General features: G+C 70.0%; 49 protein-coding genes. 31 read left to right on the forward strand and 18 right to left on the reverse strand.

The genetic code is table 11. The features are described 5' to 3' along the window. Positions 1-154: 154 nt before the first annotated feature. A complete protein-coding gene (locus tag GV790_RS22495) occupies positions 155-511 on the reverse strand; it encodes a nuclear transport factor 2 family protein (RefSeq protein ID WP_175585976.1) in 357 nt (118 codons plus the stop codon). Positions 512-831: 320 nt separating this feature from the next. On the opposite strand from GV790_RS22495, the gene GV790_RS22500 reads away from it, so the two are divergent. Continuing rightward, complete coding sequence (locus GV790_RS22500; RefSeq protein ID WP_163815759.1) at positions 832-1,302, forward strand: hypothetical protein; 471 nt, start codon at positions 832-834, stop codon at positions 1,300-1,302. 127 nt (positions 1,303-1,429) lie between these two features. On the opposite strand, the gene abc-f is transcribed toward GV790_RS22500, so the two are convergent. Next, a complete protein-coding gene (abc-f, locus tag GV790_RS22505; RefSeq protein ID WP_175585977.1) occupies positions 1,430-3,037 on the reverse strand; it encodes a ribosomal protection-like ABC-F family protein in 1,608 nt (535 codons plus the stop codon). Between the two features lie 158 nt (positions 3,038-3,195). Between abc-f and GV790_RS22510 the strand changes: the two genes are divergently transcribed. Continuing rightward, positions 3,196-3,861 carry a TetR/AcrR family transcriptional regulator gene (locus GV790_RS22510; protein ID WP_163815763.1) on the forward strand — a complete coding sequence of 222 codons (666 nt, stop codon included), beginning with the start codon at positions 3,196-3,198 and terminating at the stop codon, positions 3,859-3,861. Between the two features lie 170 nt (positions 3,862-4,031). Here the strand turns inward: GV790_RS22510 and GV790_RS22515 are convergent, their stop codons facing one another. Beyond that, positions 4,032-4,514 (reverse strand): carboxymuconolactone decarboxylase family protein, encoded by a 483-nt coding sequence (locus GV790_RS22515; protein ID WP_163815765.1) that lies wholly within the window; start codon positions 4,512-4,514, stop codon positions 4,032-4,034. Between the two features lie 167 nt (positions 4,515-4,681). Here GV790_RS22515 and GV790_RS22520 point away from each other — a divergent pair, with 167 nt between their 5' ends. Beyond that, the gene (locus GV790_RS22520) at positions 4,682-5,593 is read left to right on the forward strand and encodes an RNA polymerase sigma-70 factor (RefSeq protein ID WP_163815767.1); all 912 of its coding nucleotides are present in this window, start codon (positions 4,682-4,684) and stop codon (positions 5,591-5,593) included. A 97-nt stretch (positions 5,594-5,690) separates the two neighbouring features. After that, positions 5,691-8,405 (forward strand): LuxR family transcriptional regulator, encoded by a 2,715-nt coding sequence (locus GV790_RS22525; RefSeq protein WP_163815769.1) that lies wholly within the window; start codon positions 5,691-5,693, stop codon positions 8,403-8,405. 9 nt (positions 8,406-8,414) lie between these two features. On the opposite strand, the gene GV790_RS22530 is transcribed toward GV790_RS22525, so the two are convergent. Beyond that, entirely contained in the window at positions 8,415-8,648 is a 234-nt protein-coding gene (locus tag GV790_RS22530; RefSeq protein ID WP_163815771.1) for a hypothetical protein, read from the reverse strand. A gap of 130 nt (positions 8,649-8,778) precedes the next feature. Here GV790_RS22530 and GV790_RS22535 point away from each other — a divergent pair, with 130 nt between their 5' ends. Further along, positions 8,779-9,213, forward strand: coding sequence for a nitroreductase family deazaflavin-dependent oxidoreductase (locus tag GV790_RS22535; RefSeq protein ID WP_163815773.1), 435 nt, complete (start codon positions 8,779-8,781; stop codon positions 9,211-9,213). A gap of 65 nt (positions 9,214-9,278) precedes the next feature. Continuing rightward, positions 9,279-10,631 (forward strand): threonine ammonia-lyase IlvA, encoded by a 1,353-nt coding sequence (ilvA, locus tag GV790_RS22540; RefSeq protein ID WP_163815775.1) that lies wholly within the window; start codon positions 9,279-9,281, stop codon positions 10,629-10,631. Positions 10,632-10,673: 42 nt separating this feature from the next. On the opposite strand, the gene treZ is transcribed toward ilvA, so the two are convergent. Beyond that, the gene (gene treZ, locus GV790_RS22545; protein WP_163815777.1) at positions 10,674-12,413 is read right to left on the reverse strand and encodes a malto-oligosyltrehalose trehalohydrolase; all 1,740 of its coding nucleotides are present in this window, start codon (positions 12,411-12,413) and stop codon (positions 10,674-10,676) included. A gap of 85 nt (positions 12,414-12,498) precedes the next feature. On the opposite strand from treZ, the gene GV790_RS22550 reads away from it, so the two are divergent. The 3 genes from GV790_RS22550 (at position 12,499) to GV790_RS22560 (ending at position 15,054) form a co-directional block, all read left to right on the forward strand. Further along, entirely contained in the window at positions 12,499-13,113 is a 615-nt protein-coding gene (locus tag GV790_RS22550) for a class I SAM-dependent methyltransferase (RefSeq protein ID WP_163815779.1), read from the forward strand. A 75-nt stretch (positions 13,114-13,188) separates the two neighbouring features. Then, positions 13,189-13,761 (forward strand): TetR/AcrR family transcriptional regulator, encoded by a 573-nt coding sequence (locus GV790_RS22555; RefSeq protein WP_163815781.1) that lies wholly within the window; start codon positions 13,189-13,191, stop codon positions 13,759-13,761. Between the two features lie 84 nt (positions 13,762-13,845). Next, complete coding sequence (locus GV790_RS22560) at positions 13,846-15,054, forward strand: Cmx/CmrA family chloramphenicol efflux MFS transporter (protein ID WP_280212684.1); 1,209 nt, start codon at positions 13,846-13,848, stop codon at positions 15,052-15,054. Between the two features lie 45 nt (positions 15,055-15,099). Here GV790_RS22560 and GV790_RS22565 read toward each other — a convergent pair whose 3' ends face one another. Then, entirely contained in the window at positions 15,100-17,694 is a 2,595-nt protein-coding gene (locus GV790_RS22565; RefSeq protein WP_163815783.1) for a helix-turn-helix transcriptional regulator, read from the reverse strand. A 164-nt stretch (positions 17,695-17,858) separates the two neighbouring features. On the opposite strand from GV790_RS22565, the gene GV790_RS22570 reads away from it, so the two are divergent. From GV790_RS22570 to GV790_RS22580, 3 genes are all read left to right on the forward strand, one after another. After that, a complete protein-coding gene (locus tag GV790_RS22570) occupies positions 17,859-18,095 on the forward strand; it encodes a hypothetical protein (protein ID WP_163815785.1) in 237 nt (78 codons plus the stop codon). Next, entirely contained in the window at positions 18,092-18,262 is a 171-nt protein-coding gene (locus tag GV790_RS22575; RefSeq protein ID WP_163815787.1) for a hypothetical protein, read from the forward strand. Before GV790_RS22570 ends, GV790_RS22575 begins: the two co-directional genes overlap by 4 nt. A gap of 84 nt (positions 18,263-18,346) precedes the next feature. Further along, the gene (locus GV790_RS22580; RefSeq protein WP_163815789.1) at positions 18,347-19,549 is read left to right on the forward strand and encodes a styrene monooxygenase/indole monooxygenase family protein; all 1,203 of its coding nucleotides are present in this window, start codon (positions 18,347-18,349) and stop codon (positions 19,547-19,549) included. Between the two features lie 19 nt (positions 19,550-19,568). Here the strand turns inward: GV790_RS22580 and GV790_RS22585 are convergent, their stop codons facing one another. Further along, positions 19,569-20,816, reverse strand: coding sequence for a cytochrome P450 (locus GV790_RS22585; protein WP_163815791.1), 1,248 nt, complete (start codon positions 20,814-20,816; stop codon positions 19,569-19,571). A gap of 291 nt (positions 20,817-21,107) precedes the next feature. Between GV790_RS22585 and dnaE the strand changes: the two genes are divergently transcribed. Beyond that, positions 21,108-24,656 (forward strand): DNA polymerase III subunit alpha, encoded by a 3,549-nt coding sequence (dnaE, locus tag GV790_RS22590; protein ID WP_163815794.1) that lies wholly within the window; start codon positions 21,108-21,110, stop codon positions 24,654-24,656. A 93-nt stretch (positions 24,657-24,749) separates the two neighbouring features. Here dnaE and GV790_RS22595 read toward each other — a convergent pair whose 3' ends face one another. Both GV790_RS22595 and GV790_RS22600 read right to left on the reverse strand, forming a co-directional pair. Further along, a complete protein-coding gene (locus GV790_RS22595; RefSeq protein WP_081597243.1) occupies positions 24,750-25,010 on the reverse strand; it encodes a TFIIB-type zinc ribbon-containing protein in 261 nt (86 codons plus the stop codon). 101 nt (positions 25,011-25,111) lie between these two features. Then, positions 25,112-26,185, reverse strand: a complete 1,074-nt coding sequence (locus GV790_RS22600; protein ID WP_256673469.1) for a phosphotransferase enzyme family protein — start codon at positions 26,183-26,185, stop codon at positions 25,112-25,114. Between the two features lie 401 nt (positions 26,186-26,586). Between GV790_RS22600 and GV790_RS22605 the strand changes: the two genes are divergently transcribed. The 8 genes from GV790_RS22605 to acs all read left to right on the forward strand — a co-directional run bounded on the left by GV790_RS22605 (position 26,587) and on the right by acs (position 35,641). Continuing rightward, positions 26,587-27,033 carry a hypothetical protein gene (locus tag GV790_RS22605; protein ID WP_163815796.1) on the forward strand — a complete coding sequence of 149 codons (447 nt, stop codon included), beginning with the start codon at positions 26,587-26,589 and terminating at the stop codon, positions 27,031-27,033. A 252-nt stretch (positions 27,034-27,285) separates the two neighbouring features. Continuing rightward, entirely contained in the window at positions 27,286-28,503 is a 1,218-nt protein-coding gene (locus GV790_RS22610; RefSeq protein ID WP_163815798.1) for a sensor histidine kinase, read from the forward strand. 94 nt (positions 28,504-28,597) lie between these two features. Further along, on the forward strand, positions 28,598-29,374 hold the full coding sequence (locus GV790_RS22615) for a LytR/AlgR family response regulator transcription factor (protein WP_163815800.1): 777 nt from the start codon (positions 28,598-28,600) through the stop codon (positions 29,372-29,374). Further along, on the forward strand, positions 29,371-29,739 hold the full coding sequence (locus GV790_RS22620; RefSeq protein WP_163815802.1) for a hypothetical protein: 369 nt from the start codon (positions 29,371-29,373) through the stop codon (positions 29,737-29,739). Before GV790_RS22615 ends, GV790_RS22620 begins: the two co-directional genes overlap by 4 nt. 2 nt (positions 29,740-29,741) lie before the next feature. Beyond that, positions 29,742-31,502 (forward strand): sodium/solute symporter, encoded by a 1,761-nt coding sequence (locus GV790_RS22625; RefSeq protein WP_163815804.1) that lies wholly within the window; start codon positions 29,742-29,744, stop codon positions 31,500-31,502. A gap of 140 nt (positions 31,503-31,642) precedes the next feature. Next, on the forward strand, positions 31,643-31,999 hold the full coding sequence (locus GV790_RS22630) for a DUF485 domain-containing protein (RefSeq protein ID WP_163815806.1): 357 nt from the start codon (positions 31,643-31,645) through the stop codon (positions 31,997-31,999). Further along, positions 31,996-33,636 carry a solute symporter family protein gene (locus tag GV790_RS22635; RefSeq protein WP_163815808.1) on the forward strand — a complete coding sequence of 547 codons (1,641 nt, stop codon included), beginning with the start codon at positions 31,996-31,998 and terminating at the stop codon, positions 33,634-33,636. Before GV790_RS22630 ends, GV790_RS22635 begins: the two co-directional genes overlap by 4 nt. 52 nt (positions 33,637-33,688) lie before the next feature. Then, complete coding sequence (gene acs / locus GV790_RS22640; RefSeq protein ID WP_163815810.1) at positions 33,689-35,641, forward strand: acetate--CoA ligase; 1,953 nt, start codon at positions 33,689-33,691, stop codon at positions 35,639-35,641. Positions 35,642-35,691: 50 nt separating this feature from the next. On the opposite strand, the gene GV790_RS22645 is transcribed toward acs, so the two are convergent. Further along, on the reverse strand, positions 35,692-36,276 hold the full coding sequence (locus GV790_RS22645) for a maleylpyruvate isomerase family mycothiol-dependent enzyme (RefSeq protein ID WP_163815812.1): 585 nt from the start codon (positions 36,274-36,276) through the stop codon (positions 35,692-35,694). A 180-nt stretch (positions 36,277-36,456) separates the two neighbouring features. Here GV790_RS22645 and GV790_RS22650 point away from each other — a divergent pair, with 180 nt between their 5' ends. After that, the gene (locus GV790_RS22650; protein WP_163815814.1) at positions 36,457-37,278 is read left to right on the forward strand and encodes a PhzF family phenazine biosynthesis protein; all 822 of its coding nucleotides are present in this window, start codon (positions 36,457-36,459) and stop codon (positions 37,276-37,278) included. 13 nt (positions 37,279-37,291) lie between these two features. Here the strand turns inward: GV790_RS22650 and GV790_RS22655 are convergent, their stop codons facing one another. Further along, entirely contained in the window at positions 37,292-38,347 is a 1,056-nt protein-coding gene (locus tag GV790_RS22655) for a ferredoxin--NADP reductase (RefSeq protein WP_163815816.1), read from the reverse strand. Between the two features lie 316 nt (positions 38,348-38,663). Between GV790_RS22655 and GV790_RS22660 the strand changes: the two genes are divergently transcribed. From GV790_RS22660 to GV790_RS22680, 5 genes are all read left to right on the forward strand, one after another. After that, on the forward strand, positions 38,664-39,452 hold the full coding sequence (locus GV790_RS22660) for an alpha/beta hydrolase (protein WP_228807111.1): 789 nt from the start codon (positions 38,664-38,666) through the stop codon (positions 39,450-39,452). 1 nt (position 39,453) lies between these two features. Beyond that, entirely contained in the window at positions 39,454-40,329 is an 876-nt protein-coding gene (locus GV790_RS22665; protein ID WP_163815818.1) for an SDR family NAD(P)-dependent oxidoreductase, read from the forward strand. A gap of 1 nt (position 40,330) precedes the next feature. Then, the gene (locus GV790_RS22670; RefSeq protein ID WP_163815820.1) at positions 40,331-41,251 is read left to right on the forward strand and encodes a ferritin-like domain-containing protein; all 921 of its coding nucleotides are present in this window, start codon (positions 40,331-40,333) and stop codon (positions 41,249-41,251) included. Next, the gene (locus GV790_RS22675) at positions 41,248-42,762 is read left to right on the forward strand and encodes a flavin-containing monooxygenase (RefSeq protein WP_163815822.1); all 1,515 of its coding nucleotides are present in this window, start codon (positions 41,248-41,250) and stop codon (positions 42,760-42,762) included. The genes GV790_RS22670 and GV790_RS22675 overlap by 4 nt, the downstream gene beginning before the upstream one ends. Before the next feature lie 88 nt (positions 42,763-42,850). Then, the gene (locus GV790_RS22680; protein WP_280210508.1) at positions 42,851-43,747 is read left to right on the forward strand and encodes a MerR family transcriptional regulator; all 897 of its coding nucleotides are present in this window, start codon (positions 42,851-42,853) and stop codon (positions 43,745-43,747) included. Here GV790_RS22680 and GV790_RS22685 read toward each other — a convergent pair. The 3 genes from GV790_RS22685 to lspA are packed head-to-tail and all read right to left on the reverse strand — an operon-like array spanning position 43,640 to position 45,919. After that, a complete protein-coding gene (locus GV790_RS22685; protein ID WP_280210506.1) occupies positions 43,640-44,287 on the reverse strand; it encodes a hypothetical protein in 648 nt (215 codons plus the stop codon). The genes GV790_RS22680 and GV790_RS22685 overlap by 108 nt on opposite strands. Positions 44,288-44,333: 46 nt before the next feature. After that, positions 44,334-45,260, reverse strand: a complete 927-nt coding sequence (locus tag GV790_RS22690) for an RluA family pseudouridine synthase (protein WP_163815826.1) — start codon at positions 45,258-45,260, stop codon at positions 44,334-44,336. Continuing rightward, positions 45,257-45,919 (reverse strand): signal peptidase II, encoded by a 663-nt coding sequence (lspA, locus tag GV790_RS22695; RefSeq protein WP_163815828.1) that lies wholly within the window; start codon positions 45,917-45,919, stop codon positions 45,257-45,259. Before lspA ends, GV790_RS22690 begins: the two co-directional genes overlap by 4 nt. Before the next feature lie 196 nt (positions 45,920-46,115). Here lspA and GV790_RS22700 point away from each other — a divergent pair, with 196 nt between their 5' ends. After that, positions 46,116-47,006, forward strand: a complete 891-nt coding sequence (locus GV790_RS22700; RefSeq protein ID WP_178128241.1) for a hypothetical protein — start codon at positions 46,116-46,118, stop codon at positions 47,004-47,006. A 93-nt stretch (positions 47,007-47,099) separates the two neighbouring features. Beyond that, positions 47,100-47,567: a VOC family protein gene (locus GV790_RS22705; protein ID WP_163815830.1), complete on the forward strand. Its 468-nt coding sequence runs from the start codon at positions 47,100-47,102 to the stop codon at positions 47,565-47,567. A gap of 54 nt (positions 47,568-47,621) precedes the next feature. On the opposite strand, the gene GV790_RS22710 is transcribed toward GV790_RS22705, so the two are convergent. Next, positions 47,622-50,045, reverse strand: a complete 2,424-nt coding sequence (locus tag GV790_RS22710; RefSeq protein WP_163815832.1) for a cation-translocating P-type ATPase — start codon at positions 50,043-50,045, stop codon at positions 47,622-47,624. Between the two features lie 93 nt (positions 50,046-50,138). Here GV790_RS22710 and rarD point away from each other — a divergent pair, with 93 nt between their 5' ends. Both rarD and GV790_RS22720 read left to right on the forward strand, forming a co-directional pair. Next, a complete protein-coding gene (gene rarD / locus GV790_RS22715) occupies positions 50,139-51,077 on the forward strand; it encodes an EamA family transporter RarD (RefSeq protein WP_163815834.1) in 939 nt (312 codons plus the stop codon). Between the two features lie 162 nt (positions 51,078-51,239). Beyond that, entirely contained in the window at positions 51,240-52,169 is a 930-nt protein-coding gene (locus tag GV790_RS22720; RefSeq protein WP_163815836.1) for an ADP-ribosylglycohydrolase family protein, read from the forward strand. Positions 52,170-52,239: 70 nt separating this feature from the next. On the opposite strand, the gene GV790_RS22725 is transcribed toward GV790_RS22720, so the two are convergent. The 3 genes from GV790_RS22725 to GV790_RS22735 form a co-directional block, all read right to left on the reverse strand. Beyond that, a complete protein-coding gene (locus tag GV790_RS22725) occupies positions 52,240-55,515 on the reverse strand; it encodes an arabinosyltransferase domain-containing protein (RefSeq protein ID WP_163815847.1) in 3,276 nt (1,091 codons plus the stop codon). 222 nt (positions 55,516-55,737) lie between these two features. Beyond that, positions 55,738-56,247, reverse strand: a complete 510-nt coding sequence (locus tag GV790_RS22730) for a hypothetical protein (protein ID WP_163815837.1) — start codon at positions 56,245-56,247, stop codon at positions 55,738-55,740. Positions 56,248-56,363: 116 nt separating this feature from the next. Next, positions 56,364-56,591 carry a DUF3553 domain-containing protein gene (locus GV790_RS22735; protein ID WP_375139417.1) on the reverse strand — a complete coding sequence of 76 codons (228 nt, stop codon included), beginning with the start codon at positions 56,589-56,591 and terminating at the stop codon, positions 56,364-56,366. Positions 56,592-56,848: the final 257 nt, after the last annotated feature.

Here is a 56,848-nt window from a genome sequence, read left to right on the forward strand (position 1 = left end):
GGCGGCGATGGACCCGTTGGGGTCCTCGTCCACCGGCTCGCCGGTCTTGCGGTCGATGGTGACCCGGTCGATCTCGGCGGTGAGCAGGGTGGACACGTAGCCGGGGGCGGTGGTGGTCATGATGACTCCTGGAGGTTTCGGAAGGTGGTCGAGGTCAGGCGGCGGTGGGGACCTTGTCGAGGAAGCCGTAGACGCCGGCGATGCGGCCGTCGGCGATGATCGCGACGTCGAACCCGACGATGACGGCGGGCCCGTCGACGGGGCCGAGTTCCCAGGTGAAGCGCACCTGATCGTGGTGGCCGTCGACGGGGCCGGCCGGGCGGAACACCCAGCCGGGGAACTGTGCCTGCACGCCGGCGATGGCGGCGCACAGCTGCGCATGGCCGGCGACCGACACCAGCGGGTCGACGTAGGTGGCGTCGGGGGTGAAGACGCGCTCGACGGCGGCCACGCGGGCCTGCTCGTCGGTGGTGTTCCAGGCTTCCAGGTACTGCGCGACGAGAGTGTTCATCGAGTCCTCCATAACGTTCTGATCTGCGGTTTCTCCGCTCGATCCGGTGCTGAGAACTACGTTATGGGCGGGCAGGGGGTCGCCGAATCAGTCACCTATAAGTACTTTCCGACGGCATTACCCAAGCCAGGCGCTCGCGTGTCCGCTCCCACCGGGACGCCGGCACGACACCGCACTCTCCGCCCGGCGACTCGACCGGCTCCACAGGCCGGTGGCCTGCTCCGACAAGCCGGTGGGACGCGCGCTCCGGCACTGTAGTGTTCGTTGCCGAGAGCCCGGCACGTGGAACCGGCCGGGCGGGCGGAAAGAGGACCATCCCAGTGGATTTCGGCAACAACGACGAGGCGGCGACCGAGTACACGCCGTACCCCACGGGAGCGCACGGCGCGCCGGACGCCTGGCCGTCATCGTATGACGCTGTGCCGCAGCAAGGTCCGCGCACCATGCCGACGCCGGTGCGAGCGGCTCAGATCCTTTCCTGGGTGTTCGGTGCGGTGGGCGCCGGGCTGATTGCGGTGGCGGTGGCCGCCGACAACTGGGAGCTGGTCGGCGCGCTCATCGGGGGTTATCTGCCCGCCGTCTTTCTCGTGATCCTGGCGTTCGGTTTCGGGGTGAACGGGAACGGCGTGCGGGTATCCGCGATCGTCGCCGCCTGCCTCGGCATGTTGCTCGGCCTCGGCGCGGTGACACAGGGACTTCCGCCCGGTCTCCTCGGCGTCGGCATGTGCCTGGCGATTGTGATCCTGCTGTCGCAGCGCAGCGCGGCGGACTGGTTCCAGCGGCCGCAGTGAGTTCGCGTGCACAACCCCGCTCCGGGGAAACCCTCGCTCCGAGGACGGCCGCGTAGCAGGCTGCGACCTCCGAGGTCGGCGAAGGGCAGCCGTGCTCGCGCGGCCATTGCCCGGCGCTCGGCCGTGCTCATACGACCGCAGGCACGGCACCCAGCTCGAGGCGTGCGCCGCGCCAGCGCTGACGCAGCCGCCGGTCATGGCTGACGATCACCAGCGCGCCGGGATAGTCGGCAAGCGCCGCCTCCAATTCCTCGACGAGCCCGGGTGAGAGGTGGTTGGTGGGCTCGTCGAGCAGCAGCGCGTCGGTCGGCTCGCTCACCAGGCGGGCCAGCGCGAGGCGTTGGCGTTGTCCGGTGGACAGTTCGGCGACGCGGGCGGTGAGCTGGGCGCGGTCGAACAGGCCGAGCGAGAGCAACCCTTCCGCGTGCCGATCCGGTGCGCCGCGGCCGCGGGCGAACGCCGCGAGCAGGGTCTCCCCCGGCCTCGGCGCCGGTGGTTGCTGGGCGAGGTAGCCGATGCGGCCGCGCCGCACGACCGTGCCCGCATCCGGGGCGAGTTCACCGGCGAGTACCCGCAGCAGAGTGGATTTGCCCGCGCCGTTGGGGCCGGTGATCAGTAGCCGGTCACCGGCGGCGAGGGTCAGGCCGGTCCGGCCGAGGCGGCCCTCGACCAGGACGTCGGTGGCCGCGAGCACCGCGCCGCGGACCGCACCGCCCCGCACGCTCGGCGTGAAGCGCAGCGGTTGCGGGGGCGGCGGCACCGGGTCGTCGAGCAGACGCCGCAGCCGCTCCTCGGCATTGCGGACGCGGCTCGCCAGCGACTGCTGGACGCGGCCGCCCGCCCGGTCGTAGGCCATCTTGTTGTTGTCGCGCATCACCCGTCCCGGCGCGACCCGACGCGCGGTGGTCGCGGCGGCCTCCCGCTGCCGGGCGACGTCACTCTGCCATTGCGCGTAGGACTGCTCCCAGCGCTGCCGGGCCGCCGTCTTCGCGGCGAGGAAACCGCGGTAGCCGTTGCCGTGGCGCACCACCCGGCGGCGGTCGGCGTCGACCTCGAGCAAGCCGGTCGCGACCCGATCCAGGAAAACCCGGTCATGGGAGACCGCCACGGTGGTGCCGCGGCGGGTGCGCAGGTGATCCTCGAGCCAGGTGAGGGCGTCGTCGTCGAGATGGTTGGTCGGCTCGTCGAGCAGCAGCACCTCCGGTGCCGCGGCCAGCAGGGCGGCCAGGCGCAGACGCACCTGTTCGCCGCCGGAGAGGCCGCCGACGGCACGCGAGCGCGACACCAGCGCGAGACCGAGGCCGTGCAACGCCTGTTCGAGGCGGGCGTCGGCGTCGTAGCCGCCGCGCAGTTCGAAGACGGTCATCAGCTCGCCGTATTCGGTCATCGCGGCGTCGTCGCCGGTGGCCATGGCGGATTCGAGCCCGCGCATGCGGTGCTCGATGGCGCGCAGTTCGCTCATGGCACGGTCGACGACCTGCTGGACCGTCAGGTGCGGTGGCAGCTGCTCATCTTGGGCGAGATAGCCCACGCCACCGTCGGAGTGGACGACGATCTCACCCCGGTCGGGGCGCTCGACCCCGGCGAACAGGCGCAACAGGGTGGATTTGCCCGACCCGTTCTCGCCGATGATGCCGGTGCGCTCACCCGCGCCGAGCGAGCAGCTGATCTCGTCGAGAACGACGCGCCCGTGGAAGGACTTGGTGACCGCCAGCGCGGTGATCTGAGTTGGCATGCACACACTCCGAAGCATTCGAGGTCGAGGCGGCCGTGACGGACCGCTGGGACGGGTGAACACTTCGAATGAGCATCGGCAAGTACCTCACTAGTGCGACAACTGTCGTAATAGGATGACAGCCCAGACCCGTTCCGTCAAGCATCGGATGACCGACGATGAACTCCGCACCGGACAACGATCCGCCCACCAGCACTCCCCGGCCCCGGCCCGGCGGCCGGACCGCCCGTATCCGCACCCAGGTCCTCGAGGCCGTGCACGCCGAGCTGACCGAACACGGCTATGACGCGATCACCATCGACACCGTCGCCGCCCGCGCCGGGGTCCATCGCGCGACGGTGTACCGGCGCTGGCGCGATGTGGGCGGCTTGATCGCCGATGTGTTCGCCGCCGCGGCCGATGTCGACTGGCAGCCCCGCGACACCGGCTCGCTACGCGGGGATCTCGCCGCGCTCAACGAGGAGATCCAGGCGTCACTGACCGAACAGCCCTCGATCGCCGGCGCGCTGATCGCGGTGTCGTTCCGGTCGGAGGAAGCGGCCCGCGCGCTGCGACAACTGTGGGAGCAGCGCTACGGGCAGTCGGAGATCGTCGTCGAACGGGCGGTGGCGCGCGGGGAGATTCCCGCCGGGACCGATGCGCGGGAGCTGCTGATCGCGGCGACGGCGCCGCTGTACCACCGGTTGGTGCTGATGCGGACACCGGCCGATCCGGGGCTGGCCGAGCGGGTCGCGGACAGTGCGGCGCGCGCGGCGGCGGCCGGGGCTTTCGTCGCGCCAGGGGCGAGCGGCCGTGCCGGCGACGATAGGTCGATCCGGCCCTGACCTCCTGTTGCGCGCTGCACTTCGCGTCCGGTCGCAGTACAGTGCTCGGCTGCCTCGTCGTGCGAGGTGTCGACGGGGCTCGAGGCGAGCGGTCGGCGCCTGGGGCCATCGGCGCGCCCATCCCGGAGCTCAACCGGGCCGACCGCGCCCGACGACCCGGCTCGTCGCGCTCAGCTCGCGGCGGCGAACGTGCCCGCCTCGTACGAGCCGCCCTTGGTGCGGGTGATGACCAGCAATCGGTTGGCGGCGTTGATCATGGCGACCAGATACACCATGGCGGCGATCTGATCGTCGTCGAAGTGCTCGCGCACCTGGGCCCAGGTCTGGTCGGACACGCCGTGATTCGCGTCGGCGAGGCGGGTGCCCTCCTCGGCGAAGGCCAGCGCGGCGCGTTCGGCGTCGGTGAACACGGTGGATTCGCGCCAGGCGGCGACCAGGTTGATCCGGACCGCGGGTTCACCGGCGGCGGCGAGCTCCTTGGCGTGCGCGTCGACGCAGTAGCCGCAGCCGTTGATCTGGCTGGCTCGCAACTCCACCAGTTCGATCAGGGATTTCGGCAGCGTCGAGCCCATGATCGCCATGCTGGTGTTGGCGAAACGCTTGCCGATCTTGGCGCCGAGTTCGTTGGCGTTCAGGTCGAAACGGGGTTCCATGGTGTGGTCCTCACTGGTTGTCACTGGATGGGAACGACCATGAGACGAACGACCCCTGGCCCGCGTAACGACACGATCGAGTGACGTGCGCCACTGCCGCAGGGTGTTACGCGAGGGCCGCGTCCGGCGTCTTGTGGGTGACATCCGAGGAGAACAGGAGCGCAGCCATGGCCGCAGCGAGCACACCGGACGCCCACCAGGACGCGGACCCGGCCACCGCCGCCTTCCTCGCGCATCGCAATCTGCTGTTCACCGTCGCCTACGAAATGCTGGGCTCGGCCGCCGACGCCGAAGACGTCCTCCAGGAGACCTGGTTGCGATGGGCGGGCGTCGACCTCGGCGCGGTGCGCGACCAGCGGGCCTACCTGGTGCGCATCACCACCCGGCAATCGCTGGACCGGCTGCGCACGCTCGGTCGGCGCAAAGAGGCCTACGTCGGGCCGTGGCTACCGGAGCCGCTGTTGACCACACCGGACGTGGCCGAGGACGTGGCGCTGGCCGAGAGTGTCTCCATGGCGATGCTGCTGGTGCTGGAGACCCTGGCACCGATCGAACGGGCGGTGTTCGTGCTGCGCGAGGTGTTCGATCTGAGTTACGAGGAGATCGGCGAGGCCGTGGACCGCAGCCCCACGGCCGTGCGCCAGCTCGCCTATCGGGCGCGGGCGCATGTCGCGGCTCGCCGGCCGCGCGGAGCAGTGTCCGACACCGAGACCCGCGGGGCGCTGGCGGCGTTTCAGCACGCGGTCGAGACCGGCGAATTACAGGGCCTGCTCGACATTCTCGCGCCGGAGGTGGTGTTCCTCGGCGACGGCGGCGGGATCGCGCGTGCCGCATCGGCGCCCATCGTGGGAGCCGAGGCGGTGGCCGGACTGCTGGCGGCCGGGCTGGGCAATCTCGCCGCGCGGTCGATGGAGGCGGCGCGGATCAACGGGTATCCGGCGCTGATCCTGCGGCTGGACGGCGAGATCGACACCGTCATCGCGGTGCGCATCGACGACGGGCTGATCACCGGGCTGTACTCGGTGCGTAATCCGGAGAAGCTGTCGCGGGTGCAGCAAGAAGTGAGCTTGCGGCGCTGAGGTCCACCGCGGGACGGCGACGGGCACGTGCGCCGCGCCGCCGAACGGTGAACCCGACTGCGGGCACCGGCGCGACGAGGGACGCTACCGTTGCCCCATGCTGCATGGACGCGAAGCCGAACAAGCCGAGATCGACCGGCTGCTCGATGCGGCGCGGGCCGGGCGCAGCGGGGCACTCGTGTTGCGCGGGGAGGCCGGTATCGGGAAGACAGCGCTGCTGGATTATGCGGCGGCGCAAGGTATTCCGGCGGCGCGCAGCGCGGGCATCGAGTCCGAGGCGGAGCTGCCGTTCGCGGGATTACACATGCTGGTGCGGCCGGGTATGGCGTTGGTGGACCGGCTGCCCGAGCAGCAGCGCGACGCACTGCGCGGTGCGTTCGGGCTGGCGCCGCGCGACCCGGGCGATCGGATGCTGATCGGTCTGGCCGTGCTGACGCTGCTGGCCGAGGAATCCGCGGACGGACCGCTGCTGTGCCTGATCGATGACGCGCACTGGCTCGACCGTGCCACCGCCGAGGCGCTGTTGTTCGCCGCGCGCAGGCTCGACGCCGAGGGTGTGGTGATGCTGTTCGCCACCCGCGCAGGCGCTTCCGACTTTCCGGCGCCGGGCCTTCCCGAACTCCGGTTGACCGGTTTGCGGCAGGAGGACGCCGCCGCCCTGATCGACAGCACCGCACCCGACCTCGCGCCGGTGCTGCGCTACCGGCTGCTCACCGAGGCCGCGGGAAATCCGCTGGCGTTGCTGGAACTGCCCGCACTGCTGGCGGCCGAAGCGCCAGGGGCAGGCCCGAATCCACTGCCGATCACCGACCGGCTGCGGATGGCGTTTCACGGCCAGATCAGCGGGCTGCCGCCGGCCACGTCGACGTTACTGCTGGTGGCGGCCGCCGCGCACACGGCGGAGCTGGCGATGGTGCTGCGGGCGGCCGAAACACTTGGCGCCCGGGTCGGTGATCTGCGGCCGGCCGAGGATGCCGGGCTCGTGCACAGCGACGGGAGCACTCTCGTGTTCCGGCATCCGCTGCTGCGCTCGGCGGTGTACCAGGGCGCGGGACTGAGCCGGCGACTGGAAGCCCATCGCGCGCTCGCCGACGTGTCGACCGCGCCGGAGGATGCCGACCTGCGCGCCTGGCATCTGGCCGCCGCCACGACCGGACCGGAGGAATCCACAGCGGCCGCATTGGAGGCGACTGCCGAACGGGCCCGCGTACGCAGCGGCCACCACGGCGCGGTCGCGGCCTACGAGCGCGCCGCGGATCTGAGTACCGACGCCGAAGCGCGAGTACGCAGGCTGCTGCTCGCCTCCGAAACCGCCGTGGAGGCCGGGCACTTCGACCGGGCCCGGCTACTGGCCGAACGCGCCGCGGCACATGGCTGCGACGAATCGGTGACCGCGCGACTCGACTCGGTGCGCGGCGCCGCCGAATTCGGTGCCGGTCGCCCACGGACCGCACACGAGTTGCTGTCGCGGGCCGCCGACGCCACCGCCGATCCGTCACGGGCCGCACGCATTCTGGCTCAGGCCGTGCACGCCGCCTGGTACGTCGGGGCCGAGGAACTCGCCGAGGTCGCCGGGCGAGTGCGCGCCCTGAGGTTGCCCGCGGCCGACCCGATGGCGCCGATCATCGACTATCTGCTCGCCGCCCTCCTCGACGCCCCGCGGGGATCGGCCCTGCCCTCGACGACCCCGCGAACCGATCTGCGTACCGCGGCGGCGGCCGCGGTACGCAATGGCGCCGACAGCCCGCGCGATCTGGTGCAGATGTGCGGCGCAGGCCTGGTCGTCGGCGCGGATGAGCAAGTGGGTGAACTCGCCAGGACGCTGCTGGCACAGTGCCGCGAACAAGGCCGGATCGCGCTGCTGCCACCGCTGCTGTTCTTCCGCGCCGAAGCCGAACTGTTCCTCGGCAGGCCACGGGAATCACGGATCGCGGCGGCCGAAGGGCTGCGGATCGCCGAGGACATCGGCAATGGCCACTGGGTCAGCCAGCTGTGCGGGTTTCTCGCCTACCTCGGCGCACTCGAAGGTGCCGAGCGCGAATGTGCCGAACTGGTCGGCAAAGCACTGGCCGACGAGCTGGGCGGCCCGGAGGCGGCGGGCGCGACCTGGACGCATGCCGCGCTCGGCCTGCTCGATCTGGGTTTCGGCCGGGTGGACGGTGCGTTGTCGCGGCTGACGGCGCTCACCGTCGAACCGGCGCGTCATCAGGTGATCGGGCTGCGGGTGCTGGCGGATCTGGTGGAGGCGGCGGTGCGCGCCGATGCGGCACAGCAGGCGGCCGACGCCCGCGACAGGCTGACGGCGTGGGCGCAGGCCACCGGCGCCGGCTGGATCGGTGCACTCGACCACCGGGCCCGCGCACTCACCACACCGGATGCGACCGCCGAACACCACTTCCGCGCCGCGCTCGCACCCGTCGGCCACCCCTTCGACACCGCACGCACGCAACTGCTGTTCGGCGAGTGGCTGCGCCGCGACAAACGCAAGACCGAGGCGCGCACCCTGCTCGAATCCGCCGCCGAGACCTTCGATCGGCTCGGGTTCGCGCCATGGGCGCAGCGGGCACACACCGAACTCGCCGCGCTCGGCGTCGGTGCGTCGAGCCGGCCCGCACACGGGCTCGCGGCGAGCTTGACACCGCAGGAACTGCAGATCGTGCGGTTGGCCGCGCAGGGCATGTCGAATCGGGAGATCGCCGCGCAGCTGGTGCTCAGCCCGCGCACGGTCGGCCATCACCTGTACAAGGCGTATCCGAAGCTCGGGGTGGTGTCACGCGGGCAGTTGGCCGAACTGCCGCTTGGGCCGGAGTGAACCGAGCGGCTAGCGCGCGCGGATCAGCCCGGCGATCCACACCAGGCTGCCCACCGCGGCGGCGGCGAGTACCGCGACCTGGGCGGAGCCGACGATCAGGGCGAGCGCCAGCAGCGTCGCCAGACCCGCGGCGAGCGCTTCCAGCTTGTAGACCGGCCAGGCGCTACCCGCAAGGTCGATCGCGGCCGGGCGGGCCGGTAGGGGACGGCTCGCGGCGCGAAGTTCGGGGTAGGACGCGGTCATGTCATCAGGGTATACCGGACAGCAAAGTTAGGGCCAGCGAACTTTTTGTCGCGGGCGCCACAGCCGCCGGTTGCCGGGGCCTTTCGAGGGCGCGGGAACAACGGCACGGTCCCGAACTGTTTCCGCAGTCATGCCACTTACAGGGGAATACGCACCGAGCACCTCCGACTGGGCCCGCAAGCAGGCCGAGACCTACGAGAACTCCGGCGGCGAGAAGGGCACCACGCTCAACGGCGTGCCCGTCGTGCTGCTCACCACCCGCGGCGCGAAAACCGGCAAGCTGCGCAAGACGCCGTTGATGCGGGTCGAGCACGACGGCGAGTACGCGGTCGTCGCCTCGCTGGGCGGGGCGCCCAAACATCCGGTCTGGTACTACAACATCAAGGCCGATCCGCACGTCGAACTGCGCGACGGGACGGTGACCAAGGATTACACCGCCCGCGAGGTCGTCGGCGCGGAGAAGGCGCTGTGGTGGGAGCGCGCGGTCGCGGTCTGGCCCGACTACGCCGAATACCAGAAGAAAACCACCCGCGAGATCCCGGTCTTCGTCCTGACCCCGCGCTGATCGTTTCGCACACTCGCCGACCACCCGCCGCAGCAGCCGCCCGCGGCGGGTGGCACGATATTCGGGTGTCGGATCCGGTCGATGTCCTCGCAGAACTGCCCACCCGTCCGCCGTTGAACGCGGACGAGATCGACGCGGCCGCGAAGCGAATCGCCGACATCATCGAGCCGACCCCGCTGCAACTGTGCCCGCGGTTGTCCCAGCTCACCGGCGCGCAGGTGTACCTCAAGCGCGAAGACCTCACCGTGGTGCGCTCCTACAAACTGCGCGGCGCCTACAACCTGGTGGTCCAGCTCAGCGCGAGCGAACGCGCCGCGGGCGTGGTCACCGCCAGCGCGGGCAACCATGCGCAGGGCGTGGCCTTCGCCTGTAAGGCCATGGGCATCATCGGCCGTATCTACGTGCCGACCACCACGCCGAAGCAGAAGCGCGACCGCATCCGCACCCACGGCGGTGAGTTCGTGGAATTGATCGCGGTCGGCGAGACCTACGATGCCGCCGCGGCGGCCGCCGCCGCCGATGTGGCGCGCACCGGCGCGACGATGGTGCCGCCGTTCGACGACACGCGCACCGCCGCCGGGCAGGGCACCATCGCCGCGGAGATCCTGGAACAGCTCGGCCGCACCCCGGACCTGGTGGTCGTTCCGGTGGGTGGCGGCGGCTGCCTCGCCGGCATCGGCACCTACCTGCGTGAGCGGTCTCCGCAGACCGCGATCCTCGGCGTCGAACCGGCGGGCGCGGCCTCGATGACGGCGGCGCTGGTGGCCGGTGGCCCGGTAACCCTGCCCGAGATCGACCCGTTCGTCGACGGCGCGGCGGTGCGCCGGATCGGCGATGTGCCGTACGCGGCGGTGTCCGGCTTCGGCGGCCGGGTGGTCACGCACGGTTCGCTGCCGTTGCTGGTGGCGACGGAGTCACCGTCGGGGGCGGGGTCGTTCCGGATGATGCAGGTCGACGAGGGCGCCATCTGCACCGCCATGCTGGACCTGTACCAGAACGAGGGCATCATCGCCGAACCCGCGGGCGCGCTCGCGGTGACCGCGCTGGCCGGGCTCGAGATCGCACCGGGGTCGACTGTGGTGTGCCTGGTGTCCGGCGGCAACAACGACGTCTCCCGCTACGGCGAGGTGATCGAACGGTCCCTGGTGCATCAGGGGCTCAAGCATTACTTCCTGGTGGACTTCCCGCAGGAGCCGGGCGCGCTGCGCCGCTTCCTCGACGAGGTTCTCGGACCCGACGACGACATCACCCTGTTCGAATACGTCAAACGCAACAACCGCGAGACCGGGGCGGCGCTGGTGGGTATCGAACTCGGCGCGCCGGAGGAGCTGGAATCGCTGCTGGCGCGGATCGAGGCCTCGCCGATTCAGTGCGAGCGGCTGGAGCCGGACTCACCGGCCTACCGGTACCTGACCTGAGCTGCCGCGCGCGATCCGAGCGCCGCCGGATCATGCGCTGGTTCAGCGATCCGGAGCACTGCGGCTCGTGTCGAGGACCACGAAGGAATGGCCGCTCAGTCCCGTCATGCCCGCACGCCGGGCCGGTGTGCCCCAGCTGAGCAGTACGGCTCCGGCCGCGGGCACCGTCACCTGGTCGGCGGACAGATTGCACGCCAGGGCCAGCGCGCCGCGGCGGATGACGATCCAGCCGGCGTCCTCGTCGTAGTCGATAGCGCCGTCGCACGCCCACCCGTCGGTGATCTCCGGACGGCTGCGGCGCAGGGCGATCAGCGCGCGATAGCAGTCGAGCAGCCGGGCGTGGGTGGGCATGCCGAGTTCGGTCCAGTCCAGCGTCGAGCGTGCGAAGGTCGCCGGATCCTGCGGATCCGGGACGTCGTCGGTGGACCAGCCGTGTTCGGCGAACTCGGCCCGCCGCCCGGCGGCGGTGGCCGCGCCGACCTCGGGATCGGTGTGCGAGGTGAAGAACTGGAACGGCGTGCTCGCACCCCACTCCTCCCCCATGAACAGCATCGGCGTGTACGGCGAGAACAGCACCAGCGCCGCCTTCACCGCGAGCTGACCGTCGGACAGGTAGGCGCCGGGACGGTCGCCGAGCGCGCGGTTGCCGATCTGATCGTGGGTGCAGGTGTAGGCCAGTAGCGCCGAGGCGGGTAGCGCGGCACGGTCCAGCGGGCGGCCGTGGGTGCGGCCGCGGAAGGTGGAATACGTTGCGGCATGGAAGAACCCGTGCGCCCAGGTCCGCGCCAGGCACGCCAGGGAGCCGAAATCGACGTAGTAGCCCTGCCGTTCACCCGAGACGGCGGCGTGGATGGCGTGGTGCAGGTCGTCGTTCCACTGCCCGGCCAGGCCGTGACCGCCTGCCGCGCGCGGGGTGATCAGTCGTGGATCGTTGAGGTCGCTCTCGGCGATCAAGGTCAGCGGACGGCCCAGGTATGCGGCCAGGCGCTCGGTTTCGGCGGCCAGTTGGGTGAGCAGGTGGGTGGCGGTGGTGTCGGCCAGCGCGTGCACCGCGTCCAGGCGCAGGGCGTCGATGTGGAAGTCGCGGAACCAGCGCAACGCGTTGTCGATGAGGTAGCGACGCACCTCGTCCGATCCCTGGCCGTCCAGATTCAGCCGCTGCCCCCAGGTGTTGCGCTGCTCGGTCAGATAGGGGCCGAAGCGCGGCAGGTAATTGCCCACCGGGCCGAGATGGTTGTAGACCACATCCAGTGCCACGGCCAGACCGCGCGCGTGGCAGGCCCGCACGAAGCGGCGCAGCCCGTCCGGCCCGCCGTACGGCTCGTGCACCGCGTACCAGAGCACTCCGTCGTAGCCCCAGTTGCGCGGACCGTCGAAGGCATTGACCGGCATCAGCTCCACCACGGTCACCCCGAGGCGCACCAGATGATCGAGACGTTCGATCGCGGCATCGAAGGTGCCCTCGGCCGTGAAGGTGCCGATGTGCAGTTCGTAGAACACCGCGCCGGCGAGCGGCCTGCCGGTCCAGTCGGTGTCTCGGGCCTCGGGGTCCATGCGGTGCAGTGCCGAGCGGGCGTGGACACCCTCGGGCTGACGCGGTGAGCGCGGATCGGGCAGCACGACCGGGTCGTCGTCGAGCAGGTAGCCGTAGCGGGCGGCCGGTGCGGCGGCCACATCCGCGCGCCACCAGCCGCCGGGCGCGCGCGTCATCGGGTGGACGACGCCGTCGACGTCCAGGCGCACCAGCTCCGGCGTCGGCGCCCACACCTCGAATACGGTCACCGCGCCAGCATCGCACGGCCCGCCGCCCCCGGGCAGCCCGGCGCGGCACTGGTGTGCCGGTGTGGTTGCTGACACAGTGGAGGCCGTGGGTATCTACAACGATCAGGTCGTCCCCCGGCTCGTCGAGGTCGCGTGCGGCATCAAGGCCAATGACAAGCTGCGCGCGCAGGTGTGTGGCGGGCTGTCCGGCCGGGTGGTCGAGATCGGGTTCGGATCGGGTCTGAACGTGCCGTTCTATCCGCAGGCGGTGCGGTCGGTGAGCGCGGTGGAACCGGCCGACCTCGGCTGGAAACTCGCCGGGAAACGCGTGGCCGCGGCGACGGTGCCGATCGAACGCGCCGGGTTGGACGGCCAGTCACTGCCCTTCGCCGACAACAGTTTCGACGCGGCGGTCTCCACCTGGACCATGTGCACCATCCCCGATATCGACGCCGCGCTGGCAGAAGTGCGCCGGGTGCTGGTGCCCGGCGGCACGCTGCATTTCGTCGAGCACGGGCTCGCACCGGACGCGAAGGTGCAGGCCTGGCAGCACCGGCTCAATCCGATCCAGAACGCGGTCGCCGGTGGTTGCAATCTGAACCGCGATATCCGCGGGCTGATCGAGCGCGCCGGGTTCGAGATCCGCGATGTCGACGTCTTCTACGGCGGGTGGCCGAAGTTCATGGTGGCGCAGACGATCGGGGTCGCGGTCTCGCCCTAGCGCGCCGGGCACCGTCTGTACCGCTGCCGCCCGCAACATTTGTATTGATCGGTCCAAAACTGCTACGGTTGCCCCATGGCGCGACCACGAGGCTTCGACGAGGACGCGGCGGTCGACGCGGCGATGCGCGCGTTCTGGTCCGCGGGGTACGAGGCCACCTCCACCCAGGATCTCTGCGCGGCGACCGGGCTGGGCCGCAGCAGCATCTACAACACCTTCACCAGCAAGCACGACCTGTTCGAGCGCGCGCTCGACCGCTATATGGCAGTCAAGAACGCCGCCACCGAGCAGGTACTCGACGCCGACACCCCGGCGCTGGAGAAGCTGCGAACCCTGCTGTGGCGCGTCGTCGACGCCCCCGACGACGATCCGATTGGCTGTCTGGTGGTGAATTCGACCGTCGAGCTCGGCCCCCGCGACGCGGAGGTGGCCGCGAAACTTCGCGCCGATCAACGGTATCGGCTCGAGCTGCTCACCGCCGTCATCGAACGCGGGCAGCGCGACGGTGAGATCGGCCGCGACAAGGACGCCCGCACCCTCGCCCTGTTCGTGATCGCCACCATCGGCGGGCTCCAGGTGGCGGCGCGCGGCGGGGCCGATCGAGCCGAACGCGCGGCCATCGCCACCACCGCGCTCGACGCCCTGTAACCCCCACATCCCAGCGGCTTTCGACCCGACCTTTGTGCTGCCCACATTTTGGACCGATCAATTCAAAACAATGGAAGGTTTCCCGTGCCCGTAGCCATCTACATCCTGGGTCTCTCGATCTTCGCCCAGGGCACCTCAGAGCTCATGCTCGCCGGATTGCTCACCGAGATGTCGGCCGACCTCGGTGTCTCGGTTCCCCGTGCGGGACTGCTGATCTCGGCCTTCGCCCTCGGCATGCTCGCGGGTGCGCCGGTTCTGGCCGTGCTGACCCTGCGCTGGTCGCGGCGCACCGCCCTGCTGGTGTTCCTCGCGGTCTTCATCGCCGCGCATATCGTCGGCGCGCTGGCCACCGACTACTGGGTGGTGTTCGGCACCCGCGTCGTCGCGGCCTTCGTCTACGCCGGGTTCTGGGCGGTCGCGGCCGCCACCGCCATCGGACTGGTGCCGGAGAACATGCGCGGGCGGGCGATGAGCGTGGTAGCGGGCGGCTTGACCGTGGCCACGGTGGTCGGACTGCCCCTCGGCACCGTCATCGGGCAGCATTTCGGCTGGCGGGCCGCCTTCTGGGCGGTCGCGATCCTGTCCGCGCCGGCCATGATCGGGGTACTGGCGAAGGTCCCCGGCGGGCGTCCCGCCCGGACCCCGCGGGTGCGCAGCGAACTCGCCGCCATGGTCCGGCCCCGGCTGTGGTTGTCCTACGCCATGACGGCCGTGGCGACCGGTGCGCTGCTGGTGACCTTCTCCTATCTGGGCGCCATGCTCACCGAGACCACCCGGCTGGACGAGTCCTGGGTGCCTGCGGTCCTGGCCGGATACGGTGCCGGCGCGTTGCTCGGCATCGTCGTCGGCGGCCGGGTGGCCGACCGGTACCCGATGCGCACGCTCACCGTCGGCGTCACCGGGTTGATCGTCACCTCGGCGCTGATCGCAGTGGCCGCCGCCCATATCGCGCCGATGGTGGTGCTCGCACTAGCGTTGGGCGCGTTCGGGTTCGGCACCAACCCGGTGCTGAACTCCCGGGTGTTCGCCCTCGCCCCCGAGGCGCCGACGATGGCGGCGGCGGTGAACACCTCGGCGTTCAATGTCGGGATCACCGCGGGACCGTGGCTGGGCGGGCTGGCGCTCACCGCCGGGTTCGGTTATCCGGCGACGGCGTGGATCGGCGCGGCGCTGGGAGTGCTGGCATTGGGGTTGGTGGGCTGCGTGGCGGCGGTGCAGCGGCGCGAGGTCACCGCCCGGCTCGGCAAGCAGGTGCGCACGCCCGCTGTGGAACAGGCACCGGTCCGCGTCTGATACGCGCCGCACGACGCCGCGCCCGGGTAACCGTCCGGGCGCGGCTCAGGTGCCCGGCGGCCGCGGCTCCCGTTTCCGTGGGGTGCCGGGGCGCCGCGCCGCCTCCTCGGCGACGGTGGCGCGGTGCTCGGCGGGCACCAGGGCGATGATGTCGTCGCGGGAGCCGATGGTGAGCTTCTGGAAGATCGCGGCCATCTGCGCGTCGACGGTCTTGAACGAGCTCCCGCGGCGGGCGGCGATCGCGGTATTGGTCCAGCCCGCCGCGGCCAGCGTCGCCACATCCTGTTCGGCCGCCGACAACTCCTGCCAGCGGGTCGGCCGGTGCCGCCGGACCGGATGCCGCACCGGCAGCGCGTCCAGCGACAGCGTGCCGAGAGCCAGCTGGGCCACCTCGTCGAGTTCCGGGCGCAGCATCGCGCCCTCGCGTTCGGCGGCGGTGAACGCGGCCTCACCGAGCACCGCGCGCGCGGCCCGCGCGGCCTGCTCGGTCTCCAGCCGGAAGGGGCCGAGGTCGCGCAGCTCGACGCCGAGCCGCCGCCGCAGGGTGGCAGCACCACCGAGAATCCGCGCGATCTCCAACGCCCAGTCTCGCTGTGGCGCAGCCGATCCCCGCGATGCCGCGGTTGAGGATGTCTGCGCGTCGGTGATCTTGCGCGCCAGCACCCACGAGTACATGTGCACCGCCCACACCACGCCCCATCGGTCGCGCATGGCGAGCTGGTTGGCGAGGGTGGTGCGCACGGTGGTCAGCGCCGTCTCCGTCTCGCTGTTCTTGATCAGGGCGAGCGCCCAGGCGAGTTCGGCCCAGGAGATCTCCCAGCCGGCCCCGGACCGGCGGGCCGCGTCGAGGTGGCGGCGAGCGGATGCATGGGCCTGCGCGGGCTCGCCGGTGAACCCGGTGGCGAGGATCTCGAACATTTCGCTCATCGACGCCGCACCAGGGTCGCCGGCGGCGAGGAACTTGCGGCGGGCCCGCTCGAGCACCTCGATCGCACGGACGTCGTTGTGTACGAGCATCAGCTGGTTGCCCCAGGTGAATTCGACCGGTGCGGGCAATCCGAGATCGCGGCCGGGGTCGCGGTGCGCGCGCGCCACGGCATCGGGACCCAGGCAGGACGCGATGCATTCGTCGAGCAGACGCTGCGCGTCGGCGGGAATGCCCTGGCACAGGCTGATCCAGCCGATCATGGCCAGCGCCGTCACCTGCAATTCGACCGGCTGCGGGTCGAGGTCGCGGGTGGCGGCCAGCGCCCGCTCGGCCAGATGCCGCGACTCGCGCAGCGAACCCTTGAAGAACGGCACCCGGACAGCGATCAGCCCGACCACGATCTCCAGGCCGATCGCGGCCTCACCGGGGGTGGCGAGCGCGGTGTCGATCGCGCACAGCAGGTTGTCCCAGCCGGCGCGGGCCCAATCCAGTACCTGCTGCTCGCCGGGCCCGAGCCACTGCTCGCGCGCCTGCACGACCTTGTCGCGGTAGTAGCGGCGGTGGCGGGCGCTGAACCGAGCCGCCTGCTCACCATCGCGTTCGCGCAGCCGCTGCTGGGCGAACACCCGGAAACTCTCCAGCAGCGAATACCGCACCGCGTCGGCGGTCAGGTGCACCGAGACCAGTGATTGGTCGACCAGCCGCTCCAGCAGGCCCTCGACCTCCGCGCGGGCGATACCGTCGGGGCTCGCGTCGGAGTCGTCGTCGGAGCAGACCGCTTCGATGGCCTCGAGGTCGGCGCCGATATCGCGTGCGCCGGTATCGCCGGGGTCGGCGTCGTAGCCAGCGGCGAATACCGACAGCCGCTCGAACAGCAGCCGCTCCTTGTCGTGGCACAGGTCATAGGACCAGGCGATGACATCGCGAATGCCCTGATGCCTGCCGTCGGTGCCGACCCGGTGCCCCGGCGACCAACCCAACCTACGGTCGGAGGCCTCACCGGTGAGGTCGCGCAGGATCATCGACAGCGGTTGTTTGCGCAGCCGGGCCGCGGCCAGCTGGATCGACAGCGGATGGTTGTGCACCCGGCGGCAGATCTCCTCGGCCGCTCGGCGATCCGCGTCGCTCGCGACGGTGTGCCCGGTGAGCTCGGCCCGGCCGCAGAACAGCGTCAACGCCTGCTCCGGGGTCAGCGAGCCCACCGGCACCAGGTGCTCGTCGACCCATCCGATGGCCTCACGGCTGGTCGATACGACGGTGAGGCCGGGCACCGCGCCGATCAGATCCGCGATGACGCTGCCCGCACCGTCGAGGACGTGCTCGCAGTTGTCCATCACCAGAATCGTTTGCAGTGTGCGCCCGACGGCATCAGTGCGCGCGAGGGTGTCGACGAGCGCGTCCCAGGCCGGACGCCCGGAGAAATCGTCGTGCACCAGCGCCTGGGCCAGTTCCTCCTCGACCGCGTCGGCGTCGGCGTCGCGGGACAACCGGGCCAGCCGGACCCAGTGCACCGGCACCCGCTTGGCCTTGTGGAATCGGTGTACCGCCTCGGTGGCCAGCCTGGTCTTGCCGATACCACCCGCGCCGATCAAGGTGATGAGCCGGGCCGAGCCCAGCAGCAGGGTGCCGATCCGCTCCAGTTCCCGCTCGCGGCCGATGAAATCGCTGGTGGTCGCTGGCGGAGCACCGGTGCGCGGAGATCTGGCCGTCACAGTGGTGCAGCATAGCGGCCGCGCCCGGCACGCACGCCCGATAGCGACCACGGATGCGCGAAACCTACCTATAGGCGCAGGCTCGTGGGTCTACTTGCCGCCCAAGGCATCCGGCGGTGCCCGGGACGAACGGCACGAATACGACAGTGTCAGGACAGTGTCAGATGACGCCTCTGCGGGACAACCATGACCACGCGGCGGATCAGGGCGCCCCATGCCAGGACCCGTGCCGGATTCGCGTGCGCTTCGCCGATCCGCCCATCGAATTGAACTATCAGGACGATCGCGGCGTCGCCCAGCGCTTCGCCGCCGCGGCCGCGGCCGCCGGGGTGGTGGTGACGATCGACCATCACCTGCAATACGGCCTGCCCGCGCTGCCGTGCCGGCGGTTGTGGACATGACGACCAGCGACCCGGGCCGGGACCGGCCGCGCCCGGACGACCGGTGGCGCCCGGCGGCCTACTGCACGGCGTTGGCCTCGGGCGCCGCGGGTGCGGTGCCCGCGGCGATCCGGTGGGCGGCCACGCATCCGCCGCGACGCGACGACGGCCGGGCAGACGAACGGTGACGCATCGGCTACCGATGCCGCACGCCTACCTATCCGCCGAGCATTTGCCCGGTAACCACGATTCGATTCCGGAAGGATCCGCAGATGGCACAGATTCAGGTGATCGGCGCCGGCGAGTGCGGCCTGCCGTTGGCGCTACGGCTGCTGCGCGGCGGGCATGAGCTCACCCTGGTCACCGACCGCGACGCCGATGCGGTGCTGGCGGGCACCGTGACCAGCACCCAGGTCAAGTTCGCGCGGACCGTTGCGCTCGAATCGGCGGCCGGGCTCGACCACTGGGCCTCGACCGCCCCCGCCATCGCGGGCATCCGGTTCACCATGGCCGTCGATCGCACGGCGGTCGCCGGCTGGGCCGGGCGGTTCACCACCGGACCGGCCCGCAGCGTCGACCAGCGCACCGTCTTCGCACGCTGGCTCGGCGATGTCGAGGCCGAGGGCGGACGGGTCGAGATCGCCGATCTGCCACTGACCGAACTCGACCGCCGAGCCGGGGCTCAGGACCTCACCGTGGTCGCCCGCGCCTCGCGGGAACTGGCCGCGTGCTTCCCCGCCGACACCACGCTCACCCTGCCGAACCAGCCCGTGCGCAGGCTGGCCGCGCTGTATCTGGACGGCGTCGAGCCCGACCCCGAGGGCCTCGGCATGTACGTCGCGCTGCCCGGACTCGGTGAAGTGGTCTCCACGGCCGCACTGACCGGCGCGCCGGGCCGGGAACGGCGCTGCCACACCCTGATGTTCGAGGCGCATCCTGGCGGCGGCCTGGACGTATTCGATGCGGCAGGCACCCCGGCCGAGCGGCTGCGCACCGCGCTCGACCTGCTCGACCGGCACTTCCCGGCAGCTCTGGCCGCGCGTTTCCGTGACGCCGAACTGACCGACGCCGGCGCGACGATCGCCGGCGCGGTGATCCCGGCGCTGCGTCATCCGGTCGGCACGCTGCCCTCCGGGCAGCCGGTGCTCGGCGGCGGCGATGTCGTCTGCCGGATGGATCCCGGTGGCGCCCAAGGCGCCAACAGCGCCGCCCAGTGCGCCGCCTATTACGCCGCGGCGGTGCTCGACAGCCCCGGCGACGGCTTCGACGCGACGTGGATGGCCGCGGCGGCCAAGCCCTGGCTCACCGATATCGCCCGACCGGCCGCGCTGTGGACGATGACCCTGCTGGACCCGCCCGCCGCATTGCAAAAGCTCATGGACGCCGCCCAGTACGACTCCAGGCTGGCCGACCTGTTCGCCGAGACCTTCATCGTCCCGGCGAATATGTCGCAGCTGGCCGCGGCCCTGTCCTGAGCCCTCGGCCGGTCGGCTGTCACGAAGGGGATGCGGGAAAGACGACCGGCAGCGCGGCCAGGGCCCGATGGAAAGGCCCTGGCCGCCAGGACAATTCCGGCACCGGTACGGCCAGCCGCAGCTCGGGCAGCGCGTCGAGCAACTGGTCGACGGCATCCTGCGCGATCAGGGACGCCACATCCCTGGCCGGACAGGCATGCGGGCCCGCGCCCCATGCCAGATGCGACCGGTTGCCGGTGACCGGACCCGCGCCGATCTCGGGATCGTTGTTGCACGCGGCGAGCCCGATCACCACCGGCTGGTCGGCGGGCAGCCAGGTGTTGTCGATCAGGACGGGCTGGCGCGGATAGGTGACGCTGAAGTTGGCCATCGGCGGATCGTGGAACAGCACCTCGTCGAGGGCGTCGCGGGTGGAGAGGCTGCCGTCGAGCATGCTGCCGGCGAAGCGTTCGTCGGTGAGCATCAGCAGCAGCGAGTTGGTGATCAGGTTCAGCGTCGGCTCGGTGCCCGCGCCATAGAGGATGCCGAGCTGATGGATGAGCTCCTCGTCGGTGAACGCCGCCGGATGCGCGATCAGCCGGGAGGTGATGTCGTCGCCGGGTTCGGCGCGCTTGTCTTCGATCAGCCGCAGCATCGCCGCGGCCAGCCGCAGATCTGCCTGTGCGGTGTCGACGCCCTCGAAGATGGCCGCGGTGGCCGTCGCGATCTCGTTGCCGATCTCCGGCGGGCACCCCAGCAGCGCGTTGATCGCCTGGAACGCCAGCGGCGCGGCGTAGTCGTGCAGCAGATCGGCGGCGCCGGTGCCGCGGAACGTATCGATCAGCGCGATCGCGATCCGTTCCACCGTGTCGTGCAGCCGGTGCAGATCGACACCGTCGATGCCCGCGGTGGCCGCGCGCCGGTAGCGCTCGTGCTCGACGCCCGCGCTGCGCAGAGCGTTGGGCCGCCAGGCCAGGATCGGCAACACCGGGCAGCCGGGATCGATACGCCGCTGCCAGGCGCGCGGATCGGCCGGGAAATGGTCCGGATCGTGCAGGATCCGCACCGCGACCCGATAGCCGACCACCAGCGTCGCCGGCACCCCCGGCGCCAGCTCCACCGGCACGATCGACCCGTATCGGTCGCGCATCTCCCGGTAGGCCCGGTGTGGATCGGTGGCGAACTCGGGCGTGTAGAGCCGGACCCGGTCGTGATCGGTATGCACCGGTGAGCTGTGATGGGGCACCGGGCACTGTCCGGCACGAAGGGATTCGGGTGGGATGTGCAACGGTGGAGCTCCCCTGATAGACCGGCGTCGAAGCCATGACCGGGCCACACTGCACGGTCGGACGGACCGAGGATGCGCCGATAGGTAGACCGGCGGCATCGGTAGGCGCCGCGGGGGTGTCTCAGGCGCGCCGCGTCCCGTTCGCGACGCGCCGACGGCCCGCCTCCGGCGACACGCCGAGCGGGGTGCGACGTCGGTCTCCCCGCCGGAGAGCCTCGGAAATACTGTCGGCCCCCCGGCCTAGAATCTGATCCGCCAACCCCCGTCGAGACCTTGGGAGGAAGGACCGTCTTGGCCGACTCGTCCGGATCGTTCGTTCACCTGCACAACCACACCGAGTACTCGATGCTGGACGGCGCGGCCAAGATCTCGCCGCTGTTCGCCGAGGCCAACCGGTTGGGCATGACGGCGGTCGGGATGACCGACCACGGCAACATGTACGGCGCCTCGGAGTTCTACAACTCCGCCAAGAAGGCGGGCATCAAGCCGATCATCGGCATCGAGGCCTATATCGCGCCCGGCTCCCGGTTCGACACCAAGCGCGTGCAGTGGGGCGATCCGAGCCAGAAGGGCGACGACGTCTCCGGCTCCGGCGCCTACACCCATATGACGATGGTCGCCGAGAACGCGACCGGCCTGCGCAACCTGTTCAAACTGTCGTCGCTGGCCTCCATCGAGGGCCAGCTCGGCAAGTGGGCGCGCATGGACGAAGAACTCATCGCCCAGTACGCCGAGGGCATCATCGCCACCACCGGCTGCCCGTCCGGCGAGGTGCAGACCAGGCTGCGCCTCGGCCACGAGCGCGAAGCGCTGGAAGCCGCCGCCAAGTGGCAGGAGATCTTCGGGCCGGAGAACTTCTTCCTGGAGGTGATGGACCACGGCCTGTCCATCGAACGCCGGGTGCGCGAGGGCCTGCTCGACATCAGCAAGAAGCTCGGCATCCCGCCGCTGGCCACCAACGACTGCCACTACGTCACCAAAGACCAGTCCACCAATCACGAAGCGCTGCTGTGCATTCAGACCGGCAAGACGCTGTCGGACCCCACCCGGTTCAAATTCGACGGTGATGGCTACTACCTCAAATCCGCCGCCGAGATGCGCGCCATCTGGGACGCCGAGGTACCCGGCGCCTGCGACAACACCGTGCTCATCGGTGAGCGCGTGCAGTCCTACGACGACGTGTGGCAACACCGTGACCGGATGCCGGTCTTCCCGGTGCCCGAGGGTGAGACGCAGGCCAGCTGGCTGCACAAAGAGGTCATGCGTGGCCTCGAGCGCCGCTTCCCCGACGGGGTGCCGCCCGAATACATCAGCCGCGCCGAATACGAGCTCAGCGTCATCTGCGAGATGGGCTTCCCGGCCTACTTCCTCGTCGTCGGCGACCTGATCAACCACGCGCTCGAGGTCGGCATCCGGGTCGGCCCCGGCCGTGGTTCGGCCGCCGGTTCGCTGGTGGCCTACGCCATGGGCATCACCAATATCGACCCCATCCCGCACGGGCTGCTGTTCGAGCGATTCCTCAACCCCGAGCGCGTCTCGATGCCCGATATCGATATCGACTTCGACGATCGCCGCCGCGGTGAAATGGTCCGCTACGCCACCGAGAAATGGGGCAGCGATCGGGTCGCGCAGGTCATCACCTTCGGCACCATCAAGACCAAGGCCGCGATCAAGGACTCCGCGCGGGTGCTGTTCGGCCAGCCCGGCTTCGCCATCGCCGACCAGATCACCAAGGCGCTGCCGCCACCGATCATGGCCAAGGACATCTCGGTGTCCGGCATCACCGACCCGGACCACGAGCGCTACAAGGAAGCCGCCGAGGTCCGTGAACTCATCAACAGCAACCCCGACATCGCCAAGATCTACGAGACCGCGCGCGGACTGGAAGGCCTGATCCGCAACGCCGGTGTGCACGCCTGCGCGGTCATCATGTCCTCCGAACCGCTCACCGACGCCATCCCGGTGTGGAAGCGGGCCCAGGACGGCGCCATCATCACCGGCTGGGACTATCCGTCGTGTGAGGCCATCGGCCTGCTGAAGATGGACTTCCTCGGCCTGCGCAACCTCACCGTCATCGGTGACGCGCTCGACAACATCAAGGCCAACCGCGGCATCGATCTGGATATGGATCATCTGCCGCTCGACGATCCGCCCACCTACGAGCTGCTGGCCCGCGGCGACACCCTCGGCGTGTTCCAGCTCGACGGCAGCGCCATGCGCGATCTGCTGCGCCGCATGCAACCCACCGGCTTCGAAGACATCGTGGCCGTGCTCGCGTTGTATCGCCCCGGCCCGATGGGCATGAACGCGCACAACGATTACGCCGACCGCAAGAACGGGCGCCAAGAGGTCAAGCCTATCCATCCGGAGCTCGAGGAGCCGCTGAAGGAGATCCTGGCCGACACCTACGGCCTGATCGTCTATCAGGAACAGATCATGCAGATCGCGCAGAAGGTGGCCGGGTATTCCCTCGGCCGAGCCGATATTCTGCGCCGCGCCATGGGTAAGAAGAAGGCCGAGGTCCTGGAAGCCGAATTCGAGGGCTTCGAAAAGGGCATGCTGGACAACGGTTTCTCCAAGCCCGCCATCAAGGCGCTGTGGGACACGATTCTGCCGTTCGCCGGATACGCGTTCAACAAATCCCATGCCGCCGGCTACGGCCTGGTCTCGTTCTGGACCGCCTACCTCAAGGCCAACTATCCGGCCGAATACATGGCGGGCCTGCTCACCTCCGTCGGCGACGACAAGGACAAGGCCGCGATCTACCTGTCGGATTGCCGCAAGCTCGGCATCACCGTGCTGCCGCCCGACGTCAACGAATCCGAACAGAACTTCGCCTCGGTGGGTACCGACATCCGCTTCGGGCTCGGCGCGGTGCGCAATGTCGGCGCGAACGTGGTGTCCTCGATCATCGCCGCGCGCAAGGAGAAATCGAAGTTCACCGATTTCTCCGACTACCTGAACAAGATCGACGCCATCGCCTGCACCAAGAAGGTCACCGAATCCCTCATCAAGGCAGGCGCCTTCGATTCACTCGGGCATCCGCGCAAGGGCCTGATGCTGATCCATTCCGACGCCATCGACGCGGTGATGTCGACCAAGAAGGCCGAGGCGATGGGTCAGTTCGACCTGTTCGGCGGCATGGACGACGACGATTCGGTGTCGTCGGTGTTCAACGTGAAGGTGCCCGACGAGGAATGGGAGACCAAGCACAAGCTCGCCCTGGAGCGCGAGATGCTCGGCCTGTACGTCTCCGGGCATCCGCTCAACGGCGTGGAGCATGTGCTCGCCGCCCAAGTGGATACCCCCATCCCGACCATCCTGGAAGGTGAGGTCAAGGACGGCCAGCAGGTCACCATCGGCGGCATCCTGGCCTCGGTGAACCGCCGCATCAACAAGAACGGCCTGGCCTGGGCGTCGGCGCAGCTCGAAGACCTCACCGGTGGTGTGGAGGTGCTGTTCTTCCCGCAGGCGTACTCGGTGTACGGCATGGACGTCGTCGAGGACGCGGTGGTGCTGGTGAAGGCGCGGGTGTCGGTGCGCGACGACCGGATCTCGTTGATCGCCAACGATCTTGCCGTGCCGGACCTGTCCGCCATCGGCGTCGCCAAACCGCTCGCCGTCACCATCCCGACCCGCATGTGCACCCCGGAAAAGGTCTCGGCGCTCAAGCGTGTGCTGTCCAGCCACCCGGGCACCTCCGACGTACACCTGCGGCACGTCGGCGCCCGCGACAAGACGACGCTGTTGAAACTGGATGACAGCCTGCGGGTTTCGCCGTCTTCGGCATTGATGGGCGATCTGAAGGCGCTGCTCGGCCCGGGGTGCTTGACGAGTTAACTGTCGCCCGGACCGCGGGACCCGACGGTGATCGCGATCCGGGCGATGAATTGTGCTGCGCGAGCAGCGGATGAGGCGCGGCTCGCGGGGATCTCAGGAGGAGAACAGCATTTTGCCGAAGCCGCGGTGCTGGTAGTGGTGTCCGTGGCGGTAGTGCGGTGCGGGCGCGCCCCACGCGGGGGCCGGGGCGGCGGGCGGAGGCGGCGGCGGGGCAGCGTAGCCCGCTTCGAGGCGGGTCAGGTTCTCGAGCTCGCCATAGTCCAGGAAGATCCCCCGGCAGTGACCGCACTGCTCGATATGCACCCCGCTGCGGTTGTACGTCTGCATCATTCCACGACATTTCGGACACTGCATGCCGGTCACGTTACCGGGTTCGGCGGTTCCATGCAGACACGGCAATCTGTCGTCGGGGCGTGGCCGCGGCCGGTTTCCGAGGATCGTGGCGCGCGGGGCGATCATGTGGTCGTTGGCGCTGAGATCGGCTCAGGGACAGGGGTTTCGGTGAGGCGCAGGCAGGTGTCGACGAGTGCGGTGTCCAGCTCGTCCAAGGGCCGGCCCGACGCCACCGCCAGGGCTGCCGCTTGGACGACGACGGCGCGGGCCGCGAGATCCAGCGCCGGCCAGATGTCGCCGTCGGGTGGGACAGCGCGTCCGCCCGCCGCGCGGTAGGCGGACAGGAAGCGCGTCCAGGCGTCCGGTTCGAGGATGCCCGCGGCGAAGAAGGCGGCGGGGCGGGCGAGGTCCCAGGCGGGGTCGCCGAGGCCGAGATCGTCGAGGTCGATCAGCCGCCAGTCGCTGTCGGCGGGACGGACCAGCTGGCCGAGGTGGAAATCGCCGTGCGTGAGTGCGACCGGCGCGCAATCGAATTCGGGGAGGCTGCCGAAAGCCCGCGACACCACCGCCGCCGCCGTCGCGTCGACGCCATGGCCTGCGCCGTGCAGTCGGCGCATCGCCCGGCGCACCCGGGCCGGACCACCGGCGGCGGGCAGGCCGCGGCAGGCGTCGACGGGTACCGCATGTAGGGTCGCCAGCAGCTGGGCGGCCGATTCCCATGGCGCGGCACCGGGGTCGTCCGGGTCTACTGGGGTGCCGTACGGCCACACCGTGATCGGCCTGCCCACGTATGTCAGCAGCACCTCACCGTCGACCGGAATCGGGGACAGTGTCACCGATTGCAGGTGAGGCGAATCGGCTGTGCGCAGCCGAGCGCGCAGGGCGGCGAGATCGGATTCGGCGGGATGCGCCTTGACGACGACGTCGCCCACGTGGATCACCAGCGCGTCCACCCGGTCGGCCACTACCGCGGAAGGTCCGGAAGCCCCTGTCCGACGGGCGATCTCGGTCAGCACCGCGATCAGCTCGGGCCTGCGCTCCGACCGGTCGGCATCAGCCGACGACACGACGGCCTCCACGGGGACGGTCACGCCCTCCGCACCCAGGGCTACGGCATTCTCACTCGACGGCACGGCGCCCTCGCCCAGCTTCCCCGCGACCTCCACCGCCCCTCCGGGGTTCTCGCCCAACATCATCGACTTCTCCCCTGGCCGGTCGACCGCGTCCCCCGCGCACCATGCCCGGTCTTCCGGCATGGTCCATCTGCCGCGCTGTCGACGCATGCTACCCAGTGCCCCGGCCCGAACCTCGGTGCCGGCGAGGCGACCACCGTCATGCCGGTTCGGCACAGTCTGTCGCGGCGGTCACCTCGAGAACGGAGACGATGGCCGAGGTGGAACTGCTCGGCCGACGGCGCCTCGTCAACCGCTGGTGTCCACCGCGGCATCGACGCCCGCACCCATTGCGGCATGGACGGACCTCGGGACAAGGCGACTGCGACCGTCGCGAATCCGCCATGGCAGCGCCCCGTCCGCTGGTAGCGTCGCCGGGCAGCAAGCGTGATCCCATCCATGACGAGCCCTCGAGGTGGTCGATGATGACTAGCAAGCTCGCTTTCGCCGTTCCGGCGGCCTCCGCCCTGGCCGCAGCCGCGCTGGCGGTGACCGCGGCGCCCGCGGCCGCCGTGAACGGCGGCCAGTTCCAGACGGTCTATTCGCTGACCCAAGGCCTGTGTGTGGCGCAGATCGAGGCGTCGGTCAATGGCGACGCCTATCCCGAGCACGCGGCGTTCACGGTGGCCTCGACCATGTGGGGCGTCGGCGACTGCCAGCTGCCGGTCACGCTGAACTGGCGCAACCTGGAGACCGGTGCGACGGGCAGCAAGACCCAGACTCCGCACGGGCCCGGCTACTGGATGAACGACGGCAAGGCCGCCCTGTTCGCACCGGGCATCGGGAAATTCTCGGCGACCATCACCATCGGTGCGGCGCATGTGCCCGAGCCGGGGACCATCGAGTTCACCGTCGCCGACTACCAGGGCTGACGAGCGCATACCGCGCAGCACCGGCCGCGACAACGATGATCGGCGGCACAATCAGGGCATGAACTGTCATCGGCAGGCGGCGCAGCGCGTCCCACGGGTCGCATCCGGCCGGCCCGGTCGGCGCCTCGGCTCACCCCACCTCGGCAGACGACGGACCGTGCGCGGGCGATGCCCGGCGTTCGACCGGCGCAGGCCCGGGCACGACCCGAGGCCGATGCGCGCTGGCCTGCCCGGCGACGACCACCACAGCGCATGATCACCACCCTCGTCGCGATCGCGGTCGCCGCGGCGGTGCTCGCGGTGGCGCTGCTGATCTGGTCGCGGACCCGCCGGGTGGTCACGACACCGGCCGAGCGGGCCGTGCATTCGGCGCTGCACACCGCGTCCCTGGCGGCGCGTCCGCTGCGGCGCGGGCTCGACGAGAAATCGGCTGCCGAGGCCGCACCGCATCTGCGGGCGCTGACCGGAGCCGACGCGCTCGGCGTGGCCGATGCAGAGGCCACGCTGCTGGCCTGGGACGGGCCCCATACCGACCTGAGCGAGCAGTTCACCGAGGCGGCGCGACGCGCCATGGCGGGGGAACGACCGGTGCTGGTCGGCGGGCCCGGCGGGCAGCCGCGCGGGCGCGGCGGCGATCACGCGGGACGCACGCTCATCGCGCAGCCGCTGATCATCGAGGGCACCGGTGTGGTGGGCGCGCTCGGCGTCGTCGGCACCGGCACACCCGGCCCCGGCACGCTCGGCGCGGTCGCCGAAGTGGCGCGGTATGCCTGCGGGCAACTGGAATTGGCCGAACTCGACGCCTCACGGGCGCGGCTGGACCGGGCCGAGGTGCGGGCGCTGCGGGCGCAGATCAGCCCGCATTTCATCTACAACGCGCTCAACACCATCGCCTCGTTCGTGCGCACCGACCCGGCGAGGGCCCGCGAGCTGATCCTGGAATTCGCCGATTTCACCCGCTACTCGTTCCGGGCCGCCGGCGAATACACCGTGCTGGCCGACGAATTGCGCAATATCGAGCGGTATCTGGCGCTGGAGCGGGCCCGATTCGGCGATGCTCTCCAGGTCAAGTTGCAGATCGCCCCGGAAGTGCTCGGTGTGGTGCTGCCCTTCCTCGCGCTGCAACCGCTGGTGGAGAACGCGGTGCGCCACGGGCTGGCCGGTTCCCCCACCGGCGGCACGGTCAGCATCGTGGCCGCCGACGCCGGCACCGACTGTGTGATCAGCGTCGAGGACGACGGCGCCGGCATGGACCCGGAGCTGCTGCGCTCGGGTGCCCTCGACGCGGTCGAATCCGGTTCCGGCGCCACCGCTTCCAGCGAATCGGCGCACGTGGGGCTGGCGAATGTGGACGATCGCCTGCGGGCCGCGTTCGGCAACGACTACGGGCTGGTGGTGGAAACCGCGCCCGGCGCGGGGACGAAGGTCAGCATGCGAGTGCCGAAATTCCGCGCGGGAATCCAAGCCTGACCGCCGGATCGCGCCGCAAGACCTGCCCGCGCCCACCCCACCGCACTGTCTACGATGGGTGGGCTGTGATGTAGGACACCGGAAGGGGCTGGCGATGCTGCGGGTGCTGGCCGTCGACGATGAGAAGCCGGCCTTGGACGAACTCGTCTACCTGCTGCGCGCGCAACCGGCGGTGGGCGAGATCCATGCCGCCGGCGATGCCACCAGTGCGCTGCGGCTGCTGCGGGCCAACCCGGTCGACGCGGTGTTCCTCGACATCAATATGCCCGGCCTGGACGGCATGGAACTGGCCGGAATCCTGTCCGAATTCGCCAGCCCGCCCGCGGTGGTGTTCGTGACCGCCCACGACGACAAGGCGGTGGCCGCCTTCGACCTCGGGGCGGTGGACTACCTGCTCAAACCGTTGCGCGAGGCCCGCTTGGCCGAGGCCGTGCGCCGCATCGCCGCCGCGCGCGGCACCGCCGCGACGACCGAGGCCGAGACCGCGCCGGAAACACCCGACACCAATGAGGTGATCCCGGTGGAGCTCGCCGGAGTCACCACGCTCGTGCACCGCTCGAGCGTGAGCTGGGTGGAGGCCGACGGTGATTACGCGCGGCTGCACACCAGCGCGGGCTCGCATCTGGTGCGGATCCCGCTCTCGGCGCTGGAGGCACGCTGGCAGGACGCCGGTTTCCTGCGGGTGCACCGGTCGTATCTGGTGGCGCTGCGGCAGGTGACGGGCCTGCGCACGGTCGGCAGCGGCACGGTGGTGTGCCTGCGCGGCGAGGGCGAGGCGGCCGCGGTCGAGCTGCCGGTGAGCCGGCGTCAGGTGCGCGAACTCAAACAGCGACTGGTCCGCGGCCCGCGCCAGACCTGGACCGGCCGATGACGGGCCCGCAGCCGCGCCCGCCCCGGGAACGGGTGGTGCTGGCCGAGCGGCGCGGCGCCCGCCGGGTGCACACCAGGATGGAGGTGGCCGAGCAGACCGAGATCGGTGCCGCCATGATCGGCGGGCTCATCCGTGCCCAGCTCGGCCTCGCGCTGCGCCTGGCCCTGGTGACGGTGGCCGTGCTGGGTGCGCTGCCGCTGCTGTTCGGCGTCGAATCGGTCGCCGAGGCCGCGGTGCTCGGGATCCGGTTGCCGTGGCTGCTGCTCGGCGCGGCGGCCTATCCGGCGCTGTACGGGATCGGCCGGCTCTATCTGCGGCTGGCCGAACGCAATGAGCACGATTTCCTCGAGCTGGCCGAGGATTGACGATGACGCAGGCGTCGACGGCCGGGACCTGGCTGACGGTGGCGGCGCTGCTGCTGGCGGCGGCCGCGACGGTGATCATCGGCGGCTACGGCGTCCGGCTGGCGCGCACCACCTCCGACTTCCTGGTGGCCTCCCGCAGCGTCGGTCCGCGCTGGAATGCGGCGGCGGTGTCGGGTGAATACCTGTCGGCGGCCTCGTTTCTCGGTGTCGCGGGCCTGATCGCGAAGTACGGTGCGGATGCGCTGTGGTATCCGGTCGGCTTCACCGCAGGCTATGTGGGTCTGCTGATGTTCGTCGCGGCCCCGCTGCGGCGCTCGGGTGCCTACACGGTGCCCGATTTCGCCGAGTTCCGGCTCGGCTCCCTGCGGTTGCGGCGGCTCGCGGCGCTGGTGGTGGTGCTGATCTGCGGGGTGTATCTGATTCCGCAGTTCCAGGGCGCGGGCCTGACGCTGCGCATTCTGCTCGGGGTGCCCGGCTGGGTCGGTGCGGTGGCGGTCGGCGCGATCGTGATCGCCAACGTCGTTGGCGGTGGCATGCGCTCGATCACGCTGGTGCAGGCCTTCCAATACTGGCTCAAGCTCACCGCGGTGGCCTTGCCCGCGCTGGTACTGCTCGGGCATTTCCTCGGTGCGCAGCAACCCGTCGGCGGCCCCGCCCCGCCGACGGTCGCGCAGAGTACGACCGTCGAGGTCACCACACCGGTGATCGTGCAGGTCGACGCGCCGCAGCGGGTGCTGATCTCGGGCACCCTCGACGGGCGCCCGGTCGACGGTCCGGTCGACCTCGGCCCCGGCACACACGAACTGGCCGCCGACACCCGGCTCGTGCTGGAGGCGGGGGCCACGGTCCCGGTGGTCGCGGGCGCACCCGCCGACGGCACGGCCTGGCTGCGACCCGGCGGCGGATTCGGTGACCCGCATCCGCTCTATCAGGTGTATTCGCTGATCATCGCCACCTTCCTCGGCACCATGGGCCTGCCGCATGTGCTGGTGCGCTTCTACACCAACCCCGACGGCCGCGCCGCCCGCGCCACCGCGCTGGCGGTGATCGGACTGGTTGGCGGGTTCTACCTGTTCCCGATTCTGCTCGGGGTGTTCGCGCGGCTGTATGTGCCGCAACTGCTGATCACCGGCACCTCCGATGCGGCGGTGCTGTTGCTGCCCGGTTCGGTGCTCGACGGCCTGCCGGGTCAGCTGCTGGCCGCGCTGGCGGCGGCCGGCGCGATCGCGGCCTTCCTCGCCACCTCCTCCGGGCTGCTGGTCAGCATCGCGGGCGTGCTCAGCACCGATGTGCTGCGCGGGCGCATCCGCGACTTCCGGGCGGCGGCGCTGGTGGCCGGGGCGGTACCGCTCGGCCTCTCGCTGACGGTGGTGTCGCTGGACCTGTCGCGGACGGTGGGCTTGGCGTTCGCGGTGGCGGCCTCGACCTTGTGCCCGCTGCTGGTGCTCGGCATCTGGTGGCGCGGGCTCACCGCGGCGGGCGCGGTGGCCGGGTTGCTCGCCGGCGGCCTGGCCTCCGGCGGCGCGACCGTGGTGTCGGTGCTCGGCGGAATCTCCGAGGAACTCGGCGACGGCTGGCCCGCCGCGCTGCTCGGGTATCCGGCGGCGCTCAGCGTTCCGCTGGCGTTCCTGACGATGATCGTGGTCAGCCTGCTGACGCGGCGGCAGGACGAGCTCACCGTCGCGCGCATCTTCGTCCGCATGCATGCCCCTGAACGGCTCGGTATGGGCGCCGACCGCGAAGGCGGGCTGTCGGCGGGCTGACCGTTCGTCGCACACATCCGACCGTTCACCGCACGGTCGGCTACGCCTGCCGAGTGACCCAGGCCACAGCATTCTCACCGAGCGCGGGCGGTCGTAACTTCGGTACACACCGTAAGCCACGTCACAGGTAGGACCGGGTGATGACCACAACCGATACCGACGCCGCACCGCCGCCGCGTACGCCGACACCGGAGGAGTTCCTCCGGATGCAGGCCGGCCCGGAGTTCCAGGAACTGCGAAGCCGATTGCGGCGCTTCGTCTTCCCGATGACCGCACTGTTCCTCACCTGGTACCTGGTGTACGTGTTGCTGGGCGCCTACGCGCACGACTTCATGGCCACCACGCTGTTCGGCAACATCAATGTCGGGCTGGTGCTCGGCCTCGGGCAGTTCGTGTCCACCTTCGTCATCACCGGGCTCTACGTCCGGTTCGCCAACCGGGAACTCGACCCGCGGGCCGCGGCCATCCGCGAGGAACTCGAAGGGGTCAAGGCATGAACGCGCAGTATCTGGCCGCCGACGCCACCGTCGGCAATCCGATCGCCAATATCAGCATTTTCGCGCTGTTCGTGGCCGTCACCATGGTCGTGGTCATCCGGGCCAGCCGCAAGAACACCACCGCCGCCGACTATTTCACCGGCGGACGCGGCTTCTCCGGTCCGCAGAACGGCATCGCCATCGCGGGCGACTACCTGTCGGCGGCCAGCTTCCTCGGCATCGCTGGCGCCATCGCGGTCTACGGCTACGACGGGTTCCTCTACTCGATCGGCTTCCTGGTCGCCTGGCTGGTAGCGCTGCTGCTGGTGGCCGAAATGCTGCGCAACACCGGCAAATTCACCATGGCCGACGTGCTCAGCTTCCGGTTGAAGCAGGGCCCGGTGCGCACGGCGGCGGCATTGACCACGCTGACGGTCTCGTTGTTCTATCTGCTGGCCCAGATGGCAGGGGCCGGCGGTCTGGTGGCGCTGCTGCTCGACATCTCCAGTAAATCCGGGCAGGCCGTGGTGATCGCCGTGGTCGGTGTGCTGATGATCGTCTACGTCCTCGTCGGCGGGATGAAGGGCACCACCTGGGTGCAGATCATCAAGGCGGTGCTGCTCATCACCGGTGCCGCGGTGATGACGCTGGTGGTGTTCGCGAAGTTCGGGTTCAACCTGTCGGAGATCCTCGGTTCCGCGCAGGCCGCGGTGAGCGGTTCGGCCAACGACGCCGTCGCCGCCCGCGATGTGCTCGCCCCCGGCGCCCAGTACGGCGGCAGCGAGATGTCGAAGCTGAATTTCCTGTCCCTCGGTCTGGCCCTGGTGCTCGGCACCGCCGGTCTGCCGCATGTGCTGATGCGCTTCTACACCGTGCCCACCGCCAAGGAAGCCCGCCGCTCGGTGGTGTGGGCGATCGCCCTGATCGGCGCGTTCTACCTGTTCACCCTGGTACTCGGGTATGGCGCCGCGGCGCTGGTCGGCCCGGACGAGATCCTGGCCGCGGCCGGCGGGCAGAACTCCGCTGCCCCGCTGCTGGCGTTCGAACTCGGCGGAGTGCTGCTGCTCGGCGTGATCTCCGCCGTCGCCTTCGCCACCATCCTCGCGGTGGTGGCCGGGCTGACGATCACCGCGTCGGCCTCCTTCGCCCACGACATCTACGCCAGCGTGCTCAAGCGCGGTAAGGCCGATGAGTCCGCCCAGGTGCGGGTCTCACGGATCACGGCGGTGGTGATCGGCGTGCTGGCCATCGGCCTCGGCATCCTGGCCAACGGCCAGAACATCGCCTTCCTGGTGGCGCTGGCCTTCGCGGTGGCGGCCGCGGCGAATCTGCCGACGATCCTGTACTCGCTGTTCTGGCGGCGGTTCAACACCACCGGCGCGCTGTGGAGCATGTACGGCGGCCTGGTCTCGACCATCGTGCTGATCGTGTTCTCCCCCGCCGTCTCCGGGTCGAAGTCGGCGATGATCCCCGGCTCGGACTTCTCCTGGTTCCCGCTGTCCAATCCCGGCATCGTGTCCATCCCGCTGGCCTTCGCGCTCGGTGCCGCGGGCACCTTCTACGGCGGACGCCGCGGCGGCGAGGATCCGGCCAAGGCCGCCGAGATGGAGGTGCGCTCGCTGACCGGGGTGGGCGCGGAGAAGGCGGTGGTGCACTGAGCACTTCCCGATCCCCGTTGTCCCCCTTGCTCATTCGATAGGAGTGCACGCGTTGACCACCGTCACCGTCGACCATCTCGACAACCCCGCCGCATACCCGCCGCCCGCCGCATTCGCCGCGAACGCCAATGCCGGTGCCGCCCTGTACGACCGGGCGGCCGCGGACCGGCTCGAATTCTGGGCCGAGCAGGCCCGCCGGTTGCACTGGGAACGGCCGTGGAACCAGGTGCTGGACTGGAGCAACGCGCCGTACGCGGAGTGGTTCGCCGGCGGCACCCTCAATGTGGCCTACAACTGCGTCGACCGGCATGTGCTCGACGGTCACGGCGATCAGGTCGCCATCCACTGGGAGGGCGAGCCGGGCGACTCCCGTTCGATCACCTACCGTGACCTGCTGGCCGAGGTGAGCCGGGCGGCGAACTACTTCACCGAGCTGGGATTGGTCGCCGGAGATCGGGTCGCCATCTATATGCCGATGGTGCCAGAGGCCATCGTGTCGATGCTGGCGTGTGCGCGGCTGGGGCTGACGCATTCAGTGGTGTTCGCGGGCTTTTCGCCGGCGGCGCTGCGGCAGCGCGTCGACGACGCCGGCGCGCGCCTGGTGGTCACCACCGACGGGCAGTGGCGGCGCGGCAAGCCCGCGCCGCTCAAGGCGGCGGTGGACGAGGCGCTGGGTGCGCCGGGCGAGACCACCGTCGAACATGTGCTGGTGGTGCGGCGCACCGAGATCGAGGTGCCGTGGACCGAGGGCCGCGATCTGTGGTGGCACGAGACCGTCGCGAACGCCTCCCCCGAACACGAAGCCGAGGCCTTCGACGCCGAACACCCGCTGTTCATCCTCTACACCTCCGGCACCACCGGAAAACCCAAGGGCATCCTGCACACCTCCGGCGGCTACCTCACCCAGACCGCCTACACCCACCACTACGTCTTCGACCACAAACCCGGCGCCGACGTCTACTGGTGCACCGCCGACATCGGCTGGGTCACCGGCCACAGCTACATCGTCTACGGCCCCCTCGCCAACCGCGCCACCCAGGTCGTCTACGAAGGCACACCGAACTCTCCGAACGAGCACCGGCATTTCGAGATCATCGAAAAGTACGGGGTGAGCATCTATTACACCGCTCCCACCTTGATCAGGACGTTCATGAAGTGGGGCAGGCAGATCCCGGACGCCCACGATCTGTCCTCGATCCGGGTGCTCGGCTCGGTCGGCGAACCGATCAACCCGGAGGCGTGGCGGTGGTATCGCGACGTGATCGGTGCGGGCACGGCGCCGATCGTGGACACCTGGTGGCAGACCGAGACCGGGTCGATCATGATCTCCCCGCTGCCCGGCGTCACCGCGGCCAAGCCCGGCGCGGCGATGACCCCGCTGCCCGGCATCTCCGCACGCGTCGTCGACGATGACGGCACCGGGCTCGGCCGCGACCGCTCGGGCCTGCTGGTCCTCGACCAGCCGTGGCCGTCGATGCTGCGCGGTATCTGGAACGATCCGCAACGGTTCCAGGAGACCTACTGGGACCGTTTCCGCGAATCCGGTTGGTACTTCGCCGGCGACGGCGCGCGGCTGGACGCCGACGGTGACCTGTGGGTGCTCGGCCGCGTCGACGACGTCATGAACGTCTCCGGCCACCGCATCTCCACCGCCGAGGTGGAATCGGCGCTGGTCTCCCATCGCGCCGTGGCCGAGGCCGCCGTGGTCGGTGCCAGTGACGCCACCACCGGGCAGGCCATCGTCGCCTTCGCCATCCTCACCGCCGAGGCCGGGGCCGGCGAGCAGGATCGAGAGGCACTGATCACACAGCTGAAAGCCGAAGTGTCCCAGCAGATCAGCCCGATCGCCCGCCCGCGCGATATTCATATCGTGCCGGAGCTGCCGAAGACCCGCAGCGGCAAGATCATGCGCAGGCTGCTGCGCGATGTCGCCGAGGGACGCGAACTCGGCGACACCTCGACCCTGGTCGACCCGACCGTTTTCGAGTCCATCGCCCGCGGGTAATCCCGGGGACAGGCGGCGGACCCGGTCCGTGAGGGGGATCGGGTCCGTCGTCAGCTCCGGGCGACCTCGCGGCCGGTGGCCAGCAAGAGCAGATCGATCGCGGGAGCGCGCACCTGCTCCGGCCCGTCACCGTAAGACCAGTCCGCGTCGGTCGCGGTCAGCCGCAGGCCACGCAGCCGCTTGCGGGCACCGTAGAACCGGCTGGCCAGCACATGATCCAGGGCGGCGACGACCCGGGGCGGCGGGGTGTGCAGGGTGCGTCCGAGCGGGCGGGCCACATCTTGTTCGTGCACGATGACGTCCACCAGCGGGTCGGCGGGCGCGGCGCCGGGCGAGCGCCGCGACGATCCCGCCGCGGCCCGCAGCTGTGCGATCAGCTCGGCGGGTGCGTAGCGCGCCGACACTCGGCGTGCGGCGTCGGCGTTCATCCGATCCCAGTTGCCCCTGGCCCGGATCAAGCCCATGAGGGTGGAGCCGAGGCTGTCGACCGAGGTGATGTGGGCGAGAACGTCGTGGATGGTCCAGCCCGCGCACAGCGATTCGCGCTGCCATTCGTCGTCGCTCAATTCGTCGAAGAAATCGGCGAAGGCCAGCCGTTCGGCACGCAACCAGGTCGAGATCAGGTCAGGGTCCATCGTCGGGTTCTCCCGGATCGCAGGGGCGTCACCGATATCGACGGCGCGGGGCCGCCGGAATCATCGGTGGCCCGGAATCGGCGTCGTCCGCCGGCTACGCCCAAGTGGACGCATGACCTGGCGACGCTGCGAGATACCTTGCGCGAAGCGGTTATTCAGAGTTGGAGTACCTTCTTGCGCATGGAGGTTCTGCTGCATCAGATCGACGCGTTCGCCGACGCACCGTTCTCGGGCAACCCGGCCGCGGTCATGCCGTTGCCGACCTGGCTGCCCGATGCGCTGTTGCAACACCTGGCCGAGGAGAACAACCTCGCCGAAACGGCCTTCTACACCCCTGGGTTACCGGCCGAGGCGGGCCCGCCGCCGGGCGAATGGCCCGCCTTTCACCTGCGCTGGTTCACCCCGCGGGTGGAGGTGGACATGTGCGGGCACGCGACGCTGGCGAGCGCGGCCCAGATCCTCACCGATATCGCGCCCGGCGCCGACCGGGTCAGCTTCTACACCCGCAGCGGCTGGCTGCACGTCGACCGCACCGATGACGACGAATACGTGCTCGACCTGCCCGTGGTGCCCTCCATCGAAACCGAGCCCGATCCGGTGCTGGTGGCCGCGCTCGGTGTACGGCCGGTGCGCGCCTACACCGGTGCGGACGCCGTCATCGTGGTCGGCAGCGAGCAGCAGGTGCGCACGCTGCGCCCGGCCCTCGACCGGTTTCCGCCGCTGCCGCGCGGCGCCATCGTCACCGCTCGCGGCGACGACGTCGACTTCGTCTCCCGGTTCTTCGGCCCCGGCGTCGGCGTACCCGAGGATCCGGTGACCGGCTCGGCGCACGCGCAACTGGTTCCGCTGTGGAGCCGCGAACTCGGCCGCACCACCATGACGGCGCGTCAGCTCTCCCGCCGCGGCGGGCGGCTGCGCACCGAACTCGTCGGCGACCGGGTACTGCTGATCGGACGCTGCCGCCGCTACCTCGACGGTGTGGTCACCCTGCCCGACGACTGAGCACCGGCAGCGGTCACAGGTCGAAGACGATGTCGAGATGGTCGCTGCGCGGCACGGACTGGCAGGCCAGGCGGGTGCCGCGGGCCAGGTCGTGATCGTCGAGGGTTTGATTGTCGAGCAGCGCCACCGCACCGGCGCGCAGCGTGTAGGCGCAGCCGCCGCAGGTGCCTTCGCGGCAGACATACGGAGCGTCGAGGCCGCGCTCGAGTAGCACGTCGAGCAGGACGGACTGCTTCGGCCACTCGATCTCGTGCTGCTCGCCGTCGAGTTCCACGGTCGCGGTGACGCATGCGCCGCCCGATACCGCGCCGGCGGAAACCGGCCGGACCGCGAAGGCATCGGAGTCCAGCGAGACGAAAACCTCGGCGTGAACCCGTGATTCGCCGATTCCGCGCGTCAGCGCCGCGGCGCGGGCGGCGTCCATGAACGGAGCCGGGCCGCAGAGATAGACCTGGGCGTCGTCGAGCGTGGGCAATGCCGCCGCGATGGAAGCGGTGGTCGGCACACCGTGATCGGCATCGAACAGGTGGGTGACGGTGAGCCGGTCGCAGTGACGCTGGGCGAGCTCGGTGAGTTCGCGCGCGAAGATCACCGACGCGCGATCGACGTTGGCGAAGATCAGCGTGATCGAATTCCGGTGTGCGGCAAGTGCGGTCCGCAGGATCGACATGATCGGCGTGATACCGCTGCCCGCCGCGAGCAGCACGAACGGCACGGCCCAGTCCTTGGGCACGAATGTCCCGGCCGGTGGCAGCGTTTCCAGCTCCGTCCCGGCGGTGACGTTGTCGCAGATCCAGTTCGACGCGCGGCCACCGGGGACCCGCTTGACGGTGACGGCGGGCCGGGCGTCGATCACCGGCGAGCTGGACAGGGAATAACACCGTGCCAGCGGCCCGTCCGGTCCCGGAATGCGCAGGGTGAGGAACTGGCCCGCCCGGTAGCTCAAGGCCGAGCCCGGCGGTGGGTCAAGGACCAACGTCACCGCGTCCGCCGTCTCCCGCACGACCTCCTGCACAATGACCCGCACCGTCGGTGCCGACGGCGGGGCGAGATCCGGGGTCAGCGTCATCGCAGTGCTCCTTCACGCAGGTCAGCGGCTCGGCGACGCCGCCCGACGATTACAGTTCATGAATGTGCCATTGACAACTGGCTCATTGCGTGATGATGCTAAGAGCATGGTGATAACAGAGTCAACGGCGACTTTGCGACGCCCGGTCCCTCGTTCCGCGTCCCTGCGGACCCGCATCGCGGCGACCGGGTCGGTCCTGAGCATCCGGCAACTGAACGGCCTCCTGCCACCCACCCGCTGGGGCATCGGGGCAGGACGCGGCCTGATCGCGAGCGTGATGGCGGTAGGCGGACCCACCCTGCCCGGGACCACGGTCATGCCCGTGCGTGCGGCCGGGGTGCGCGCAGAAATGGTGCGCGCACCCGGCGTCGGGCTCGGCGATCGGGTGATCTACTACGTGCACGGCAGCGGCTATGTGATCTGCTCGGCGCGCACACATCGCGGGCTGGCTTCGCGGCTGTCCGCACAGACCCGGCTGCCGGTCTTCGTCGTCGACTACCGGCTGGCACCCGAGCACCGCTTCCCCGCGGCCGCCGACGATGTGGCGGCCGGGTATCGGTGGCTGCTGGCCAACGGCTACCAGGCCGGGAACATCGTCATGGGCGGCGATTCGGCCGGATGCCACCTCACCCTCGATCTGCTGCTGGACAACGCCAGAACCGGAGCGGCCCAGCCCGCGGGCGCGTTCATGTTCTCCCCGCTGATGGATCTGAGCTTGACCGCGGCCGAACAGCTCGACCGGCGCAAGCCGGACCCGATGGCACCGGCCCCGGTGGGACGCCGGATGATTCAGCTCTACACCCGCGACGAGCCCGCGGATTCCCCGCGGCTGCGCTTGACCATCCCGCCGGGCACCACCTTGCCGCCGCTGTACGTACAGGCCGCGGCCGAGGAGATGCTCGCCGCCGATGCCCGCCATCTCTGGGAGATGGCCACCGCGGCCGGGACCTCGTGCCGGCTGGAGCTGTGGCCCGGCCGCATCCACGTCTTCCAGGCGCTGCCACTGATCGTGCCCGAGGCGGCTCCCGCGCTGCGCCGGGCCGCCGCGTTCGTCTCCGACGCGCTGGCGCAGGCCAATGCCCCGCTAGTAGAGAAGGTGAGCTGAGATGTGGCCGTTTTCCACCAGGCGCAGCTATGACGCGCGGGCCGTCGTCACCGGCGCCGGCAGCGGCATCGGGCGCGCCTTCGCGCTCGAGATCGCCGCGCGCGGCGGCGAGGTGATCTGCGCCGATATCGACAAGGACCGCGCCGATGAGACCGTGCGGCTGATCGAGCAACGGCACGGGCGCACGGCCTACCCGTTCTTCTGCGATGTCGCGATGCGCGCGGATGTGCAGCGGCTCGCCGATTTCGCCGAGGAGGTCTTCGCGGGCCCGCCGACGGTGGTGGTGAACAACGCCGGAGTCGGCATCGGCGGAAAGCCGGTCGGTGAGATCGGTTTCGACGACTGGGAATGGGCGCTCGGCATCAACCTGTGGGGCGTGGTGCACGGCTGCGAGATCTTCGCACCGCGGCTGCGCGCCGCGGGCCGCGGCGGCATCGTGAACGTCGCCTCCGCGGCCGGGTTCGCCGCGGCCCCTGGAATGGCGGTGTACAACACGTCCAAGGCGGCCGTGCTGTCGCTGTCGGAGACCATGCATGCCGAACTCGCGGGCAGCGGCGTGGCGGTGACCGCGCTGTGCCCCACCTTCGTCAAGACCAATGTGGTTGCCGACGGACGGATCACCGCGGGGCCCTCGCGCCTGGCCGATCAGCTCATGCGCTGGACCGGATTCTCACCAGAACGGGTCGCCGCCGGCGCCCTCGACGCGCTCGACCGCGGCCGCCTCTATGTGGTGCCGCAGCTGGATGCCCGGCTGGTGTGGCAGCTCAAACGCACCTTCCCCGCCACCTACGCCGGCGCCCTCGGCCTGCTCAATCGCCTACTGCCACTCGAGGATCCGGCCACCACGGCCGCATCCTCCCCCACGACTGGAGCCTGACATGTCCTTCAACTTCGACGATATGCTCGCCAAGATCAAGGCCCGCCAGTGGGCCCTGGCCGATATCGACTGGGACGCCCCCGGCGCCGAGGAGATCGACCCGGAGCTGTGGACCAAACTCAAGCCGTTCATCTCCGATCTGATGTGGATCGAGAACGTCGGCGCACGCGGTTTCGCCGCCATGGCCAAGAAGGCGCCCACCGACACCCTCAAGGAGATCTACCGGTACTTCCACGCCGAGGAGCAGCGCCACGCCAATGCCGAGCTCGCGCTGATGCGGCGCTGGGGCATGCTCGACGGCGACGAGCTGCCGGAGCCGAATATCAACGTCAAGCTGGTCATCGACTTCCTGGACAAGCACGCCGACGGGATGTCGATGTCGTTCCTCGGCACCGTGATCCCGATGCTCGAGGTGGCCCTCGACGGCGCGCTGATCAAGTTCGTCACCGACGAGATCAAGGATCCGGTGGCGCAGGAGGTGTTCAAGAAGATCAACGCCGACGAGGCTCGGCATCTGGCCACCGATTACGCGGTGATGGAACTGCTCGGCCACGCGACCGCGCGCAAGCTGGCCATCGACTTCGTCGGCGGCTGGGCCAAGCCGTCGCTGATCGTCGGCGCGCTCAGCTATTTCCCGCTGCTGAACAAGATGCGCGACAACATCGTGGAGATGGGTGTGTCCGAGGAACGCCTGTACTCGGCGATGGCGCGGTTCAAGGCCGTCGGTGAACGTGCGCCGATCGTGAACCGGCTGCCCATGTACCGGCTGGTGAAGATGCACAGCGGCTGGGTGATCAACCGCGATCACCCCTACCACCTGTTCGCCGACGCCCTGGTCAAGGTGACCGGCCGGATTCCCGAACGCTATTTCGCCGAGCAGCCGTCGTGGTCGAAGGCGCTGACCCACGAGCCGGTCGCATGAGCGCGGCGGCGAAGCCACTGGACGTGGCGATCATCGGCGCGGGTTTCGCGGGCATCGGCGCGGCGATCCGGCTGCGACAGCGCGGGATCACCGACTTCACGATCCTCGAGCGCGATACCCGAGTGGGCGGCACCTGGCGCGACAACACCTATCCCGGTGCCGCCTGCGATATCCCGTCGCGGCTGTACTCCTACAGCTTCGCGCCGAATCCGAACTGGTCGCAGACCTATTCGGGCAGCGCGGAGATCCTGGACTACATCGAGTCCATGGTCGACCAGTTCGCGATCCGGCCCTACATCCAGTTCGGCCAGAATGTCACCGGATTGGATTTCGACGAAGAAGCGGGACTGTGGTCGATCGCCGTCGCCGGCCGCAGGGGCCGGCTGCGTGCGCGTGCGGTGGTGATCGCCTCGGGCCCGCTGTCGAACGCGAGCTTCCCGGACATCGACGGTATCGACAGCTTCGCCGGGCACAAGATCCACAGTGCCCGCTGGGATCACGACTACGACCTCACGGGCAAGAAGGTGGCCGTGGTCGGCACCGGCGCCAGCGCCGTGCAGATCGTGCCGGAGCTGGTGCGGCGGGCCGGATCGGTGAAGGTGTTCCAGCGCACGCCGGGCTGGGTGTTGCCACGGGTCAACCGCTCCACCACCGACATGACCAAATCGATCTACCGGCGGTTCCCGCGCACCCAGGCGCTGGCCCGCGACGCCTGGTTCTGGGGGCACGAGTCGGTGGCCCTCGGTGTGGTGTGGACCAGCCCGCTGACCCGGGTGGTCGAGCAGGTCTCGCTGCTGCATCTGCGCACCCAGGTGCGCGACCCGTGGTTGCGCCGCCAGCTCACCCCGGAATTCAAGGCAGGCTGCAAACGACTGCTGATGAGCAACGACTACTACCCGGCCCTGCAGGCCGACAACTGTCAGCTCATCACCTGGCCGATCGTGCGCATCGTGCCCGAAGGCATCCAGACCGCGGAAGGGGTGGTGCACGGCGCCGACTGCATCGTCTTCGCCACCGGATTCGATGTGTCCAAGGCCGGGGCGCCGATCCCGGTCACCGGGCGCGGCGGCCGCTCGCTCAACGAGGAGTGGAGCCGCGGGGCCTACGCCTTCAAGAGCGTCGCAGTCGCGGGCTATCCCAACATGTTCCTGACCTTCGGGCCGAATTCCGGCCCCGGCCACAATTCGGCACTGGTGTACATGGAGGCGCAGATCGAATACCTCACCGAGGCGATCCACATCCTGTTGCACCGCGACCTGCGGATGCTCGAGGTCGACCGGAACCGCCAGGACCGCTACAACGCCCGGCTGCAACGGCGCCTGGCCGCGACGACCTGGAACTCCGGCTGCCGCAGCTGGTACCTCACCGAGGACGGCTTCAACGCCACCATGTATCCCGGTTTCGGTACGCAGTACGTGCGTGAGCTGTCGCGGGTGAACCTCGACGACTACGTCCTCACCGCCCGTTCGGCACACCGCCCGCTGGCCGGCAGCGGAGCCCGGCTCGGCTGATGCCCCAGCCAGATTCGCGCCCGTGTCCCGGTACCGGTTACCGGGACACGGGCGCGCGCGTGAGCGCCCGGAGCGGGAAGGTACGGACGTGACCGAGGTGGGCGAATACCGCATCGACGAGCTCGCGCGAGCGGCCGGAACGACCAGCCGCAATGTGCGCCTGTACCAGGAGAAAGGCCTGCTGCCCGCGCCCGTCCGGCGGGCGGGACGGGCCAATATCTACGGCGATGCGCATCTGGCGCGGCTGCGCATCATCGATGGGCTGCTCGCACGCGGATTCACCACCGCCCACATCGCCGATTTCATCACCAGCTGGGAGACCGGCAAAGACCTCACCGAGATCCTCGGCCTCCAGCACGCCGTGACCGCGGCGTGGGGGCAGTCCCGAGCACCGGTCGAATTCACCCGCGACATGGTCGATGCCATCCTGGGCGATCCGGAACCCGGCCACGCCGACGACGCGCACCTGGATCGCCTGGTGCGGCTGGGGCTGGTGCGGGTGCACGACGGCGGCAGCACCATCGAACTGCTGCGCCCGCAGCTGCTGGAAGCCGTGTTCCAGCTGAAGGCCTACGGCATCGAGGTGCCCACCCTCATCGACCTGTACGCGGAGGTGATGGGCAGACTCGACGATATCGCCCGGCGGATGGTGGCCGCCGCCAAGGACCACATCGTGTCCGAGCACGGCCTCGGCTGGCTGCCCGACACCGACGACGCGATCGCCGACACCACCCAGATGTTGCGGCATTGGCGCGAACTCGGCACCGGCATGGTGCATTCCGGGCTCGATCAGGCGCTCGACCGGGCACTGGAGCACGAACTCGGTGACTATCTGGCCGCCGCGGCGCGGGCGCACACATCGCCCGGAGCCGACCTGTTACCGGTCGGGGACGGGGCCGTCGTCGGGCGCCGGGCCGATGACGCCGGTGGCGTCGGGCAGCAGCGGCACGATCGCGAAGGCGCCGGCCACCGCGTCGGCGGGTAGCGCCTCCACCGCGCGGATACCGTTGTGCGTGGCGAGGTTTCGCAGTTGCTCCGGCGTGCCGCGCACGACCAGGCCCACCGCGCAGGCGCAGCCGGCGCGCAGCCGGGCGACCGACACGGTGACGATCTTCTCGGTGCGTTCGTCGACAGCTCGCGAGCTGCGCAGATTATCCAGCAGCTGCCAGGCGGCGTCCTCGGCCGATCGCAGCACCACGACCTCGGTCGCCGGGACCTGCACGGTCACCAGCTGCGTCTGCACCCGCGGTAACGGCACCTGGTACAGCACCCGGCCGATCCGCAGACCGGCCGCGAGAGCCGGAAGGCGTTGCGGGGTCTGGTATTCGGTGAACGACACCAGCGCCCAGCGCTCGGCGGCATCGGTGCCCGACAGCGAATCCCGCGCTCGCGCCAGGTATTCCGCGACCGATTCGCCCTGTTGCGGGCCGAGGCGGTCGGTGGACACGCCCTCCGAACGCGGCGGCTGCATGGCGCCGACGGCGACCAGGACGACCACGACCACCCCGGCGGCCGCCGCGAACACCGCTCGCAGCAGTCGGGTCGACCGGAGGTTGGATCGGCAGCACCGCTCAGGCATTGCGCAGCACGTCGAGGGCGTGCCTCAGATCGGCCGGGTACTCGCTGGTGATCTCCAGATATCTGCCGTCGGCGGGATGCTGGAACCCGAGCGAACGCGCGTGCAGCCACTGCCGCTGCAAACCGAGGCGCTCGGCCAGGCGCGGATCGGCGCCGTAGGTGAGGTCACCGCAGCAGGGGTGGCGGATCGCGGAGAAATGCACCCGGATCTGATGGGTGCGCCCGGTTTCCAGATGGATGTCGAGCAGGCTCGCCGCCTGGAATGCCTCGACGGTGTCGTAGTGGGTGACGCTGGGGCGGCCGTCGGCGGTGACCGCGAACTTCCAGTCGTTGCCGCGGGCCCGGCCGATCGGGGCGTCGATGGTGCCGCTGCTGGGATCCGGATGCCCCTGCACCAGTGCGTGATAGCGCTTGTCCACGGTGCGCTGTTTGAACGCGCGCTTGAGCACGGTGTAGGCGTGTTCGGACTGGGCGACCACCATCACCCCCGAGGTGCCGACATCGAGGCGGTGCACGATGCCCTGGCGTTCGTGTGCGCCGGAGGTGGAGATGCGGTAGCCGGCCGCGGCCAGCCCACCCACCACCGTCGGCCCGGACCAGCCGACACCGGTGTGCGCGGCCACCCCGACGGGTTTGTCGACCGCGACGATGTCGTCGTCGGCGTAGAGGATCTTCATCCCCTCGACCGGTTCCGCCTCGATGGTGAGCTCACGTTTGGGCTCGGGGAACACCACCTCGAGCCAGGCGCCCGCGGTGAGCCGATCCGATTTGCCGGCAGCGACACCGTCGAGCTGCACCGAACCCTCTTCGGCCAGCGCCGCCACCGCCGTCCGGGACAGGCCGAGCAGCCGCGACAGGCCCGCGTCGACCCGCATGCCGTCCAGCCCGTCGGGCACCGGCATGGTCCTGGTTTCCCTCATGCCGCGCTCCCCTCGCCGGCCCCGGTGTTCTTCGTGTTCTCTGTGTTCTCGGATCGCGCGCTGTTCACTGTGTTCTCGGACTCTTCGGTGGTCTTCTCGGCCCGGCCGGCCCTGGTGCCGTTCGGCTCGAATCCGAACACCGTCAGCACCACCAGCAGGATCGCACCGCAGACGATGGCCGAATCGGCGACGTTGAACACCGGCCACCAGCCGACGGCGACGAAATCGACCACATGCCCCTGCAACGGCCCCGGCGAGCGGAACAGCCGGTCCACCAGGTTGCCCAGCGCACCACCGAGCACCATGCCGAGCCCGACGGCCCACCACAGCGAGCGCAGGGTGCGGCCGATGCGGATCACCCCGATCACCACCGCGGCCGCGACCAAGGTCAGCAGCCAGGTCATGCCGGTGGCCATGGAGAAGGCCGCGCCCGGGTTGCGCACCAGGCTCAGCCGGGCCCAATCGCCGATGAGGTACACCGGATCGCCGGGGGTCAGCGTGGCGACCACGATGACCTTGGTGAGCAGGTCGAGGGCGAACAACACCGCCGCGATCACCAGCAACAGCCGCAGTCGCTGCGGTGGGCGCGCCGGGCCCTCGGAGGGCTGCTCGGCGGTGCTTGGCTCGGGTGGCCGGTCGTCACTCACGCCGACCATCATCGCTCGAGGCGCGAACGGGCCTGTGCTGCGGGCACCGCATGTCCCGGCACCGCGGCCGTCGGCTGTCCCAGCCGATCCTCAGCCCGCGCTGCCCACATGTCCCAGCTGACACTCAGGAACCGGTCGTACTCTGTTGCTCGTGACGGTGTTGTCTTCTCCCCACGCACCCCGGATCGGCCGTTCCGGAGTGCTGATCATGGTGCTCGCGGTCGGGTTGTCGGCGTTCGGTGTCGGGTGCAGCGACGGCGCGGAGCCGTCCTCGGACGCCGAGGGCACCGAGCCGCTCGGCATCGGGCGTGAAGTGACGGTGCCGATCGCCGCGGCGGTGGCCACCGTCGAGTCGCCCGGCGAAGAACCGCGCGGCGCGCTGCGGGCCGGTTTCCCGGACGGCACCGTGCAGGAGGTGACGCTGCGTACCGATCACCGCATTCAGCAGCAGATCGATGATCAGCCGCCGCGCGATTTCTCGCATCCGGCGCTGACCATCCCGTTGACCGCCCGCACGGACGACTCCGACGTCGACCTCACCCTCGGTGCCGTCACCACCCCCGACCCGTCGTTGTCGCAGGCGCTGACCGCCGCCGACGGCTCGCACGCGGGCCTGGACATGAGCGAGCTCGGCGCGATCACCGCGCTGCGGCTTGCCCCCTCACCGGAAACCTCGAACTCCGCGCGCGCGGCCATCGAGCAGGCGTTCTATCAAGCGGTGTACCAGTCGATCACCTTCCCGGACGATCCGGTGGGCGTGGGCGCGGTGTGGACGGTGCGTCAGGAGGTCACCGGTGGGGTGGCCCTCGACCAGGTGACCACGGCGACGTTGACCGAACGCGAGGGCAACCGCCTCACCATCGACCTGACCGTGGCCCAGACGCCGAAATCGCGGACCTGGAACCTGCCCAACGAGGCGGGCACCCTGCACATCGAGGATTACGCGATGACCGGCTCGGGCACCATCATCGTCGATCTCGGCCTGCCGCTGCCGGTATCGGGCGCCATCGATATCGGCGGGCACCAGTCCTACCGCGATCCGCGCACCGACACGCTGCTGCGCCAAACCATCAGCACGCGGGTGTCCTGGGGTGAATAGCACCGCGGGATCTCGCGATCGGCGGATGTCTGTCGGTGCCCGGGCATAGGCTCGAACCCGTCCGACAACCGATCGAGACCTGGAGGTCTTGCGATGTCCGATGTCTCCCCGATTCCCGAGGGCTACCCGCGCCTGTCCCCCGGCCTCGCCGTGGACGGCGCGGCCGAAGCGATCGAGTTCTACAAGAAGGTCTTCGGCGCCACCGAGCGCATGCGCATGCCGCGCCCGGACGGCAAGGTCGCCCACTGCGAGCTGCTGGTCGGCGATTCGGTGATCATGCTCGGTGATCCGGCGCCGGAAATGAAGTTCCTCGACCCCAAGAGCGTCGGCGGCACCCCGGTCAATTTCAACATCTACGTCCCCGATTCCGATGCCGCCTTCAACGCGGCCATCGCGGCGGGCGCGACCGAGCTCATGCCGATGGAAAACCAGTTCTACGGCGACCGCACGGGCAGTTTCACCGATCCGTGGGGCCACCAGTGGACCGTTGCCACGCACGTCGAGGATGTCACCCCCGACGAGATGGAGCGGCGGATGGCCGAGTTCACCGGCGCATCCTGACCGCGGGGTGATGCCGGCTGCGGGTAGCGCCCGCAGCCAGCGCCGACGTGTCGCTCAGGCGGCCCCACCCGGGGACGCCGGGATGAGTTTGTGCTCCTCATCGCGCAGCGACGCGGTGATCCACCAGGCCGCCTCGACCAGCACGATGCCGACCACACCGCAGATCACCGCGGCCGTGGTGAGCCCGACGTTGGACGGGTCGAGTTTGAAGAACTCCCTGGTGAACGGGATGGTGAACAGCAGCAGATAGGCCAGCACCGAGGCGCCGAGCAGCACCACCTTCCACCACACATAGGGCCGGGCCACGATGGCCAGCACCCACACCGCGATCATGATCAGCGTGATGAGCGCGGTGGTGCCCGCCTGCACCGTCTGCTGCTCGGTCGCCTCCGGCCCCGCATAGGCGATCAGATACGCGACGAAGGTGGCCACGCCGATCACCACACCGGAGGGAATCGCCAACCGCATCACCCGGCCGACGAAACCGGGGCGGGCCCGCTCGTTGTTGGGCGCCAGCGACAGGATGAACGCCGGGATGCCGATGGTGAACCAGGCCGCGATGGTGACATGTCGCGGCAGGAACGGATACCCGATCGGCTCGTAGTCGAAGATCTGCGACCCGGCACCGGCCAGACCGACCAGGAACGCCAGCAGCACCGAATACACCGTCTTGGTGAGGAACAGATTAGAGACGCGTTCGATATTGCCGATCACCCGGCGACCCTCCCCCACCACATACGGCAGGGTCGCGAACTTGTTGTCCAGCAGCACGATCTGGGCCACCGCGCGCGTGGCCGGACTGCCCGAGCCCATGGCGACACCGATATCGGCATCCTTGAGCGCCAGCACATCGTTGACGCCGTCACCGGTCATGGCGACGGTGTGCCCGCGCGACTGCAACGCACCCACCATGGCGCGCTTCTGATCCGGGCGCACCCGGCCGAAGGTGGTCTCCCGATCCAGCACATCGGCGAGCGCGTCGCGGTCCGCGGGCAGCCCGCGCGCGTCGACGGCATGGTCGCCGCCTGGCAGCTCGAGCGAGGCGGCCACCGCGCCCACCGATACCGCGTTGTCGCCGGAGATGACCTTGATCGCCACGTCCTGGCTCGCGAAGTAATCGAGGGTGTCGCGGGCGTCCGGACGCACCTTCTGCTCCAGCACCACCAGCGCGGCCGGGGTGACGACGCCCGGCGCGTCGGGCGCGTCGACGGCGCGATCGCTGGTGGCCAGCAACAGGATCCGCAGGCCGGAGGACCCGAGTTCCTCGGCCCTGCGGGCCTCCTCGGAACCGGCATCGAGCAGCACATCGGGGGCGCCGAGCAGCCAGTTCCCGTGCTCACCGTAGGAGAAGCCGCTCCACTTCTTGGCCGAGGAGAACGGCGCGACCGCGGTGTAGGACCAGTCCGGCCGGTCGGGCAGCGCCTCGGCGATGGCCTGCACGCTGGCATTGGGGCGCGGATCGTCGCCGGCCATGGCGGCGAGCGCGCGGCGGATCTCGGCCTCGTCGCCGGCACCGAGCACCTCGAGATCGGCCAACCGCATCCCGTTCTCGGTGAGCGTGCCGGTCTTGTCCGCGCACACCACGTCGACGCGGGCCAGGCCCTCGATCGCGGGCAGTTCCTGCACCAGGCATTTGCGCCGGCCCAGCCGCACCACCCCGACCGCGAACGCGATCGAGGTCATCAGCACCAGCCCCTCGGGCACCATCGGCACCAGCGCCGCCACCATGCCGGTGACCGCGGGCCGCCACGACTGACCGCTGGAGAACAGCTGGTTGTAGATGATCAGCGCACCGGCCGGGATCAGCAGGTAGGTGATGACCTTCAGGATGGTGTTGATGCCGTTGCGCAGTTCGGAATTGACCAGGGTGAACTTGCTGGCCTCCTCGGCCAGCTTGGCCGCATACGCGTCGCGACCGACCTTGGTGGCCCGGTAGGCACCGGAGCCGGACACCACATAGCTGCCCGAGAGCACCTGCGCGCCCAGCTCCTTGTGCACCGGATCGGCTTCGCCGGTGAGCAGCGACTCGTCGACCTCGAGCAGTTCGGATTCGACCACCTCGCCGTCGACCACGATCTGATCGCCGGGACCGAGTTCGATCAACTCGTCGAGCACCACATCCTTGGGTGCGATCTGCTCCGAGCGGCCGTCGCGGCGCACCGTCGGCTTGGCCTGGCTGACGATGGCCAGCTGATCGAGGGTGCGTTTGGCGCGGATCTCCTGAATGATGCCGACCGCGCTGTTGGCCACGATCAGCAGCCCGAACATGCCGTCGATCACCGAACCGGTTGCCATCACCAGCACGAAAAGCACACCGAGGATCGCGTTGATCCTGGTGAACACATTGGCGCGGACGATATCGCGCACCGAACGGCTGGCCCGGTCGGGCACATCGTTGGTGCGGCCGTCACGACGACGTTCGTCCACCTCGGCGGCGGTCAACCCGGTCGAACGCGGCGCCTGCACGGATATCGACATGGCTGCCAGCCTAAGCGACGGCGCCGGGCGCGGGCCGTCACCGGCCACCGGTGGTGAGCAGCCGTGTGGCGCCGCGACGGTAGGTTCGGACGAGTGCGGCGGACCGAATCGATTCCTGGGGTTGCGTTCGGGGTCGGCGCGTACGCGTCCTGGGGCGCGTTCCCGGCCTTCTTCGGGCTACTGGCCTTCGCCTCGGCCACGGAGGTGCTCGCGCAACGCATCCTCTGGACCCTGGTGGTCGTGCTCATCGTGCTCGGCGCGGTGGGCAGGCTGGGCGAGCTGCGCCGGATCTCGGCGAGCACCTGGCGCTACGCGGCCGCGGCCTCGGCGGCGATCTCGCTGAACTGGGGTGTCTACGTCTACGGGGTGATCTCCGAGCAGGTGGTGCAGTGCGCGCTCGGCTACTTCATCAACCCGCTGGTCACCGTGGCGTTCGGGGTGCTCATCTTCCGGGAACGCCTGGCCGCCGCGCAGTGGGTGGCGCTCGGGCTCGGCGCGTCGGCGGTCGCGGTGCTCACCGTCGATTACGGGCGCCCGCCGATGATCGCGCTGACGCTGGCGTGCTCGTTCGCCGTCTATGGACTGGTGAAGAAGGTGATCCCGCTGGACGCGTTGCGCGGGGTGGCGGCCGAGGGCTTGATCGCGGCACCGTTCGCGCTGGTGTTCGTGATCGTGCTCGCCGTCACCGGGCAGGGCAGCTTCGGCGGCGGGTTCTCCGAGAGCGCGCTGCTCATGTCGACCGGCCCGGTGACGCTGGTGCCGCTGTTGCTGTTCGCGGTGGCCGCCCAGCGAGTCCCGCTGTCGACCATGGGAATTCTGCAATATCTGACACCCGCCCTGCAGTTGGCATGGGGCGTCGCGGTGGCAGGAGAGCCGATGCCCGCCTCGCGCTGGGCCGGTTTCGCGCTCATCTGGGCGGCACTGGCGGTGTTCACCGTGCACGCGCTCGTCCGCTCCCGCCGGCGGGTGGAGACGGCAGAACCGGACTCCGCTGCCCGTGGCTCGGGCTCGGAAGGCACCGCGGCTCGCTGATTCGCCGGGCCGATACGACACTCATACCGCCCAGCTATCGGTCACCGCGGCTGTGAGGACCCACAGACGATGGGCGCGCAGGGCTCGCGTCGGTTACATTCTGCCGTCGAATCGATCTCAAAATGCCCTACGACAAGGGGTTTTATGTGACAAGGGGTATCAGTGACATTGGATGACGCGCAACTGGATCGGGCCGCGGGCGCGCTGCTCGGTAGTGCGGCCGGAGACGCGCTGGGCGCCGGCTACGAGTTCACCTATCCGAGCGCCGACCAGGTGATCGATATGGTCGGCGGCGGCATGTTCGGCTGGGCGCCCGGCCAGTGGACCGACGACACCTCCATGGCCGTGGCGATCGCGCTGGCCGCGGACACGTCGGACAAGGGCATCGATCTGGACGAGGTGGCCGCCGGGTTCATGGCGTGGTGGGATTCCCAGCCGCCGGATGTCGGGGTGCAGACCTCGAAGGTGCTCAGTGCGCGGCCCAGTTCGGCGCGCGGCATGCAGGCGGTCGCCATGTCACTGCCCGGGCTCACCGGCGGCAACGGCTCGCTCATGCGCACCGGGCCGGTCGCCCTCGCCTACCTCGGCGATCCGGTCGAATGCGCAAGGGCGGCCGGCGCGATCGGGCTGCTCACCCATCACGATCAGCAGGCCGTCGAGGCCTGCAAGATCTGGAGCCACGCCATCCGGCACGCGATCCTCGAGGCGAACTTCGACGGCGTGCGCGACTACGTCGCCGCCTGCCCCGCCGCCGACTACTGGAACCCGCTGCTCGATCAGGCCGAAACCGGGACCCCGCAGGACTTCCCGAAGAACGGCTGGGTGGTGCACGCCCTGCAGACCGCATGGTGGGCCATCACCACCACCGATCAATCCGGCCCCGACCACCTGCCGCGCGCGCTGGAGCAGTGCGTGCGCGCGGGCAACGACACCGACACCACCGCCGCCATCGCGGGCGCGCTGCTCGGCGCCCGGTGGGGTGCGTCGGCGGTGCCGGCGCGCTGGCGCGAGCTGCTGCACGGCTACCCCGGGCTCACGGGGAACGACCTGGTCGCGCTGGCGCACCGAATCGTGGTGAAGAACGCGGGGTAGCCGATCCGAGTGCGCGGGCGCCCGGCCGTGGCTGCGATGGGCGCGAGCGTCGCCCACCGCAGCCACCGGCTCAGTACGAGGTGATGATGTGGCCGGGCGTCCACGTGCCCGAACGCCGGACCTGCTCGACCGAGACCCTGGCGGCCTCGGCCTCCGGATCCACCGGAATGAACTGCTCGATGGAACCCCAGTCCTTGTCCCAGTCCTGATCCAGATACGCCGGCAGGGTGCGGGCGGTGAACAGCAGCTGGGTCCAGCCGAGCGGGCCACCACCATCGTGGGCCTGCCACATCGTGGTGATCGAAGCGCCACCACGGTCGGGCAGGATCCGGTACTGCGGCAGCTCGGAGACGCCGTAGCGGGTGGGCAGATGGTTCTGGCACGGGAAGTTCAGTCCCACAGCCCAATCCAGCAGCACCGGGGTCTGCGAGCCCAGCAACTGCGTCACCGTTGTCGTCTGCGGCACCCGCGGCGGGGTGACGGCCAGCCACTGGTCGGCGCCGAGATCCTTGTCCTCGGCGACCACGCGCACCACGTCGGCGTCGCCGGGCAGCTGGTCCAGCGGGACGCGCAGGTTCCGCCACACCGGTGCGGGGCCGATATCCAGCGGCAGGATCGTGCCGCGCGGGGCGACGCTGCCGTCGGGCCGGGTGCTGCCGTATTCGAGTTCGAGCCGCTGGCCGGGCCGTTCGATCCCGTCGGCGTCGACGGAACGGATCCGGCCCGCGACCGCGATGGCGATGATGTCGCCGCGGCTGCCGTCGACCACGTCGGGCAGCCGATACCAGTCGGTGGTCAGGGCGGCCGGAACCTGATCGTCGGCGCTGTAGGTGCCGAGCACCGGCGTGGTGGCCGGATCCAGGCCGAAGGGCAACGGCACGTTGCTGCCGTTCACGCCGCGACCGGTCGAGGTGTCCGAGGTGGAGCCGGCCGAGGCCGCCGCATCGCGGATCTCGTCCGGGTCCGAGGACACCGTATTGGCTCGGCCGGTACTGGTTTCGAGCTCCTCGGACACCAGGACCGGGGCCACACCATTGGGTGTGAAGCCGGTGGATTCGGTCCCGGCCAGCGCGGCGGCGCTGTCACCGGACAGCGGCCGCAGCATCGAGGCGTTCGGATCCGGCTCGACCAGAACGTCGTCGGCAAGGCCGCAACCATCCGAGAAGGTCGCGGCGATATTGGATTTCGCCAGCGAGTAGGCCGGGTACTGGGAGACCGCGGCCTTGGCGAAGGACGCCACCTCGAACACCACCATGGCGGCCGCCACGATCATCAGCACCGGTGTGCGCGCGAGCCGCCCCGCCGCCGACCCGGGTGCGGGCTCGGCGCCCGGGCGGATGTGGAACCACGCGGCCACCGCCAGCGCGAGCACCGTCAGGCCCATCATGAACGTCGAGAACCCGAAACCGGCGAACGACGGCGGCTTGTCCCACCACGGGATACCCCACGACGACACATACCAATAGCCGTTGGCGGCAACGAAACTCATCGCAAGGGTGAAGAAGACCGCGGCCGCGAACAGCGCCCGGTTGCGCACCGGGCGCATCACCTTCGCGCTCACCGCGACAGCGGCGAGCGCCGCCGCGCAGGCGGCCAGCCCGGCGAAGACACCGAACTGATGGTTCCACTTGGTCGGCGCGAACATCATCAGCACCATGGCGCCGAAGGTGATGCCGATGATGCGCCGCGACGGCCCGGCCGCCGTACCGGGGATGTGGCCGCCGCGGCGCAGCATGGTGACCACGCACACCAGCAGGCACACGAACATCAGGAACACACCGAAGCGGCGGGTCAGCCAGCCGTCGCCGCTGGGCTGGATCAGGTACTGGTAGCGCAGGTATTCGAAGAACCAGGATTCACCGGGACCGATCCGGTCGTGCACGTACAGCATCTCGGTGAACGCGCTGAAGCTGCGGTCGGCGAAGATCACCGTCAGCACCAGCACGCCCACCGCGAACAACGGCAGCAGCTGTGCCGGATAACCGACGGTCTTGGCGCGGTGCACGATCACCGCGGTCACCGTGCGCGCCCCGGCGATCAGCGCGGCCACACAGATCACACCCGACGGCGCGGCGGTCAACGTCATCGCGGCGATCAGAATCGCCAGCGCCGCGGGCAGCAGCCGCCGGGTGGCGATGGCGCGCTCGACCGACACCCAGGTCAGGATCACGCCGGTGGCCACGACGAACTCCGCGCGCAGGCCGTTGTTGTAGGGCAGCCAGAACGCCAGGAACACCAGCGCCGAGGTCCACACCGCGATCTTGCTGTCGCGCACACCGGCACCGAGGCGCGGAATCACCTCGCGGCTGATCACCCACCAGCAGACCAGGGCCGAGAGCAGCACCGGCAACCGCACCCAGGTGCTCGCCACCGACACATGCGTCATCCAGCCGATGACGTCGGTGTAGGGCGTGTAGAACGGCGCCTCGTCGACGGAGAACCAGCGGTAGTAGTTCGACATGTAGCCCGAGCTCTGCGCCCCGCGCGCCATGCCGAGGATGTAGCCGTCGTCGGAGGTGTTGGCGCCGATGAAATGCCACACCAGCAGCGTCGCGAACACCACCCAGTCGACCGGGGTCAACCGCCACCAGCGCGCGGGCAGGAACCGGCGGGCGCGGCGGCCGTCGAGGCGGTCCAGCCGATACAGCGCCACCAGCGAGACCAGCGTGGCCAGCACGGCGAGCACGATGACGACGAGCTTGATCGGCGTCGGCGAGGTGGAATAGTGCGAATCGACCTCGATATCGACACGCATCCCGGCCGGCACGGCACCGGCGAGATCGCTGAACACGCCGACCACCTGCGGACGCAGATCGCGTTCGATGGCGGCGCCCGCGGGGCCCGCACCGGTCACCGACACCGCCGCCCGGGCGGTGGAGACGTCGATCGACAGCGCACAGTCCTGACCGCGCACCTGATCCAGCGGCGCCGACCACAACAGGGTGTTGCGCGAGACCGCGTCCACGCGGCCGGGACGTTCCGGAGTGTCGGCGACGACCTTGACGACGAAGCCGTAGCGTTCCATATCGGCCGACTGGCGCGGGACGGTGGAGAACACCACGCCGCCGGAATCGGCCAGCTGGGAGATCGCCGCGCACGGCACCTCGGCGGTCAACCCGATGGGCGCATACGACACCAGCGGGGCCGCGACGCTACGGGCCGCGTCGTCCTGCGGCCAGCTGATCGTGGCGGCGTCCATGCGCACCGGGAGGAACGGCACCGCGAGCGCGCACAGCGCGCCGATGAGTGCGGCGACGATGGCGACCGGCCGCGCCCGGCCACCACGATCAACGGGTGCCGGACGGGGTTCGGTTGTCTCGCCGGGCCGTTCGCCCGCCCACACCATCGTGTCAGCCACGGAGCTCGATACTAGCGGGTAGGGCTGAGCAGCCAGGTCCGCCGGCGGGCATGGTGGCACCGGCGGATCGGCGACCGGCGGTTTCACTGGCGAACCGGAGCATCACGCTGTCAACGGTCCGGGCGGGGACGCCGCGACCGAGGAAGAACGCGCAACGGCCGATGCCCCTCGGGGACACCGGCCGTTGCGCGGGTGATTACTCCTCAGCGATCAGGCCGCCGGGCAGGCCGGAGACTGCACGCTCGCGAGCTTCAGCATGTTGCACGTCCAATCCTGCTGGACCTTCCACACGCCGTCCTCCACGACGAAAGGCACCTTCTGGCCCGTGTTCGTCTGGCCGTTGAGGGTGAAGTCGACGATCGCGTTGAGCACATCGCCGTAGGCCTCGACACCGGTCACGGTGATCTGAGCGCCACTATCGCGGTAGACCTGGGTCAACGTGGCAGGCAGGTTGGGGTCGGCCTCGGCACCCTGGATCATGCTCAGCTTCTCTTCGTTGGGCACATTCGGATCGAGGGCGCGCTGCAACTTGGTGTTGAGCTCCTCGGTGGTCGGAGCAGGTGGCACGGCTTCGTCCGCAGCGGTCGTCGACTGGCTGGTGGTGGTCGACTTGGCCGGCTTGTCCGATTCCTTGTCGTCGCTACCACACGCGGTCATGGTCAGCGCGGCGGCCACGGCCAGGCCCGCGATGGCGATGCGTCCGGTCTTACGAAGCTTCAACTGCTCGTCCTTTGCGTTCGAGTGGGTTGTGTCGTTGGCACTATGGCAGCCCCGCCCGACCGGCGACGCTGCACGAGTTACCAAGGCTACCCGCCGGTCGGTCGGGCGCGTACCCGTCAGTCCAGACTGCCCAGCGGGTCGGCCCGCGACAGCGCGGGATCGTCTGCCGCGAAGGTACGCGCCGAGCCCGGTCCCGTCGAGCGGGTCTCGAACCGCACCGTCACCCGGCCGTGCCCGGCGCCCTGCACCCAGCCATGACCGAAATCCGGGTGGCGGACGTCGGTGCCGCGGTGCCAGAGCGGTGCCGCCGCCTCGGCCGGAGCATGGCGGATCGCACTGGTCACCGCGGAATCGCCACTCGCCGGACCACCGCCCGACCCGGCATCACCGCTCGGCCCCGCGCCGCGGTCCGGCCCCGCGTCACCGCTCGCCCCCGCAACACGGCGCGGCCCCGCATCACGGCTCGGCCCCGTATCACGGCGTCCCGCAGCACCGCCCGGCCCCGCAGCACGGTCCGGCCCCGCAGCACCGCTCGGCCCCGCAGCACGGTCCGGCCCCGCCGCCCCGCTCGGCCCCGCAGCACGGTCCGGCCCCGCAGCAC

The sequence above is a fragment of the Nocardia cyriacigeorgica genome, assembly GCF_010858045.1.
In the GTDB taxonomy this organism is placed as follows: Bacteria; Actinomycetota; Actinomycetes; order Mycobacteriales; family Mycobacteriaceae; genus Nocardia; species Nocardia cyriacigeorgica_E.

Bases quoted from the DNA above. Each gene is read 5' to 3' on its own strand.
- GV790_RS22495 (WP_175585976.1), bottom strand. From the start codon at position 511: ATGAACACTCTCGTCGCGCAGTACCTGGAAGCCTGGAACACCACCGAC.
- abc-f (WP_175585977.1), bottom strand. From the start codon at position 3,037: ATGCCAACTCAGATCACCGCGCTGGCGGTCACCAAGTCCTTCCACGGG.
- GV790_RS22510 (WP_163815763.1), top strand. From the start codon at position 3,196: ATGAACTCCGCACCGGACAACGATCCGCCCACCAGCACTCCCCGGCCC.
- GV790_RS22515 (WP_163815765.1), bottom strand. From the start codon at position 4,514: ATGGAACCCCGTTTCGACCTGAACGCCAACGAACTCGGCGCCAAGATC.
- GV790_RS22520 (WP_163815767.1), top strand. From the start codon at position 4,682: ATGGCCGCAGCGAGCACACCGGACGCCCACCAGGACGCGGACCCGGCC.
- GV790_RS22525 (WP_163815769.1), top strand. From the start codon at position 5,691: ATGCTGCATGGACGCGAAGCCGAACAAGCCGAGATCGACCGGCTGCTC.
- GV790_RS22530 (WP_163815771.1), bottom strand. From the start codon at position 8,648: ATGACCGCGTCCTACCCCGAACTTCGCGCCGCGAGCCGTCCCCTACCG.
- GV790_RS22535 (WP_163815773.1), top strand. From the start codon at position 8,779: ATGCCACTTACAGGGGAATACGCACCGAGCACCTCCGACTGGGCCCGC.
- GV790_RS22555 (WP_163815781.1), top strand. From the start codon at position 13,189: ATGGCGCGACCACGAGGCTTCGACGAGGACGCGGCGGTCGACGCGGCG.
- GV790_RS22570 (WP_163815785.1), top strand. From the start codon at position 17,859: ATGACGCCTCTGCGGGACAACCATGACCACGCGGCGGATCAGGGCGCC.
- GV790_RS22575 (WP_163815787.1), top strand. From the start codon at position 18,092: ATGACGACCAGCGACCCGGGCCGGGACCGGCCGCGCCCGGACGACCGG.
- GV790_RS22580 (WP_163815789.1), top strand. From the start codon at position 18,347: ATGGCACAGATTCAGGTGATCGGCGCCGGCGAGTGCGGCCTGCCGTTG.
- GV790_RS22595 (WP_081597243.1), bottom strand. From the start codon at position 25,010: ATGCAGTGTCCGAAATGTCGTGGAATGATGCAGACGTACAACCGCAGC.
- GV790_RS22600 (WP_256673469.1), bottom strand. From the start codon at position 26,185: ATGATGTTGGGCGAGAACCCCGGAGGGGCGGTGGAGGTCGCGGGGAAG.
- GV790_RS22605 (WP_163815796.1), top strand. From the start codon at position 26,587: ATGACTAGCAAGCTCGCTTTCGCCGTTCCGGCGGCCTCCGCCCTGGCC.
- GV790_RS22610 (WP_163815798.1), top strand. From the start codon at position 27,286: ATGATCACCACCCTCGTCGCGATCGCGGTCGCCGCGGCGGTGCTCGCG.
- GV790_RS22615 (WP_163815800.1), top strand. From the start codon at position 28,598: ATGCTGCGGGTGCTGGCCGTCGACGATGAGAAGCCGGCCTTGGACGAA.
- GV790_RS22620 (WP_163815802.1), top strand. From the start codon at position 29,371: ATGACGGGCCCGCAGCCGCGCCCGCCCCGGGAACGGGTGGTGCTGGCC.
- GV790_RS22625 (WP_163815804.1), top strand. From the start codon at position 29,742: ATGACGCAGGCGTCGACGGCCGGGACCTGGCTGACGGTGGCGGCGCTG.
- GV790_RS22630 (WP_163815806.1), top strand. From the start codon at position 31,643: ATGACCACAACCGATACCGACGCCGCACCGCCGCCGCGTACGCCGACA.
- GV790_RS22635 (WP_163815808.1), top strand. From the start codon at position 31,996: ATGAACGCGCAGTATCTGGCCGCCGACGCCACCGTCGGCAATCCGATC.
- GV790_RS22645 (WP_163815812.1), bottom strand. From the start codon at position 36,276: ATGGACCCTGACCTGATCTCGACCTGGTTGCGTGCCGAACGGCTGGCC.
- GV790_RS22650 (WP_163815814.1), top strand. From the start codon at position 36,457: ATGGAGGTTCTGCTGCATCAGATCGACGCGTTCGCCGACGCACCGTTC.
- GV790_RS22655 (WP_163815816.1), bottom strand. From the start codon at position 38,347: ATGACGCTGACCCCGGATCTCGCCCCGCCGTCGGCACCGACGGTGCGG.
- GV790_RS22660 (WP_228807111.1), top strand. From the start codon at position 38,664: ATGCCCGTGCGTGCGGCCGGGGTGCGCGCAGAAATGGTGCGCGCACCC.
- GV790_RS22665 (WP_163815818.1), top strand. From the start codon at position 39,454: ATGTGGCCGTTTTCCACCAGGCGCAGCTATGACGCGCGGGCCGTCGTC.
- GV790_RS22670 (WP_163815820.1), top strand. From the start codon at position 40,331: ATGTCCTTCAACTTCGACGATATGCTCGCCAAGATCAAGGCCCGCCAG.
- GV790_RS22675 (WP_163815822.1), top strand. From the start codon at position 41,248: ATGAGCGCGGCGGCGAAGCCACTGGACGTGGCGATCATCGGCGCGGGT.
- GV790_RS22690 (WP_163815826.1), bottom strand. From the start codon at position 45,260: ATGAGGGAAACCAGGACCATGCCGGTGCCCGACGGGCTGGACGGCATG.
- lspA (WP_163815828.1), bottom strand. From the start codon at position 45,919: ATGATGGTCGGCGTGAGTGACGACCGGCCACCCGAGCCAAGCACCGCC.
- GV790_RS22700 (WP_178128241.1), top strand. From the start codon at position 46,116: ATGGTGCTCGCGGTCGGGTTGTCGGCGTTCGGTGTCGGGTGCAGCGAC.
- GV790_RS22705 (WP_163815830.1), top strand. From the start codon at position 47,100: ATGTCCGATGTCTCCCCGATTCCCGAGGGCTACCCGCGCCTGTCCCCC.
- GV790_RS22710 (WP_163815832.1), bottom strand. From the start codon at position 50,045: ATGTCGATATCCGTGCAGGCGCCGCGTTCGACCGGGTTGACCGCCGCC.
- GV790_RS22725 (WP_163815847.1), bottom strand. From the start codon at position 55,515: ATGGTGTGGGCGGGCGAACGGCCCGGCGAGACAACCGAACCCCGTCCG.